At 69.1% G+C, this 57,333-nt stretch carries 52 protein-coding genes (2 of these 52 only partly in view); 34 read left to right on the forward strand and 18 right to left on the reverse strand.

Translation table 11 applies throughout. The features are described from left to right. On the reverse strand, positions 1-1,221 hold the 5' portion of the coding sequence (locus ABZ909_RS28750; RefSeq protein ID WP_357005417.1) for a PASTA domain-containing protein. 795 nt of this gene lie to the left of the window's left edge; 1,221 of the gene's 2,016 nt are visible here — the first part of the coding sequence; its start codon is at positions 1,219-1,221; its stop codon lies off the left edge, out of view. A gap of 108 nt (positions 1,222-1,329) precedes the next feature. Here ABZ909_RS28750 and ABZ909_RS28755 point away from each other — a divergent pair, with 108 nt between their 5' ends. After that, positions 1,330-1,698: an Rv2175c family DNA-binding protein gene (locus ABZ909_RS28755; protein ID WP_357005419.1), complete on the forward strand. Its 369-nt coding sequence runs from the start codon at positions 1,330-1,332 to the stop codon at positions 1,696-1,698. Between the two features lie 138 nt (positions 1,699-1,836). Here ABZ909_RS28755 and ABZ909_RS28760 read toward each other — a convergent pair whose 3' ends face one another. From ABZ909_RS28760 to ABZ909_RS28775, 4 genes are all read right to left on the reverse strand, one after another. After that, on the reverse strand, positions 1,837-2,814 hold the full coding sequence (locus tag ABZ909_RS28760) for a phytoene/squalene synthase family protein (protein WP_357005421.1): 978 nt from the start codon (positions 2,812-2,814) through the stop codon (positions 1,837-1,839). 11 nt (positions 2,815-2,825) lie between these two features. Continuing rightward, positions 2,826-4,481: an alpha-(1->6)-mannopyranosyltransferase A gene (locus tag ABZ909_RS28765; protein ID WP_357005424.1), complete on the reverse strand. Its 1,656-nt coding sequence runs from the start codon at positions 4,479-4,481 to the stop codon at positions 2,826-2,828. A 63-nt stretch (positions 4,482-4,544) separates the two neighbouring features. After that, positions 4,545-6,158 (reverse strand): phytoene desaturase family protein, encoded by a 1,614-nt coding sequence (gene crtI / locus ABZ909_RS28770; protein WP_357005427.1) that lies wholly within the window; start codon positions 6,156-6,158, stop codon positions 4,545-4,547. Positions 6,159-6,182: 24 nt separating this feature from the next. Continuing rightward, positions 6,183-7,229: a polyprenyl synthetase family protein gene (locus ABZ909_RS28775; RefSeq protein WP_357005430.1), complete on the reverse strand. Its 1,047-nt coding sequence runs from the start codon at positions 7,227-7,229 to the stop codon at positions 6,183-6,185. A gap of 238 nt (positions 7,230-7,467) precedes the next feature. On the opposite strand from ABZ909_RS28775, the gene ABZ909_RS28780 reads away from it, so the two are divergent. Further along, positions 7,468-8,466, forward strand: a complete 999-nt coding sequence (locus ABZ909_RS28780) for a methylenetetrahydrofolate reductase (RefSeq protein ID WP_357005433.1) — start codon at positions 7,468-7,470, stop codon at positions 8,464-8,466. 91 nt (positions 8,467-8,557) lie between these two features. Continuing rightward, the gene (locus tag ABZ909_RS28785) at positions 8,558-9,343 is read left to right on the forward strand and encodes a hypothetical protein (protein WP_357005436.1); all 786 of its coding nucleotides are present in this window, start codon (positions 8,558-8,560) and stop codon (positions 9,341-9,343) included. A 10-nt stretch (positions 9,344-9,353) separates the two neighbouring features. Here ABZ909_RS28785 and ABZ909_RS28790 read toward each other — a convergent pair whose 3' ends face one another. The 5 genes from ABZ909_RS28790 to ABZ909_RS28810 all read right to left on the reverse strand — a co-directional run bounded on the left by ABZ909_RS28790 (position 9,354) and on the right by ABZ909_RS28810 (position 14,459). Next, positions 9,354-10,520, reverse strand: coding sequence for a glycosyltransferase family 2 protein (locus tag ABZ909_RS28790; RefSeq protein ID WP_357005439.1), 1,167 nt, complete (start codon positions 10,518-10,520; stop codon positions 9,354-9,356). After that, entirely contained in the window at positions 10,517-11,200 is a 684-nt protein-coding gene (locus ABZ909_RS28795) for a DUF3153 domain-containing protein (RefSeq protein WP_357005558.1), read from the reverse strand. The genes ABZ909_RS28790 and ABZ909_RS28795 overlap by 4 nt, the downstream gene beginning before the upstream one ends. Positions 11,201-11,308: 108 nt before the next feature. Continuing rightward, a complete protein-coding gene (locus ABZ909_RS28800; protein WP_357005442.1) occupies positions 11,309-12,238 on the reverse strand; it encodes a carotenoid biosynthesis protein in 930 nt (309 codons plus the stop codon). Next, positions 12,235-13,851 carry an NAD(P)/FAD-dependent oxidoreductase gene (locus tag ABZ909_RS28805; RefSeq protein ID WP_357005445.1) on the reverse strand — a complete coding sequence of 539 codons (1,617 nt, stop codon included), beginning with the start codon at positions 13,849-13,851 and terminating at the stop codon, positions 12,235-12,237. Before ABZ909_RS28805 ends, ABZ909_RS28800 begins: the two co-directional genes overlap by 4 nt. Then, positions 13,848-14,459 carry an N-acetyltransferase gene (locus ABZ909_RS28810; protein WP_357005447.1) on the reverse strand — a complete coding sequence of 204 codons (612 nt, stop codon included), beginning with the start codon at positions 14,457-14,459 and terminating at the stop codon, positions 13,848-13,850. The genes ABZ909_RS28805 and ABZ909_RS28810 overlap by 4 nt, the downstream gene beginning before the upstream one ends. A gap of 210 nt (positions 14,460-14,669) precedes the next feature. Here ABZ909_RS28810 and ABZ909_RS28815 point away from each other — a divergent pair, with 210 nt between their 5' ends. From ABZ909_RS28815 to ileS, 21 genes are all read left to right on the forward strand, one after another. Then, a complete protein-coding gene (locus ABZ909_RS28815; RefSeq protein ID WP_357005450.1) occupies positions 14,670-15,110 on the forward strand; it encodes an SAV_6107 family HEPN domain-containing protein in 441 nt (146 codons plus the stop codon). Positions 15,111-15,235: 125 nt separating this feature from the next. Continuing rightward, positions 15,236-15,661 (forward strand): DUF3040 domain-containing protein, encoded by a 426-nt coding sequence (locus ABZ909_RS28820; protein WP_357005453.1) that lies wholly within the window; start codon positions 15,236-15,238, stop codon positions 15,659-15,661. 460 nt (positions 15,662-16,121) lie between these two features. Next, the gene (gene mraZ / locus ABZ909_RS28825; protein ID WP_357005456.1) at positions 16,122-16,553 is read left to right on the forward strand and encodes a division/cell wall cluster transcriptional repressor MraZ; all 432 of its coding nucleotides are present in this window, start codon (positions 16,122-16,124) and stop codon (positions 16,551-16,553) included. A 184-nt stretch (positions 16,554-16,737) separates the two neighbouring features. Beyond that, positions 16,738-17,712: a 16S rRNA (cytosine(1402)-N(4))-methyltransferase RsmH gene (rsmH, locus tag ABZ909_RS28830; protein ID WP_357005458.1), complete on the forward strand. Its 975-nt coding sequence runs from the start codon at positions 16,738-16,740 to the stop codon at positions 17,710-17,712. A 193-nt stretch (positions 17,713-17,905) separates the two neighbouring features. Then, positions 17,906-18,442, forward strand: a complete 537-nt coding sequence (locus ABZ909_RS28835) for a hypothetical protein (RefSeq protein ID WP_357005559.1) — start codon at positions 17,906-17,908, stop codon at positions 18,440-18,442. Between the two features lie 235 nt (positions 18,443-18,677). Further along, the gene (locus tag ABZ909_RS28840; RefSeq protein ID WP_357005562.1) at positions 18,678-20,435 is read left to right on the forward strand and encodes a penicillin-binding protein 2; all 1,758 of its coding nucleotides are present in this window, start codon (positions 18,678-18,680) and stop codon (positions 20,433-20,435) included. 235 nt (positions 20,436-20,670) lie between these two features. After that, positions 20,671-22,305, forward strand: coding sequence for a UDP-N-acetylmuramoyl-L-alanyl-D-glutamate--2,6-diaminopimelate ligase (locus ABZ909_RS28845; protein WP_357005566.1), 1,635 nt, complete (start codon positions 20,671-20,673; stop codon positions 22,303-22,305). Then, positions 22,302-23,786 carry a UDP-N-acetylmuramoyl-tripeptide--D-alanyl-D-alanine ligase gene (gene murF / locus ABZ909_RS28850; RefSeq protein WP_357005460.1) on the forward strand — a complete coding sequence of 495 codons (1,485 nt, stop codon included), beginning with the start codon at positions 22,302-22,304 and terminating at the stop codon, positions 23,784-23,786. Before ABZ909_RS28845 ends, murF begins: the two co-directional genes overlap by 4 nt. Further along, a complete protein-coding gene (gene mraY, locus ABZ909_RS28855) occupies positions 23,783-24,859 on the forward strand; it encodes a phospho-N-acetylmuramoyl-pentapeptide-transferase (protein WP_354843024.1) in 1,077 nt (358 codons plus the stop codon). Before murF ends, mraY begins: the two co-directional genes overlap by 4 nt. A gap of 49 nt (positions 24,860-24,908) precedes the next feature. Then, positions 24,909-26,351: a UDP-N-acetylmuramoyl-L-alanine--D-glutamate ligase gene (gene murD / locus ABZ909_RS28860; RefSeq protein WP_357005569.1), complete on the forward strand. Its 1,443-nt coding sequence runs from the start codon at positions 24,909-24,911 to the stop codon at positions 26,349-26,351. Continuing rightward, positions 26,348-27,847 (forward strand): putative lipid II flippase FtsW, encoded by a 1,500-nt coding sequence (ftsW, locus tag ABZ909_RS28865; protein ID WP_357005462.1) that lies wholly within the window; start codon positions 26,348-26,350, stop codon positions 27,845-27,847. The genes murD and ftsW overlap by 4 nt, the downstream gene beginning before the upstream one ends. Before the next feature lie 77 nt (positions 27,848-27,924). Next, on the forward strand, positions 27,925-29,370 hold the full coding sequence (murC, locus tag ABZ909_RS28870) for a UDP-N-acetylmuramate--L-alanine ligase (protein WP_357005571.1): 1,446 nt from the start codon (positions 27,925-27,927) through the stop codon (positions 29,368-29,370). Between the two features lie 6 nt (positions 29,371-29,376). Beyond that, positions 29,377-30,237, forward strand: coding sequence for an FtsQ-type POTRA domain-containing protein (locus tag ABZ909_RS28875; protein WP_357005464.1), 861 nt, complete (start codon positions 29,377-29,379; stop codon positions 30,235-30,237). A gap of 320 nt (positions 30,238-30,557) precedes the next feature. Further along, positions 30,558-31,811 carry a cell division protein FtsZ gene (gene ftsZ / locus ABZ909_RS28880; protein ID WP_357005467.1) on the forward strand — a complete coding sequence of 418 codons (1,254 nt, stop codon included), beginning with the start codon at positions 30,558-30,560 and terminating at the stop codon, positions 31,809-31,811. A gap of 138 nt (positions 31,812-31,949) precedes the next feature. Then, complete coding sequence (gene pgeF, locus ABZ909_RS28885; RefSeq protein WP_357005469.1) at positions 31,950-32,690, forward strand: peptidoglycan editing factor PgeF; 741 nt, start codon at positions 31,950-31,952, stop codon at positions 32,688-32,690. Next, positions 32,687-33,460 carry a YggS family pyridoxal phosphate-dependent enzyme gene (locus ABZ909_RS28890; RefSeq protein ID WP_357005472.1) on the forward strand — a complete coding sequence of 258 codons (774 nt, stop codon included), beginning with the start codon at positions 32,687-32,689 and terminating at the stop codon, positions 33,458-33,460. The genes pgeF and ABZ909_RS28890 overlap by 4 nt, the downstream gene beginning before the upstream one ends. Positions 33,461-33,564: 104 nt before the next feature. Further along, entirely contained in the window at positions 33,565-34,362 is a 798-nt protein-coding gene (gene sepF, locus ABZ909_RS28895; protein ID WP_357005475.1) for a cell division protein SepF, read from the forward strand. 357 nt (positions 34,363-34,719) lie between these two features. Beyond that, a complete protein-coding gene (locus ABZ909_RS28900; protein WP_357005478.1) occupies positions 34,720-35,022 on the forward strand; it encodes a YggT family protein in 303 nt (100 codons plus the stop codon). A gap of 72 nt (positions 35,023-35,094) precedes the next feature. Next, entirely contained in the window at positions 35,095-35,925 is an 831-nt protein-coding gene (locus ABZ909_RS28905; RefSeq protein WP_357005481.1) for a DivIVA domain-containing protein, read from the forward strand. A gap of 126 nt (positions 35,926-36,051) precedes the next feature. Next, complete coding sequence (locus ABZ909_RS28910) at positions 36,052-36,255, forward strand: hypothetical protein (protein ID WP_357005572.1); 204 nt, start codon at positions 36,052-36,054, stop codon at positions 36,253-36,255. A gap of 312 nt (positions 36,256-36,567) precedes the next feature. Next, positions 36,568-39,792 carry an isoleucine--tRNA ligase gene (ileS, locus tag ABZ909_RS28915; RefSeq protein WP_357005484.1) on the forward strand — a complete coding sequence of 1,075 codons (3,225 nt, stop codon included), beginning with the start codon at positions 36,568-36,570 and terminating at the stop codon, positions 39,790-39,792. Between the two features lie 53 nt (positions 39,793-39,845). Here the strand turns inward: ileS and ABZ909_RS28920 are convergent, their stop codons facing one another. Further along, on the reverse strand, positions 39,846-40,424 hold the full coding sequence (locus ABZ909_RS28920) for a TetR/AcrR family transcriptional regulator (RefSeq protein ID WP_357005487.1): 579 nt from the start codon (positions 40,422-40,424) through the stop codon (positions 39,846-39,848). Between the two features lie 130 nt (positions 40,425-40,554). Between ABZ909_RS28920 and ABZ909_RS28925 the strand changes: the two genes are divergently transcribed. After that, complete coding sequence (locus ABZ909_RS28925) at positions 40,555-40,833, forward strand: hypothetical protein (protein WP_357005489.1); 279 nt, start codon at positions 40,555-40,557, stop codon at positions 40,831-40,833. 253 nt (positions 40,834-41,086) lie between these two features. After that, positions 41,087-41,638, forward strand: a complete 552-nt coding sequence (locus ABZ909_RS28930; protein ID WP_357005492.1) for an NlpC/P60 family protein — start codon at positions 41,087-41,089, stop codon at positions 41,636-41,638. A gap of 6 nt (positions 41,639-41,644) precedes the next feature. Here the strand turns inward: ABZ909_RS28930 and ABZ909_RS28935 are convergent, their stop codons facing one another. Then, entirely contained in the window at positions 41,645-42,058 is a 414-nt protein-coding gene (locus tag ABZ909_RS28935; protein ID WP_354842991.1) for an organic hydroperoxide resistance protein, read from the reverse strand. 110 nt (positions 42,059-42,168) lie between these two features. Between ABZ909_RS28935 and ABZ909_RS28940 the strand changes: the two genes are divergently transcribed. Further along, positions 42,169-42,708 carry a TetR/AcrR family transcriptional regulator gene (locus ABZ909_RS28940; protein WP_357005495.1) on the forward strand — a complete coding sequence of 180 codons (540 nt, stop codon included), beginning with the start codon at positions 42,169-42,171 and terminating at the stop codon, positions 42,706-42,708. Between the two features lie 7 nt (positions 42,709-42,715). Here the strand turns inward: ABZ909_RS28940 and ABZ909_RS28945 are convergent, their stop codons facing one another. Further along, positions 42,716-43,780: a hypothetical protein gene (locus ABZ909_RS28945; RefSeq protein ID WP_357005498.1), complete on the reverse strand. Its 1,065-nt coding sequence runs from the start codon at positions 43,778-43,780 to the stop codon at positions 42,716-42,718. Positions 43,781-43,836: 56 nt separating this feature from the next. On the opposite strand from ABZ909_RS28945, the gene ABZ909_RS28950 reads away from it, so the two are divergent. Then, on the forward strand, positions 43,837-44,283 hold the full coding sequence (locus ABZ909_RS28950; RefSeq protein WP_357005501.1) for a MarR family transcriptional regulator: 447 nt from the start codon (positions 43,837-43,839) through the stop codon (positions 44,281-44,283). A 43-nt stretch (positions 44,284-44,326) separates the two neighbouring features. Here the strand turns inward: ABZ909_RS28950 and ABZ909_RS28955 are convergent, their stop codons facing one another. Next, positions 44,327-45,334 carry an alpha/beta hydrolase family protein gene (locus ABZ909_RS28955; RefSeq protein WP_357005504.1) on the reverse strand — a complete coding sequence of 336 codons (1,008 nt, stop codon included), beginning with the start codon at positions 45,332-45,334 and terminating at the stop codon, positions 44,327-44,329. A 223-nt stretch (positions 45,335-45,557) separates the two neighbouring features. Further along, entirely contained in the window at positions 45,558-46,436 is an 879-nt protein-coding gene (locus ABZ909_RS28960) for a UTP--glucose-1-phosphate uridylyltransferase (protein WP_357005507.1), read from the reverse strand. Between the two features lie 176 nt (positions 46,437-46,612). Between ABZ909_RS28960 and ABZ909_RS28965 the strand changes: the two genes are divergently transcribed. The 3 genes from ABZ909_RS28965 (at position 46,613) to ABZ909_RS28975 (ending at position 52,756) form a co-directional block, all read left to right on the forward strand. Beyond that, positions 46,613-47,992 carry a DNA polymerase IV gene (locus tag ABZ909_RS28965; protein WP_357005574.1) on the forward strand — a complete coding sequence of 460 codons (1,380 nt, stop codon included), beginning with the start codon at positions 46,613-46,615 and terminating at the stop codon, positions 47,990-47,992. A gap of 253 nt (positions 47,993-48,245) precedes the next feature. Next, entirely contained in the window at positions 48,246-48,746 is a 501-nt protein-coding gene (locus ABZ909_RS28970; protein WP_357005510.1) for a hypothetical protein, read from the forward strand. A 710-nt stretch (positions 48,747-49,456) separates the two neighbouring features. Next, positions 49,457-52,756, forward strand: a complete 3,300-nt coding sequence (locus ABZ909_RS28975; RefSeq protein ID WP_357005512.1) for an arabinosyltransferase domain-containing protein — start codon at positions 49,457-49,459, stop codon at positions 52,754-52,756. A 117-nt stretch (positions 52,757-52,873) separates the two neighbouring features. On the opposite strand, the gene ABZ909_RS28980 is transcribed toward ABZ909_RS28975, so the two are convergent. The 3 genes from ABZ909_RS28980 to ABZ909_RS28990 all read right to left on the reverse strand — a co-directional run bounded on the left by ABZ909_RS28980 (position 52,874) and on the right by ABZ909_RS28990 (position 55,165). Next, a complete protein-coding gene (locus ABZ909_RS28980; protein WP_357005514.1) occupies positions 52,874-53,335 on the reverse strand; it encodes a VOC family protein in 462 nt (153 codons plus the stop codon). Positions 53,336-53,456: 121 nt separating this feature from the next. Further along, the gene (locus ABZ909_RS28985; protein WP_357005517.1) at positions 53,457-54,170 is read right to left on the reverse strand and encodes a hypothetical protein; all 714 of its coding nucleotides are present in this window, start codon (positions 54,168-54,170) and stop codon (positions 53,457-53,459) included. Next, positions 54,158-55,165 (reverse strand): hypothetical protein, encoded by a 1,008-nt coding sequence (locus ABZ909_RS28990; RefSeq protein ID WP_357005519.1) that lies wholly within the window; start codon positions 55,163-55,165, stop codon positions 54,158-54,160. The genes ABZ909_RS28985 and ABZ909_RS28990 overlap by 13 nt, the downstream gene beginning before the upstream one ends. A gap of 149 nt (positions 55,166-55,314) precedes the next feature. Here ABZ909_RS28990 and lspA point away from each other — a divergent pair, with 149 nt between their 5' ends. The 3 genes in view from lspA to ABZ909_RS29005 are tightly spaced (at most 13 nt apart) and all read left to right on the forward strand, a layout consistent with a single transcriptional unit that may run on beyond the window. Further along, positions 55,315-55,887: a signal peptidase II gene (gene lspA, locus ABZ909_RS28995; RefSeq protein ID WP_357005522.1), complete on the forward strand. Its 573-nt coding sequence runs from the start codon at positions 55,315-55,317 to the stop codon at positions 55,885-55,887. Then, complete coding sequence (locus ABZ909_RS29000) at positions 55,884-56,810, forward strand: RluA family pseudouridine synthase (protein ID WP_357005524.1); 927 nt, start codon at positions 55,884-55,886, stop codon at positions 56,808-56,810. The genes lspA and ABZ909_RS29000 overlap by 4 nt, the downstream gene beginning before the upstream one ends. A 13-nt stretch (positions 56,811-56,823) precedes the next feature. Beyond that, positions 56,824-57,333: the 5' portion of a hypothetical protein gene (locus ABZ909_RS29005; RefSeq protein ID WP_357005527.1), read on the forward strand. The gene runs 153 nt beyond the window's last position; 510 of the gene's 663 nt are visible here — the first part of the coding sequence; its start codon is at positions 56,824-56,826; its stop codon lies beyond the right edge, outside the window.

Here is a 57,333-nt window from a genome sequence, read left to right on the forward strand (position 1 = left end):
GAGCCACCAGCCGCCGAGGCCCAGCAGCACCGCCAGCGCGACCACGACGCTCAACCAGACGACGACCTTGCGCCGCGACTTGTCGCGATCCTCGATCAGGTCCGAGCCGTAGCCGTGGTTGCCCGGCGATCCGGGCGGCGGCGCGTACTCGGGCTGCTGCCGTTGGTACTCCGGCGGGATTTCCCGCGCCGCGGTCATCACCCGGGTCTGCTGCGCCTGCGGTTGCATGTGCGCGGTCGGCGGGTCCGCGGGTAGCCGGGTGGTGAGATCGGCCGCGCCCGGAATGGGGCGAGACGGCGGCGAGACCGGTACACGCGGCGCGGGCGTGGGCCCGATCCGGTACTTGGCGCTGAGATGCTCGGCCGATTCGGTGGGCGCGGGCACCCGGTAGTCGGGCAGCTGCAGTTCGCGGGCGATGCGACGCAGGTCGTTCGCCATCTCGGTGGCGTCGGAGTAGCGGTGCATGGGTTCGCGCGCGGTGGCGTGCGCGACCAGCTCGTCGAATTCCGGTGGGACGCCGGTGATCAGGCGGCCCGGGCTGGGCACGTCCTTCTCGACCCGCTGCAGCGCGATGGACAGCGAGTTGTCACCGGTGAACGGTGTTCGGCCGGTGAGCATTTCGAAGATCAGGACGCCCGCGGAGTAGACGTCGCTGCGGGCGTCGGCGGTGCCGTTGGTGACCTGCTCGGGCGAGAGGTAGGCGGCCGTGCCGAGGATCACGCTGTCGGAGGTGATCTTGGCCTCGGCGACCGCGCGCACCAGTCCGAAGTCGGCGATCTTCACCTCGCCGGAGTCGGAGATGAGCACGTTCTCCGGCTTGATGTCGCGGTGCACCAGCCCGGCCGCGTGCGCCACGCCGATGGCGTAGAGCACGGGCTCGGCGACGGCGCGCACCGCGTGCGGGGGCATGGGCCCGCGCTCGCGCAGCAGTTCGCGCAGGGTGCCGCCTTCGACCAGTTCCATGATGAGGAACGGATGGTCGCCGTCCACACCCTGGTCGTAGACCGCGACCAGCGACGGGTGCTTGAGTTTGGCCACGGCCCGCGCCTCGAGCTCGAAGCGGGTGAGGAATTGCGGGTCGGCGGCGAACTTCGGGTCCATCACCTTGATGGCGACCGGTCGATCCAATCTGGTGTCCACGCCCCGGAACACCATGGACATGCCGCCACGCGCGATCGGCGCGTCGATGCGGTAGCGCCCTTCCAGCATCTGGCCGATCAAACTGCAACCCTTCCGATTTTCCCGAGCCCGCCCGGTGCGGCTCACCCGATGGTAGTCGTGTCGGGGTGTGATGCGACGGTCGCGACGCGAGAGACTACCGTGGTCGGCGTGAGTGCCTTTCCATGCAGCGAAGACGTCCTGCCGGATTCGGTGACCCTGATCCCGCTGCCCGACGTGGCCGACCAGTTGGGCATGGTGGTCACGCGGGTTCACCAGATGCTGCGCGACCACCAGATCCTCGCGGTCCGTCGCGACGGCGTGGCCGGCATCCCGAAGGAGTTCTTCGACTCCACGGGTGCCGTCGCGAAGCATCTGACCGGTCTGATCACGGTGATGCGTGACGGCAAGTACACCGACGAGGAAATCCTCGAGTGGATCTACACCGAGGACGACAGCCTCCCCGGTCGTCCCATCGACGCCATCCACGGCCCGCTGGCCCGTGAAGTGATCCGGCGCGCCGCAGCGGATCCCTTCTGACAGCAGGCCACCCCGTGCGCGGTGCTGGGGCACCGCGCACGGCCTGATGCCCGAGGCGCCAACTGATTTGGTGCCGTATGGGTAACTCGTCGGGGACGTCCAAGAGCCGACCCGGTGCACGACCGCCGGTCCGGTCGCTTATCGGAGGGGCTCCCCAAAGACCGGCAGAAGGCGCGGAGAGGCGGATAAGTGTTCCCGTGCCGCGACGCGTAAGCGGCGGTGCTGCGGAACCACTGCGCGGCGGGTGAAGACGGCGTAGTCGGTGCGTTCGATCTCGTCGAGGATGCTGCCGTAGAGCGTGGCCGCGGTGCGGATGGCCGGGCGCACGCGGGGGCTGAGCAGTTCGATGCCGGGGGTGGCGCGGCGGTAGACGCCGCGGTTGATGGCGATCAGGTGGGCGAGCGCGCGTCGCACCCGTGGGTCCGTGCGGCCGGATTTCCGGCAGTGGTACAGCAGTTCGGCGTCCACGCCGAAGGCCGCCAATTCGTCGGCGGGCAGATACACCCGCCCGCGATCGAGGTCCTCGCCGATATCGCGCAGGAAGTTGGTGAGCTGGAAGGCCTCTCCCAGCGCCGCCGCCGCGGGTTCGGCATCGGCCGCCGGGACGACCGTGCCGAGCACCGGCAGCAGTTGCAGTCCGATGGCGGCCGCCGAGCCGCGCATGTAGTCGCGCAGGTCGGCCATGGTGGGGTAGCGGTCGCGATACTGGGGCCCGCCGGGGATGTCCATGCGCATGGCGTCCAGGAACACCCAGAAGTGCTCGGCGGCAATCGAATACCGGCGGATGGTGTCGGATACCGCGAGCAGTGCCGGGTCCTCGGGGGCTTCGTCCGGGTCGATGGGCGCGTCCACCAGGCGGGCCCGCAGCTCATGTTCGATCCGATCCAGCCGCGCCGCGGATTCCGCTGCGCGACTGGGCGCGTCGCTCGCGTCGACGAGGTCGTCGACCATCCGGGCGAAGGCGTACAGCGCGTGCACGGCCGGTCTTCGCTCCGGTTCCAGCAGCCGGGTGGCCAGGAAGTAGGTGCGGCCGTGGGCGGCGGCGATCCGGCGGCAGTCGCGGTAGGCGCGGTCGAGTCGTTCCGACTGATCCGGCAGCACGGGCTGGTCGGGCACGGCGGGCTGGTTCACGCCGTGCTGGGCGCGGGCGCGGCGCCGAGCTGATCGGTCTGCGGGCGGGCGGCTCGTAGTTTCAGCGGATCCACCGTGCACAGCGACAGCGCCGCCACCACGGCCGCGAGGATGGCCAGCGTGCCGTGCACGGAATTGGTCACGGGCGAACCGTCCGGCTGGAACACCAGCATGAGCCAGGTGCACAACCCCACCAGCACCTGCAGTGTCCGGGTGGACAGCGCGAATCCGGCGGCCAGCGCCAGCGGCCACGAGTAGTACCAGGGCAGTGCCGCGGGCGAGAGGATCACGATGGCCACGAACGCGACGAGAATGCCGAGCACGGCCTCCCGCTCACTGTTCTTGAACCGCCACCAGGCCCACACCAGGCCGGCCACCATCACGACCGCGCACAGGGTGCGGGTCCACGGCAGTACCGACTCCAACGGCAGCGGGGTCACCCAGGTGACCACGTGCGCCATGATGGTCGGCAGCGACAGCCAGTTGATGATCTTCTTGGACCCGGACAGCGCGGTGAGCCAGCCGATCTGGTGGTCCCGCAGGCCGGTGGCCCAGGTGGCCAGCACGAACACGGCCGCGAAGATGGCCACGCCCAGCGCGGTGATCTTGGCGAAGGTCCGGATCGGATGCGGCAGATCGCCCTCGTCTTGCGCCGCGCGTCGCTCGCGTTCGTGAATCATCCAGATCCACACCAGGAACGGCAGCGCCACACCGGCGGTCGCCTTCACCGCCACCCCGATCGCGACCACCACGATGCCCGCCACATGATGATGCTCGAGCACCAGCGCGATGCCCGCGGCCATCAGGCCCACCATCAGCATCTCGTTGTGCACGCCGCCGATCAGGTGGATCAGCACCAGCGGGTTCAGCACCGCCAGCCACAGCGCGATGGTCGGCTTGCCGCCCAGGTGCTTGGTCAGATGCGGAATCGCCCACACCATCAGCACCAGGCCCGGCAGCATCACCAGCCGCAGCGCGATGGTGCCCGCCACCACATTGTCGCCGGTGATCGTGGTGATGGCCCGTCCGATCAGCAGGAAGACCGGACCGTACGGCGCGGTGGTGTTGAGCCAGACGGGGCTCACATTGTCCAGTACCGCAGCGGCATTCGCCTTCAACTCCGACGGACCGAACACGTACGGGTTGATGTGGTCGCGGAGCATCGCGCCCTGGGCCAGATACGAGTAGGCGTCGCGGCTGAACAGGGGGACCGAGAACAGCAGCGGGAAAATCCAGATGCCGACGATCCCGCGCAGCTCGTTGAGCGACACGGTGGCGCCCGGCTGCTTGCCGATCACGATGCGCCCCAGCCGGACCCACGCGGTGATCATGGCGATGACGCCGAGCCACACGAACACCGACGACAGCACCAGCCCGTGCCCGAAGCGCAGCCACGACAGGTGCATGACCTCCAGCAGCGGGTCGCTGCGCCGCACACTGCCCGCACCGAATCCGCCGAAGGTGATCAGCAGGGCGCCGAAGAATCCGAGTGTGGCCGCGTGTCCCTCGGGGCTGCGGGTGAAGTCGGACGCGTGGCGCAGCCAGCGCTGCGTGGCGGTGCCGTCGATGGCGGGGGCGCCCGGGGTGGCCGGCGCCAGGCGCGTGATGCTCGCGGCGTCCGGAGTGGCGGCGTCGATACGGGGGGTCGGCATAGGCGGTCGTTCCCCCCGGAAAGGTAGGCGGCGGCGGCCGCGTTGGTTCAGGACGCGGTCAGTCTAGTGTGTGGGCGCGGGGGCCACAGCCCCGGAGTCGGCGGATCCGATACCGGCATGTCGTGGATCACCCATCAGACGCGCCGCCGCCAGTTTCCCGGACAACAGCACGGTCGGCACGCCGACGCCGGGCACGGTGCCCGAGCCTGCGAGAACCACATTCGCGCGGCCCCGCACCAGGTTCCGGGTGCGGAAGGGTCCGGTCTGCCGGAACAGGTGCGCGGCCGAGAACGGGGTGCCCGCGATCATGCCCTTGTCCCGCCAGGTGCGCGGGGTGTCGAGGTGGTCTATCCGGAAGTATCGCGAAATGCCTTGATAGCCGCGCTCTTCCAGGGTGGCGAGCAGTTCGCGCAGATAGTGGGGGCCGAGCTGTTCCCAGGCCAGTGGCGCGGCCTCGAGATTCGGGCACGGGGCCAGCAGTGAGAGCGGCTCGTAGCGGACGGTGTCGCGCAGGTGCCCGTCCCGGTCGATGTGCTGTTCGGCACGCTCGATGTAGAGGGTCGGATCGGTGAGCGCGGGCCGGGTGAGCAGCAGCGAGGGATCGCTCATCAGCCGCCCGCGGCCGCGCCGGGCGGCGATCTCGTGGAAGGTCCGGTCCCACTCCCGGCCGAAGTCGATGGTGTGATGTGCCTGTACGGGCCAACTCTGGGCTACGGCGGCGGGAATCGTGCCGTGCGCCACCACCGCAGACGGCGAGGCCCGCAGCCCGATCCGGTGTCGCAGCCCGAAGCGCGGCAGCGATCCGAGGTCGGCGGTCACCACGACGGCGTCGCAGTCGAAGACGCGTCCGTCCGCGGTGCGCACGGCGGTGGCCCGCCGGCCCGTGTAGTCGATGCCGATCACCTCGGCGTTCAGTTCGAGGGTGCCGCCCGCGGCGGTGAACGCGCGGCCGAGCGCCTCGGCAATGGCCCGCATCCCGCCCTCGGGGTAGGTGACGCCCAGGCAGGTGTCCATGTAGGGGATCGCGCCGTACACCCCGAGTGCCCGGTTCGGCGCCATCCCCGCGAACAGGGCCTGGAAACTGAACAGCCGGGCCACCTCCGGGTCCCGCACGATCCGCCGGATCTTGGGCCCGAGCCGCCCGAACGCGCCGAGCCGCACCAGTTTCGCCAGTGCCACCCGCTTCTCCGGAATCCGCACCATGTCCAGCGGGGAATCGAAGTTGGTGTCCATGAACTGCCGGAACTCGGCCTCGTACACGTCTTTCAGCCAGCCGCGCAGCCGCCGGTAGCGGCGCGCCGTGCCCGGCCCGCGCACCTGCGCGACCTCGGCCGCCATCTGCTCCTCGTCGGCGTAGACGCCCATCTCGGAGCCGTCCGCGAACCGTGCCCGATACGCCGGGGCGAGGTCGAGGATCCGCAGGCCGACCGACTCGCGCGTGTGCCCGACCACCGCCAGCGTCTCGTCGATGAGCTCGGGCAGGGTGAGAATCGTTGCCCCGGAGTCGATCTCGTAGTCGGGTCCGCGATACGCGCCGACTCGCCCGCCCGGGCGATCATCGCGTTCCAGGATGGTCACCTGACGCCCTGCGGCCACCAGGTGCAGCGCGGCCGACAGCCCGGACAGTCCCGCACCGATCACCACGACCCGATCGGCCGGTCCCGCAACAGTTCTCATGCCCCGCACCTCGCGCCCGGCCGGTCAGTAGGCACGCGCGGTGGCGGCCAGGGCCATGGCGCGCAGCTGCTGTTTGGCGTCCGGGGTGGCGGTGCTGGCGTCCAGGGCGGTGAGCGCCTGGTCGGTGAGCGAGGCGATCCGCTTCTCGACGGCGTCGACCGCGCCGAGTTCGGTGAGGACCGTGCGCAATTCGGCGACCCGCTCGGGGGTGACATCGGTGCCCAGGCTGGAGCGGATGAGGTCCGCGGCGGCCGGGGCGGTGGCGTCGGCGCGCTGCAGGGCCTCGGCGATGAGGACGGTGCGCTTGCCCTCGCGCAGGTCGTCGCCGGAGGGTTTGCCGGTGACGGCCGGATCGCCGAAGACGCCGAGCAGGTCGTCGCGCAGCTGGAAGGCGATGCCGATATCGGTGCCGAATTCGCGGTAGGCGGCGACCAACTCGGCGGAGGCCCCGGCCAGCGCCGCGCCCATGTGCAGCGGGCGCTCGATGGTGTATGCCGCGGTCTTGTACCGGTTGATCCGCAGCGCCGCCTCGACGGTCTCGTCGCCGGCGGACTCGCCGTGGATGTCGAGCAGCTGCCCGCCCAGCACCTCAGTGCGCATGGCCGCCCACACCGGGGCGAAACGCGCGGCGGCGTCGGCGGGCAGGCCGGCGTCGCGGGTCATGTCGTCGGCCCAGGCCAGGGCCAGATCGCCGATGAGGATGGCGACGCTCACGCCGTAGTGGTCGCTGTCACCCGCCCAGTGCTGATCCCGGTGCCGCTGTTCGTAATCGACGTGCACGGTCGGGAAGCCGCGCCGGGTGCGGGAGGAGTCGATGATGTCGTCGTGGATGAGCGCGCACGCCTGCACCAGCTCCAGTGCGGAGCACGCGGTGAGTACGGCGTCGGCGTCCGGGTCGTCGGCGCTGCGGCCCGCGCCCAGCCAGCCGGTCCACGCGAAGGAGGGCCGGGTCCGCTTGCCGCCGCGAATGACGAAGTCCTCCAGGGCCGCCGCCGCGTCCACGAACACCGGGCCGAGCGGCGCGACGATCGGCTCCCGGGTGCGGAAGAAGGCGGTGAGACGGTCCTCCACGGCGGCGACGAGTGTTCCCGCGCCGACCGGGTGGCGGGTCGGGGTACCGGGTCCGGCGGACAGGGGAGCCTCCTTGGTGAGTGCCGCGGCGCGGCGCGTGCGCAGCCAGCGGGGTTGTGTCCGACTCTACCGACCACCGTGTCGCTGACGGGAATCGGTCGGGTCCGAATCGGTCTCACCTGCTGGGATAAGCGCAGGTCGGGGTCCGGCGCCCGGTCCGGGCCCGTAAAATGTCCGCGTGAGTTTCGACAACGTACGGGGATATTCGACCCCAGGCCGAGTTTCCCGCACGCCTCGGGTGTCCGGAACTCGCTCCATCGTTCAGCAGCTGGGCCCGCGCCCGGACGGGTCGATCCCGTTCTCGGTCGAGTTCAATCCGCCACGCGACGCCGCCGGTGAGGCGCGCCTGTGGCGGGCCGCGCGCGAGTTCGAGCGGCTGCACCCGGCCTTCGTGTCCATGACCTACGGCGCGGGCGGCTCCACCCGTGACCGCACCATCCGGGTCACCGGCCAGCTGGCGCGCGAGACCACGCTGCTCACGGTCGCGCACCTGACCGCGGTGGATCACTCGGTCGCCGAGCTGCGGTCGATCGTCGGCGCGTACGCCGACGCCGGCATCCGGAATCTGCTGGTGCTGCGCGGCGATCCGCCCGGCGACGTGCTGGGGGAGTGGGTCAAGCACCCCGAGGGCGTCGAGTACGCCGACGAACTCGTGCGTATCGTCCGCGACCTGGGCGACTTCCACGTGGGTGTGGCCTCGTTCCCGCAGGGCCACCCGCGCTCCACCGACCTCGACCAGGACACCCACTTCCTGGTGTCGAAACTGCGTGCGGGCGCGGAGTATTCGATCACCCAGATGTTCTTCGACGTGGAGCACTATCTGCGCCTGCGGGATCGGGCCATTGCCTGCGATCCGGTCGAGGGCGCCAAACCGATCATCCCCGAGCTCATGCCGGTCACCTCGCTGCGCACCGTGCAGCGCGCGGAGGAGCTGTCGGGCCGTCCGCTGCCGGCCACGGTGATGGAGCGGCTGCGGAAGGCCGCGGGCGACGGGCCGGAGGAGGATCGCGCCGCGGTCCGTGAGGTCGGCATCGAGATCGCCACGGAGATGGCCCAGCGCCTCATCGCCGAGGGTGCGCCCTGCCTGCATTTCATCACGCTGAATTTCGCCAAGACCACCAGCGAAGTGCTGGCGAACCTGGGCTACACCATGTCGGCGACCCCGGCGCACGCCTGATCCACCACCCGGCATGCCGGATCAAATCCCCGGTATGCGCTGGTCAGCGGAGTAGCGTCGCCCTCGACCCGCGACCTCGAGGGGAGCCACTATGTCCGTGTTCCATCACCTCGTTCGTGTCGCAGGCGCTGTCGGCGCCTGCGCCGCCCTGACGGCCGCCGGTCCGGCAATCCTGGCCGGCCCGGCCGCCGCAGCCCCCGCCGATTCGCCCGCCGCGGCCGTGACCCAGGAGGCGGCCGCCGCCCTGGCCGCCATCACCGCCGTGGGCGACATCGCCGGGTCCGATCCATCGACTCGATTCGATACCGCCGGCCCGTCCGACTGGCTCTCCGCCTACGATCACGCCGTCGACGGCTTGAAGGCCTTGGGCATCCAGCCCTTCCTCTACCCGACCGCCGCCCCCTTCTGCCTCGGCGGCACCACCCTCGGCATCGCCCCCGCCGTGGCGGGCGCCATCCCCGGCCCGTGGCCCAAGTACGGGGTTTCCATTCCCGGCCTGGATCTTTCGGCCGTCAAGGCGGGCCAGACCATGTTCGCCTTCGTCCCCTACGGCATCAGCCCCGACGGCGTCGACACCTCCGGCATGCAGGTGGCCTGGTTCAACATGTCCACCGGCCGTGGCGGCCTCGTCCCCATGGGCCCCCTGAATCAGGTCCTCGACGTCATGATCCCGTCCCAGGTCCCCGCCGAACTCCGCCCCACGGTCGAACAGGCCGTTCGCGACTACTTCACCGCCGCCCTCCCCGTCGGCGGCGTCCGCGCGGTCCCCGTCACCACCGGTTCCGGCGCCGTCCTCGCCGCCGTCTTCGGCACTGTCCGCAACGGCACCTCCACCTGCTTCTTCCTCCCCGCCATCGGCATGACGCCCGTCCCCTGACCGGGCACGGTCAGCGGGTGCCGAGTGGGCGGTCCTTCCATCGCAGCCCGCCCGCCCGGTACCCGCGGTGGGAGCGGGCCGACAGCGTCAGGTAGGCCGCGACCGACAGCGGATGTGCCAGCGCGGCAACGACATCCGCGCCGCCCGGGGTGCCGCCGCTCTCGGTCGAGCGGGCCAGCAGCCGGGCGGTGACCGCTGCGCCGTAACCCAGCAGTCCCATCCGGCGCAGTCGTCCGCGCCCGCATACCGCCGCCAGCGGCGGGGCCCAGAACGCCAGGGCCGCAACCGAACCGACCGCGAGGCTGCCGGCCGGGCCGCCGTAGGCGGACCACAGCCAGCGGGTGTATCCCTCGGTGAGCTCGGTCGTGTTGCGGTACATCCGGGTTTCGGCGAGGGGGCCGGCCGTGACCAGGGTGGTGTGGTGTCCGCCGCGGCGCAGACGGCGGGCGATGGCCAGGTCTTCGGTCACGCTGTCGGCCACGGCCGCGTGACCGCCGAGGGCGGCGTAGGCCGCGGCGTCGAAGACCAGGAACTGGCCGCAGGCTACGGCCATCGCGGGGCGCAGGGTCCGGTTGGCCAGGGTGATGGGCAAGGTCGAGGCCCAGGACCAGCACAGGAGTGGCTGGACCAGGCGCTCCACGGGCGATTCGGCGCGCTGCCGGGGCCACGGGCACACCAGGTCGGCCCGGGCCGAACGCAATTCGCGCACGGCTGCCGCCAGCGCGGCGGGCGCGAGCCGGATATCGGCGTCGAGGAAGATCAGCGTGCCGGTGGGGGGTCCGGGTGCGGGCGACTCGAGGGCGAGATCGGCCAGATGGGCGCAGGCGGCGGTCTTGCCGGTCCAGCCGGGGGCGGGGTCGATATCGTTGCGGGAGAGCAAGAATCGGTCGTCGTCGACGATGACGGTGCGGGCTGCGGCGGTGGTGCCGTCGGTGGAGCCGTCGTCGAGGATCAGCACCCGGAGCCGTGGAATGCCCTGCTGGGCGCGCAGATCGGCGATGAGGGCGGGAAGGCGGGCGGCCTCGTTGCGGGCGGGGACGCAGACGGTCACCGGTTCGGTGACGGGTGGGCCGGCGGGCCGGAGGCGGCGGGTGCCGAGGAGGTTCGCCAGGGCGGTTGCGGCGCCGAGGGCGGCGACGGCGCTACCGGCCGTCACCGCCCTGGCGGCGAGGGTCATCGAGTCTTGGTGCGATCGGGGCGCAGCCAGCGGGCCGCGCGGACGTAGGCCGGCGGATCGGGGTTGCGGGTCATGTAGGCGAGGACGGCGACCACGGCCGCGACCGCGAGGGTGATTCCCCCGACGATGCCCGCCCAGCCGGCGAAGGAGCGCGTATTCGGGTCCGCGTAGCCGACTTCCGCATGCAGGGTGCTGACATCCCCGGCGGGGAGCTTCCAGGACACCACGGAGTCGCCCGCGCGGGTGCCGTTGGTGGTGGCGACGCGGGCCGGGAAGGCCACGGTCAGCTGCACGTCGGAACCTTGGGGCGGCAGGCTCTTCAGGTCCACCCGGCCGGTCAGGGTGACCAGGTCGCCGGTGCGGCTGAAGACCAGGTTGAACATGCCGGAGGTCTGGTCGGACATGCTGCCCAGCTGCTGCACCTCACCGAAGGAGAGATCGTCGAAATACACCTGGCTGCCGACGTATCCGTCCTGCGTGTAGGAATCCACCCGCACCTTGCCCTGCAACCCGTCGGGCGCCTTGAGCTGCGGCCCCTTGTCCTTGTCGTTCTGGGGCACGGCCGCCGCGACGATGTGGCCCGACACCCGGTCATTGGAGGACACACCCATGGACACCTGCACCCGCAGGCATCCGGTCAGCATGACGCCGAGCCCCGCGAACAGGACCACGGCCAGCATCCGCACCCACCGGCGCGGTCGCCGCGCTCCCGACGCATTGGGATCCGACGGTGTCATGGATTCGGGCGTTTCCTCTGCTGTCGACATGTTCGGACTCGGCTGCACGGGTCACATCGTGCCATGCGCCCCGGGCCACAGGGTGATTCGACGGGCGCTCAGCGTCCGAACCAGCGGAATCCCCAGCAGACCGAGCCCGCAGAACCCGTAGCCGGCCGACACCGGCAGCCCCAGGAACACCGCGTGCGCCAGCGTCGAGCCCAGCCAGGTCCACATGAATACCGCCACCGGAACCATGCGCGCCGCGCCGATATCCGGAGCGGTCCGATCCCACCACTCCAGCAACCCCGCCATCACCGCCGCCACCGTGAACCAGCCGGCATAGTTGGTGACCGGAATCTGGCCCAGCCCCGGCAATCCAGCTACCGTCGAGCGCCACGTCCACTGCCCATCCGCGACCAGCTGCGGATCCAGGAACAGATCCCACCCGACGGCCCCGAGCGCCGTCAGCGAAATCCGCCCGGCCGCACCATGACCCAGCATCCCGGCCACCACCCATACGGGATACAGCCCACCGGTCCAGGCCAGCGGCACGATCAGCGGCACCCCGAGCAGCTCGGGACCCAGCCGACCGCTCGCATAGTCGTAGCTACCGAACGGGAACCCGGTCGCGATCCCCAGCACCTCCGCACCGAACCCGATCCCGGACACGATCGCCGGCAAACCAGCAGCCCACCGCACCCCGCGCGTCACCCCGGCATGCACCAGAGCCGTCGCCGCCGACAGCAATACGACCACCACGGTCACCCGATCCCGCCCTGCCCCGTGCGCCAGCGGATACGTGATCTGCACCAGGACCAGCACCACAGCCGGCGTCGCCGCGATCGCCGCGGCCCGGCTGGGGAATCCGGTCTCCGCTCGCCCCGCGCCGATCGGTGTCGGACGTCCGGGGCGCCGAGACGATGGCGCCTGCGCCGACCACGGCGATTTCGGCGCGGCCGCGGTGGGGTTGGTGCGCTCGGGTAGGTCCGGGGAGGTCATCGACGCAGCGAGAAGAGGCGGCGGGGTCGCAGGTCGTGTTCGACCAGGCGGGCCGCACTGCGTCCGCTCGCACCGGAGACGCCGCCGCCGGGATGCGTGGACGCGCCCGTGAGGTACAGCCCCGGCGCCCCCGGAACCCGCTGCCCCGAGAGTTCGGGCAGCGGCCGCCACATGAACATCTGGTCGATGGACATCTCGACGTGCATGACATTGCCGCCCAGCAGCCCCATCTCGCGTTCCAGGTCGGCGGGCGTCTGGACGAAGCGCTGCGTCACCGTCCCGGCGAATCCCGGTGCGTGCGCGTCGACTTCGGCGATGATGCGGTCGGCCTCGCGGTCGGCGTGCGCGGACCAGGCGGTGCCGTCGGCCAGGTCATAGGGATACCACTGCGACCACAGCGTGACCTGATGCTCACCCGCGGGCGCGATGCTCGGATCCAGGGCGCTGAAACTCATGGCCAGCACGACCGGTCGCGGCGGCAGATCCCCGGCCAGCGCGGCGCCGTGCGCGCGACGCAGCTCGCGGCGATCGGTGACGAGAAGCTGCAGGCCGTGAGCGGATTCGGCGGTCTCCGCGCCTGGATACCGGGGCAGATCGCTGAGCGCGGCCCGCACCACCATGCCGATGCCCGGTCCCACCCGAATGCGCCGCCGCCAGCCGGCGAGCACCCGGGCGTCGAATCCGCCCTGCTCCAACAGGTTCAGCGTGGTGAGGATGTGGGTGCCCGCGATCACGGTGTCCGCCTCCACGTTTCGCTCTTCCGTGGTGCGCACCTCCCAGCGGTCTCCGGCCCGGACGATCGCGGTGACCGCGTCCCCGGCGCTCACGATGCCGCCGTCCGATTCCAGCCGCGCCACCAGCGCCGTGGTGAGCGCCCCGCTGCCGCCGACCGCGCGGCCCGGCGGCAGCGTGTGCATGAGCGCCGCGAATCCCACCATGGGCGCGGACCCGGGTTCGGACATGGGCGGCCCGGACTGCGCGCCGAACCAGGCCAGCGCGGCCTTGAGCCGTTCACTGTCGAAGAGGCTGTCCAGCAGCGCGTCTCCGGTCTGCATCATCTCCCGCGACAGGGCCCCGGCACTGCTGCGGCCGGTCGCCCCGGCCGCCTCGCGAGGGTCCATGCCCCAGAACGCCTTCAGCAGGTTCCCGCCCGTCGGCGTCGCCGAGAACGCCCGCATCACCCGGGCGCTGCGCGGTCCCCACACGGTCACGAACCGCCGATACGCCTCGGCATCCCGTTCCCCGCACGCTGCCGTGATGGACGCGCAGGTCCGGTCCACATCGCGATGGAACACGATCGGCGGCAGCCCGCTCCCGGGGGGCGCGGGCGCGAAAGCCCATGGGTCGCAGTCGATGTACCGCAGCCCGAACCGGGCCAGCTCCAGCTCCTCGATGATCCCGGTGTGCCGGATCATGATGTGCGCCGACGAGCCCCGATCGACCAGGTGACCCGGGAACCGCTCCACCGTCGACACCGCCCCGCCCAGTACGGTGTCGCGCTCGAGCACCTCGACCCGATGCCCGGCCCGCGCCAGATAGCAGGCCGCGACCAGCGCATTGTGCCCGGAACCGACGATGACGACGCGGCGGGCGCCGAGGTCGCCGCGGCTCACAGGGGCAGCCGCCGGCCGAGCACCGCGAACCGCCTGGTGTCGCCGGAGAAGATGAAGTGCCGCACCACATCTCCGAACCCCTGCCGCCGATACAGCCGCCAGGCCCGGTTGGATTCCCTATCCACCTCCGGCGTGGACAGCAGCACGGTCGGCTCGGGCCGGTTCTGCAACAGCCGGGTGAGCAGGATCTCGCCGAGCCCGCGGCCCTGCGCCGCCGGGTGCACGTGCAGCTCGGTGAGTTCGAAGTAGTCCGAAAGCAGTTCCCGCGCGGCGTGTTCGGGCCATCCGGTGCGCCGCATGCCGCTGTACACCTGCTGATGCCACCACTGGTGCGCCGCACCGTGATACCCGTAGGCGATGGCCACGATGGGCGCGGTGCGCAGGTCGAGCCGTCCGTCGTCGTCGGGCAGCACCGCCGCCACCGCTTGCCAGCCGGGCCGGGTGGTGTGCTCGGTCCACATGGGCGCGCGCTGGTGTTCGGTGCCGCGCGGGTAATCCATCGCCGCCACATAGACCGAGAGGGCGTCGTGCAGCCGGTGCCGCAGGGTAGCGGCCGACAGGTCGACCACCACGGGCGCGGGCGTCGGTTTGGGGGTGACTGCGGTCATCGGCTGGACGCAACTCTCGTTGGCGCGGACGGATGTGGTCGACAGTAGCGCCACTGGGGAGCGTCAACTTGTCGGTGGGTCTCTCTATATTCAAACCCACGAGAAACCTTCGAATATCTGTTCGATCTTTCCAGCGGGCGAAATGCCTGATCGGGACCGGATGTCCTTCTGGGAAGCGAATGCAGGTGTGCGAGTGGGGAGGTACCCGAAATGAGCGGGAAAACTGAACGACCGGGCCATCCCGGCCGCGCCGGCGATCTACTGCGCAAAGCGGACGGTCTATTGCTGGAAGCCCAGGGGGAAACCGATCCGGCGGAACGCTTCCGCACGGCCTACCTCGCCGCCCTCCGCGGCGCGGGCGCCGTGCTGGCACTCACGGGAGCAGACCGCGCGCCCCGTGCGCGTTCTCGCAACGCCTGGGTCCTGATGCAGCGCGCGGCACCGGAATTCGTGATGTGGGCCGACTATTTCACCGGTCAGTCCGAGACCCGGGCTGCCCTGGAGGCCGGTTTGCCGCGGCCCATCGATGATCACCGCGCGGACGAGTTCGCTTCGCGGGTAAACGCATTCCTGCACGACGTGGCGGACCTGCTGGCCGCCGCGGCCCGGCTGCGGCCCAGTTCAGGGTGGGTAACCGGAATGCTGGCGTGAGTATCGGCGAGTAGGTGGTCGCGGTCTGATCGAACTCGTATTATTGGTGGCAGACAGCCGCCAAGGTCGGCTATCCGTCGTCTACCCGGAGACGACAGCCACCACCTAGTGCCGGGGGAGGTACCGTGCCACTCTCCGAGCACGAGCAGCGCATGCTCGAACAGATCGAGAGCGCGCTCTATGCTGAGGATCCGAAGTTCGCCTCGACTGTTCGGGGTGGACGGTTACGTTCTGCCACTGGTCGACGCAGACTTCAGGCGGCCGCCCTGTTCGTCCTCGGTCTGTTCCTATTGGTGGCCGGTATTGCCGCGCCGTTCAAGCCGGGCGGCTTCCCGATCATCAGTCTGGTCGGATTCATCATCATGTTCAGCGCGGGTGTGCTGTTGCTGATCGGTGGCCCTCGGATGGGCGCGCCGAGCAGTCGCGGCGCCGATGCGCATCCCAGCGCGGGCGGCGCTCCCGGCGCCGGCCACGGGAAGCCTCGCAAGCAGGGCGGGTTCTCCGCGCGGATGGAGGACCGGTTCCGCAAGAGGTTCGAACAGGACAGTTGACCGGGCTGCCGTGCCGCCGAGGGTTTTCGGCGTCGCACGGCAGCGGACCATGATCGACTAACTGAAGATTCAGCGACACGCCGTGACGCCACACCGATTTGGGGTGTGGCGTCACGGCGTTTCTCATTGGTGCCGATTCGGCGTGTCGGGAGCGGTCCAGGATTCCCCATACCTCCCCACAGGGGGTCCCCACCGCGCCCCACGAATGTCGGAAATGCACGCTATCTGCGGGTTTGCTAGCGGTTGTCGGACGCTCCCCGGCGCGCGTCGCGCGTGTCGGGGGAACTGCAGGAAATCTTCCCCACCTCGGTGATAGCTGGTGTGACCTGCGAAGTTCGCCAAGCGGGGACCGAGATCACCGACGCTTTCGATTGAAAGTGGGGGAAAGTGGGGTAATGTGGAGCCCGCACTACAGGAGGCCGAACAGTCGAGAGGGTGATCCGGCAGGAGGTGTCGAGGCTTGTTTCTCGGGACCTATACCCCTCGGTTGGACGACAAAGGGCGACTGACGTTGCCTGCGAAGTTCCGGGACGAGCTGGCGGGAGGGTTGATGGTCACGAAGGGACAGGACCACAGCCTTGCCGTGTATCCCAAGAACGAGTTCACCGCCCTGGCGCGGAGAGCCGCGGCGGCATCCCGGTCCAATCCGCAGGCCCGCGCATTCGTCCGGGCCTTGGCGGCTTCCAGTGATGAGCAGCGTCCGGATGCACAGGGCCGGATCATGCTGTCGGCCGAACATCGCCGCTACGCCAATCTGTCCAAGGATTGCGTGGTGATCGGTTCGGTCGACTTCCTCGAAATTTGGGACAAGACGGCGTGGGATTCCTACCTCGCCGAGCACGAGGAGGATTACTCGCAGGCCAGAGACGAGTCGCTGGGCGGGATCTTCTAGCCCGCAGCGAGGCGAGTGCCCTGCGGCCTCTGCCCGACACCGACCCTGACGTACTTCCCCAACGCCAGGTACGGTGCTTCGGTCAGAGACCACGGGGCATTCGCCCAATTCGAAGGTCCTTTTCGCTAGCGACCATATATGGCCGTGCGAATGAACGTGAGGCAGGAAATTCCGGGAGGTCGAGGTGCACCGAGGCAGTGATGGCCCCCGCCATGTTCCGGTTCTCCTCCATCGCGCCGACGAAATCCTCGGTCCCGCATTGCATTCCGAGGGCGCGGTCTACCTGGACTGCACGCTGGGGCTCGGCGGTCATGCCGAGTACTTCCTGCAGACGTATCCGAATATCCGCCTGGTCGGGCTGGATCGCGACACCGCGGCGCTGAAGCTGGCGGGCGAGCGACTAGCACCGTTCCGGGATCGGATCACCCTGGTGCACACCAGGTATGACGGCATCGCGCCCGCGCTCGAGCAGGCCGGGTTGCCCGACAAGGGCTCGGTCAGCGCGATTCTGATGGACCTGGGTGTGTCCTCCATGCAGCTGGACGAGGCCGATCGCGGGTTCGCCTACTCCATCGACGCGCCCCTGGACATGCGGATGGACTCCAGCACCGGCCCCACGGCCGCCGATGTGCTCAATACCTACAGCCATGGCGAGCTGGCCCGCGTGCTGAAGACCTACGGCGAGGAACGGTTCGCGGGCAAGATCGCCGCCGAGATCGTGCGGCGCCGCCAGCGCACCCCGTTCACCACCAGCGCGCAGCTCGTGGAGCTGCTCTACGACGCCATCCCGGCCGCGGCCCGGCGCACGGGCGGGCATCCGGCCAAGCGCACCTTCCAGGCATTGCGGGTGGAGGTCAACCGCGAGCTGGAGTCCCTGGAGGCCGCGCTGCCCGCCGCGCTGGACGCGCTGGCCCCGGGCGGCCGCATCGTGGTCATGAGTTACCAGTCCTTGGAGGACCGGGTGGTGAAGGCGGCGCTGGCCAAGCGGTCGGTATCGCGCACGCCCCTGGACCTGCCGGTCGAATTGCCCGGTATGGGACCGGAATTCAGGATTCTGACCCGCGGCGCGGAGAAGGCCACCGAGCAGGAGATCGAGGACAACCCGCGGGCCGCTCCGGTGCGCATGCGGGCGGCCGAACGGATCGTAGGGGAGGAGTAATCGTGAGGTTCCGGGGTAGAACGGCGCACCGGGCGGGCATCCGCGGGGTCGGAGCCGCGCTATGACGATCAGGACGCAGGCGACGGGCCGGGGGGCCCGCCGGGTGCAGGCCGCCGAACGGGTGAAATCGGGTGCGGCGCAACGGGCCTACGCGCGCCGGCGCAATCGGGAGGGCGGGACCGACCTGCCGGGTATGCGCCGGGGCCGGCGCAGCGATCCGATGCCACGCGGCCGTATGTCCTTCGTGGCCACCATCATCGCGCTGCTGGGCTGCGGCCTGGCGTTGACGCTGCTGCTCACCACCCGGGCCACCGAGGACAGCTATCAGCTCGGCGATCAGCGCCGCGCCAACCAGAAGCTGTCCGACGAGCGGGACGCGCTGCAACGTGAGGTGGCCTCGGCCGATTCGGCCCCCGAATTGGCCAAGCGCGCAGCCGAACTGGGCATGATCCCGGCCAAGGATCCGGCCCGGCTGGTGATCGGCCCGGACGGTCAGGTCACGGTGGTCGGCAATCCGCAGCCCGCTCAGGGAGCGCCCGCGCCGCCGCTCAACACGACGCCGTCGGCCGCCGCGCAGCCGCCGAAGCTGCAGCAGGCCCAGGGCGAGCGAGTGATCCCGGTGACCACGCCGCCCGCCCCGCCGACCACCACCGCCGCGAATCCCGTTCCGGCGGCGCCGGTCACGACTCCGCAGAACCCGCAGGTGCAGGCGAACGGAGCGCCCCGATGAGCCGCACCGCGGCGCCGGCGAACGGGGTTGGTCGATGAGCCCTACCCGCGCGGGGCGCGGGCGCGATTCCGGCCGGGGCCGGTCCGATTCCGGTCGAGGGCGGGTCGCCGCCGCCGGCCGGAGTCGGTCGGGTTCCGGCCGTGCCGGTTCGGGGCCGGGACGTCGGTCCAGGCCGCGGCCCGCTCCGGGACTGGACTCGAGCACGCGATTCCGGTTCGGGGTGGGCCGGTTGGTCATGCTGGTGGCGCTCGCGGTGGCGGCCATCCAATTGCTGTGGGTGCAGAGTATTTCCGCGCCGAAGCTGTCCGCGGAGGCGGCCAGCCAGCGCACCGTGAAGGTGGCCGATCCGGCCAACCGGGGGCCGATCACGGATCGGTACGGGAAGTCGCTGGCATTCACCATCGCGGCGAAGGAGCTCCACTTCCAGCCGGTGCGGGTGCGCAAGGATTTGGCGGACGCGCACGACAAGACGCCCAAGACCGCACCGGATCCGGATGATCGGCTGGCGGCCATCGCCAAATACATTCACGAGAAGCTGGGCAATGACGCGCCCGAGAAGGACATCCTGGCCAAGCTGAAGAGCGACGAGCCGTTCGTGTACCTCGCGCGGAACGTGGACCCCCGGGTCGCCTCGGACATCACTCTGCAGTTCCCCGAGGTCGGGATGGATCGGCAGGATATGCGCGAGTACCCCGGTGGGTCCCTGGCCGCCAATGTGATCGGCGCGACCGGCTGGGACGGGCACGGCCAGATCGGCCTGGAGTCCTCGATGGACGCGCTGCTGGCCGGCTCCGACGGCTCGGAGACCTACGACCGCGGCTCCGACGGCGCGGTGATCCCGGGTTCGTGGCGTGACCGCCAGCCCGCGGTGAACGGCTACGGCCTCGAGCTCACCCTGGATTCGGATCTGCAGTACTACGTGCAGCAGCAGGTGCAGCAGGCCAAGGACCTCTCGGGCGCGGGCGCGGCCTCGGCGGTGGTGCTGGACGTGCACACCGGCCAGGTGCTGGCCATGGCCAATGACAACACCTTCAATCCCGCCATGGGACCGCAGTATTGGTCCACCACCGATCTGGGCAATCCGTCGGTGCAGGAGGTGTACGAGCCGGGCTCGGTGAACAAGATCGTCACCGCGGCCGCGGCCATCGAGTACGGCCTCACCACTCCCGATGAGGTGCATCAGGTTCCGGGCAGCATCTTCATGGGCGGTGTCACCGTGCACGATGCCTGGGATCACGGCGTTACCCCCTACACGACCACCGGGATCTTCGGTAAGTCCTCGAACGTGGGCACCCTCATGCTGGCGCAGCGCGTCGGCGAGGACCGCTATTTCGACATGCTCAAGAAGTTCGGCCTGGGCCAGCGCACCGGCGTCGGCCTGCCGGGTGAGAGCGCAGGCGTGGTGCCCGCCCGGGACCAGTGGTCAGGCTCCACCTTCGCCAACCTGCCCATCGGCCAGGGTCTTTCGATGACGACCCTGCAGATGACCAGCATGTACCAGGCCATTGCCAATGGCGGCGTGCGGGTTCCGCCGCGCATCGTGAAGGCCAAGATCGCCCCGGACGGCACCCGCACCGAGGAGGAGCCGCCGGAGGGCGTCAAGGTGGTCACCCCGCAGACCGCGCAGACGCTGCGCCAGATGTTCCAGGCCATCGTGCAGAAGGATCCGCGTGGTATCCAGAGCGGCACCGGCAGCCCGGCCGCCATCGAGGGCTATCAGATCGCGGGCAAGACCGGCACGGCTCAGCAGATCGATCCGAAGTGCCGCTGCTATTCCAGCGACCGCTACTGGATCACCTTCGCGGGCATGGCCCCCGCCGACAATCCCCGCTATGTGATCGGCATGATGCTGGATGCGCCGGTGCGCAGCTCCGACGGCAGCGGCGGCGGCTCGGCCGCGCCCCTGTTCCACAGCATCGCCTCATGGCTGTTGCAGCGCGACCGCATCCCGCCGTCGCCGCCTGCCAAACAGCTGATTCTGCAGGCGAGTTAGAGCAGGGAGCGGATGGTTGTGACACCCACCGCCGCCGGTGTGTGCGCCGGCGGGTGACCGAACTCCGCCGTGCCGATCGCGCGGCGATCGAACACAGGTAACCTGACACGTCGATCCGGTCATCCGGACCGATTCATGCATATGACCGCCCCTGGAGAGGAGCTTCGTGCCCGCGCAGTCGGTTCCGCGCAGCGGAGATCGAGCAGAGCCGCCGAGCGGAGATCGGGCACCGCATGTGCTTCGGCCCGCCGCGCCGCCGACCACCGCCCTGCGCACGGTGGCGGAGCTGACGGGCGCGCGGCCCGCGGAATTCGCGGCAGCACTCGAGGACGTCCAGGTCACCGGCATCGAGCAGCGCTCGAACGCGGTGCTGCCGGGTGATCTGTTCGCCGGTCTGGCCGGAGCCCACGCGCACGGCGCACGCTTCGCCCACGACGCGGTCGAGCGCGGCGCGGTCGCGGTGTTCACCGATCCGGCGGGCGCGGAACTGATCGGCGAGATCGCCGTCCCGGTGCTCGTGCACGACGCGCCTCGCGCGGTGCTCGGCGAGTTGTCTTCGGCCCTTTACGGTGATCCGTCTCGCAAACTCCGCATTGTCGGTATCACCGGTACGTCCGGCAAGACGACCACGTCGTATCTGGTGGAGGCCGGGCTCGCCGCGGCCGGGCTGCGCACCGCCCTGATCGGCACCATCGAGACCCGCATCGGCGGCGTCCGGGTGCCCTCGGCGCTCACCACGCCCGAGGCTCCGCAGCTGCACGCCATGTTCGCGCTCATGGTCGAGCGGGGTGTGGACGCGGTGGTCATGGAGGTCTCCAGTCATGCCCTGGCGCTGGGCCGGGTGGACGGGGTGAGCTTCGCGGTCGGCGCGTTCACCAACCTGTCCCAGGACCACCTCGACTTCCATGCCGATTTCGAGGACTATTTCGCCGCCAAGCGCCGCCTGTTCATTCCGGACGGCCCGGCCTCGGCCGCCGCGGCGCGCCCGTCGGTGGCCGCGCGCGCGGCCGTGATCTGCGTTGACGACCAGTGGGGCCGACGCCTGGCGGACGACGTATCCGACTGTCTCGCAGCCGGATCCGGTGATACCACGGGCCGCCTGCGCACCGTGGCGACCCGGCCGGGCGTGCCCGCGGACTGGACCGCCGGCGCGGCCACCGCCGGGCCCGGCGGCACCCAGGAGTTCACCGCTTCGGGGCCGGGTGTCAATGTGGATGTGCGGCTGCGGCTTCCGGGCGCGTACAACATCGCCAATGGAATCCTGGCGGCCGCCGTGTGCGCGGCGGCCGGGGTCGAGGCGGAGACTGCCGCTGCGGCGTTCGGCACGGTCGATGTGCCGGGCCGCATGCAGCGGGTGGATAGGGGTCAGGAGTTTCTGGCCGTGGTCGATTACGCGCACAAGCCCGCCGCGATCGAATCGGTCGTGGCGACCCTGCGCACGTGGTTGGCCGACCGCCAGCGCCTCCCCGGGCTTGGGGAGGGCCGTCTGGCCGTAGTGGTGGGCGCGGGCGGTGATCGCGATGCCGGCAAGCGGCCCCTGATGGGTGCGGCGGCGGCGCGCGGCAGCGACCTGGCCATCATTACCGACGACAATCCGCGCGGCGAGGACCCGGCCGCCATCCGCGCCGCGGTGCTCGCCGGTGCCGAACAGGTACCGGTCGCGGAACGCGGTGAGGTCCGGGAGGTTGGGGACCGGGCGGCCGCGATCAAGACCGCCGTCGACTGGGCGCAGCCCGGCGACGTGGTGCTGGTCGCGGGCAAGGGACATGAGACAGGGCAGGAGATTTCAGGCGTGAAGCATCCGTTCGACGACCGCGAGGTACTCGCGGCCGCCCTGTCGGAAAAGACGAGGGACCTGACGCTTTCATGATCGAGATGACTTTGCGGGAGATCGCGGAGGTCGTCGGCGGCACGCTGCACGACGCCCCCGATCCCGAGGCGAAGGTCACCGGCTCGGCCGAATTCGATTCGCGCCGTATCGGTTCCGGTGACCTGTTCCTGGCGCTGCCCGGTGAGCGCGCCGACGGCCACGACTTCGCGGCGCAGGCCGTCGCGCAGGGCGCGGTCGCGGTGCTGGCCGCCCGGCCCGTCGGGGTGCCCGCCATCGTGGTGACGCCCCGACCCGGGAACACGCGGGCCATCGCGCTGGCCCACGACACCGACGGCTCCGGCGCGGCGGTGCTGTACGCGCTCGGCGCGCTGGCCCGCGCCAGCGTGGACCGCCTGGTCGAGACCGGGAACCTGACGGTGATCGGTGTGACCGGCTCCGCCGGCAAGACCTCCACCAAGGATCTGCTGGCGGCGGTGCTGGCGCCGCTGGGACCCGTTGTGGCCCCGCCCGGTTCGTTCAACAACGAGCTGGGCCACCCGTGGACTGCGCTGCGCGCCGGCGCCGGGACCCGCTTCCTGGTGCTCGAGCTGTCCGCCCGCGGACCCGGGCACATCAAGGCGCTCACCGAGATCGCCCCGCCGGGTGTGGGTGCCGTGCTCAATGTCGGCACCGCACACCTGGGCGAGTTCGGCAGCCGCGAGGTGATCGCGCAGACCAAGGGCGAGCTCGTCGAGGCCCTGCCGGCCTCCGGGCTGGCGGTGCTGAACGCCGACGACCACCTGGTCACGAAGATGGCCGATCGGACCGCCGCTCGCGTGGTGACCGTCGGCCAGGCCGCCAACGCCGATGTCCGCGCCTCCGACGTGGTTCTCGACGACCAGGCCCGCGCCCGATTCACCTTGCACGCCAACGGCGAGTCGATCGAGGTCCAGCTGGCCGTGCACGGTGAGCACCAGGTCGGCAATGCGCTGTCCGCGGCCGCCGTCGCCCTGGACCAGGGCGCGGACCTCGCGACCGTCGCGCGGGCGCTGTCCGGCGCGACCGCCGTCTCGGCGCACCGCATGGACGTGCGGACTCGCGCCGACGGCGTCACCGTCGTCAACGACTCCTACAACGCCAACCCGGATTCGGTGCGTGCCGCGCTCAAGGCGCTGGTCACCATGTCCAAGGCCGGGACCGAGCCGCGCCCCAGCTGGGCGATCCTCGGTGAAATGGCAGAACTGGGCGAGGAATCCGTCCTCGAGCACGACAAGATCGGCCGCCTGGTGGTGCGCCTGGATGTGGATCGCCTGGTTGTGGTCGGCCAGGGCCGCCCCGTGCGCGCCCTGTTCCAGGGCGCGGTGCAGGAGGGCTCCTGGGGTGAGGAGGCCATCCACGTGCCGGACATCGACGCGGCCATCGCCCTGCTCGACGAGGAATTGGAGCCGGGTGCGGTGGTGCTGGTGAAGGGTTCGAACTCCGCTGGCCTGTGGACGGTCGCCGACCATCTGATCGGTGCGGAGCAGGAGGCCGCGCGATGACCCAGATCCTCTTGTCGGCGGCCATCGCGCTGACCGTCTCCATCCTGCTGACCCCCGTGGTGATCCGTTACTTCGCCAAACAGGGCTTCGGACAGGAGATCCGGGTCGACGGCCCGGAGAGCCACAAGGCCAAGCGCGGCACCCCCACCATGGGCGGCGTCGCCATCATGATCGGCATGTGGGCCGGCTACCTCGGCTCGCACCTGATCTCCATGACCTACGGCGAACCGGGCCCCTCGGCCTCGGGCCTGCTGGTCATGGGCCTGGCCACCGCCCTGGGCTTCGTCGGCTTCACCGATGACCTGATCAAGCTGCGCAAGCAGCGCAACCTGGGCCTGACCGCGGCCGGCAAGTACATCGGCCAGCTCACCGCGGCCGTCGTCTTCGGCGTCCTGGCCCTGCAGTTCAAGAACATTCACGGTCTGACCCCCGGCGACAAGCGCCTGTCCTACACGCGCGACATCAATACGCTGTCGATGAGCGTGGTGGTCTTCCTGGCGTTCGTCTGCCTGCTGGTGGTGGCCTGGTCCAACGCGGTGAACCTGACCGACGGCCTGGACGGCCTGGCCGCTGGCTCGATGAGCCTGGTGCTGGGCGCGTACATGATCATCACGTTCTGGCAGTGGCGTAACTCCTGCTCCGCGCACGCGGTCGCGGGGTGCTACCAGGTTCGAGATCCGCTCGATCTGGCCCTGGTCTGCGCCGCGGGCGGCGCGGCCTGTATCGGCTTCCTATGGTGGAATGCCGCGCCCGCCAAGATCTTCATGGGCGACACCGGCTCGCTGATGCTGGGCGGTCTGCTCGCGGGCCTGTCCATCACCACCCGCACCGAGCTGCTCATGGTCGTCATCGGCGCGCTGTTCGTGGCCGAGGCCGCGTCGGTGGTGCTGCAGGTGGCGGTCTTCCGCGCCACGCGCAATCGCCTGTTCAAGATGGCACCGTTCCATCACCACTTCGAGCTGAGCGGGTGGGCCGAGACCTCGGTCATCATCCGGTTCTGGTTGCTGGCCGGTATGGCCTCGGCGATCGGACTGGGCCTGTTCTACAGCGAATACCTCTCTGCGGCAGGGTGAGTGAGCAATGTCCGAACATTCTCCGAGGGTCCTGCGATCGCCGGGGCCCATGCTCGAATTCCTACGTGGCCGTGATGTGCTGGTGGCCGGTTGGGGCGTCTCCGGACGCTCGCTGATCGAGCCGCTGCAGGACATCGGCGCGCGGCCGGTGGTCACCGACGGCGGCGAGAAGGCGCTCGCCGAGGCCGCCGAACTGGGCCTCGGCACCGCCACCAGTGCCGACCTGCTCAAACCCGATGCGCTGCAACGCTTCGCGCTGGTGATCACCAGCCCGGGCTGGCGGCCGGACTCTCCGGTGCTGGTCTCGGCCGTCACCGAGGGCATTCCGGTGTGGGGCGATGTCGAGTTCGCCTGGTGGGTCGATCAGGCCCGCATCTACGGCCCGGTCCGCAAGTGGCTGGTGGTGACCGGCACCAATGGCAAGACCACCACCACCCAGATGACGCACTCCATCCTGCGCGCCGCCGGGATTCCCTCGGTGGCCTGCGGCAATATCGGCCTGCCCATCCTGGACGCGCTGCGCCGCACCCCGGGCCCGCAGATCCTGGCGGTGGAACTGTCCTCCTTCCAGCTGCACTGGGCGCCGTCGGTGCGCCCGGAGGCCGGCGTGGTGCTGAACGTGGCCGAGGATCACCTGGATTGGCACGGTGGCCTGGACGCATACGCCGCCGCCAAGGCGCGCGCGCTGACCGGACGGGTCGGCGTGGTCGGCCTGGACGACGCCGTCGCCGCGGCGCTGGCGCGAAAGTCCAAGGCGCGCCGCACCGTCGGCTTCCGCATCGGCGTCCCCGCCGACGGCGAGCTGGGCGTGGTGGACGGCAAGCTGCTCGACCGCGCCTTCACCAAGGCCGCCATCCTGGCCGAGGTCGGTGACATCAGCCCGCAGGGCCCGGCCGGTGTGGCCGACGCCCTGGCCGCCGCCGCGCTGACCCGATCCATCGACGTGGCACCGCAGTTCGTGAAGGAGGGCCTGCAGGAGCACAAGGTCGGCCCGCACCGGGCGGCCTTCGTGCGGGAGCTGTCCGGCGTGGAATTCGTCGACGACTCCAAGGCCACCAACCCGCACGCCGCGCGCTCCTCGATCCTGGCGCACCCCAGCGTGGTCTGGGTGGCCGGCGGTCAGCTCAAGGGCGCTGGCGTCGAGGACCTCATCGAGGAATGCCGCGAACATCTCGTCGCGGCCGTGCTGTTCGGCCAGGACGCGGCGGCGATCGCGGCCGCGCTCGCGCGACACGCGCCCGATGTGCCGGTCGTGGAGCTGAATTCGGGGGACGATGCTCGGATGGGTGACCCCTTCACCGAGATCGAGCCCGAAGCGGTGATGGCGCGCGCGGTGCGCGTGGCGGCCGGCTTCGCCCATCGCGGCGATACCGTGCTGCTGGCCCCGGCCGCGGCGTCCCTGGACATGTTCGCCGACTACACGCACCGCGGCCGCAGCTTCGCCGCCGCCGTGCAGGCCCTGGACGAGAAGGACATCGGGAGAACCGAATGACGACGGCGACGCCGCGGCGGGCCGGGAACCAGACCCAGCGACCGAGAATCGGATGGTTCGGGGCCTGGCTGGCCCGCCCGCTGGCGTCGTTCCATCTCGTGGTGGCGATCGCGGTGCTGCTCACCGTGCTCGGCCTGGTCATGGTGCTCTCGGCCTCCAGCGTGGAGTCCTATGCCGACGGCGGTTCGGCCTACAAGCTGTTCATCCAGCAGGCGGTGCTGGCCGCCTTCGGCGCGGTGCTGTTCTATATCGCGTTGCGGATTCCGATGCGGGTGATGCGCCGGCTGTCGTTCCCGGTCTTCGCGCTGTCGGTAGTGCTGCTGGTGCTGGTGCTCATCCCCGGCATCGGCAGCGAGGTGCAGGGTTCGCGGCGGTGGTTCGACCTCGGCGTGGTGTCGGTGCAGCCCTCGGAGATCGTGAAAGTCACGCTGGTGGTGTGGGGTTCGCACCTGCTGGCCTCCCGGCAGACCGAAAAGGCTGGGTACAAGGACATTCTCATGCCGCTGGTGCCCGCGGGCCTGCTGGTGTGCTTCCTGGTCGTGCTGGAACCCAACCTGTCCACCACCATCGCGCTCGGCATCGTACTGACCTCGCTGCTGTGGTTCGGCGGGCTGCCGCTGCGCATGTTCGTGACCATCGCGGTCTCGGGCGGTGTGGCGGCGGCGATCCTCGCGCTCTCGGCCGGCTACCGGTCCGACCGCATGCGCGCCTTCTTCAGCCCGGGCGACGACCCGCAGGGCATCGGCTACCAGGCCAGGCAGGCCATGTACTCGCTGGCCGACGGTGGCATCTGGGGGCGCGGCCTGGGCCAGTCCCGGGCCAAGTGGAGCTATCTGCCCAACGCGCACAACGACTTCATCTTCGCCATCATCGGCGAGGAGCTCGGGTTCCTCGGATGTGCGCTGGTGCTGGGGCTTTTCGCACTGTTCGTCTACGCCGGGTTGCGGATCGCGACCCGCTCGGTGGATCCGTTCATCCGGCTGCTCACCGCCTCGGCCACCACCTGGATCACCTGTCAGGCCCTGATCAATGTCGGCTATGTCGTCGGTTTGCTGCCGGTGACCGGCCTGCAGCTGCCGCTGGTGTCGGCGGGGGGTTCCTCGCTGGCCATCACGCTGCTCATGTTCGGCATCATCGCCAATGCCGCCCGGCACGAGCCCGAGGCGGTGGCGGCCCTGCACGCGGGCCAGGACGGCCGCTTCAGCCGGCTGCTGCGCCTGCCGAAACCCGAGCTGTACTCGCCTGCGCGGGCGCAGGCCTCCCGGGCCCGCACCAAGGCGAAGGCGAAGGCGAAGGCCAAGGTGAAGTCCGCCCCGCAGCGGCGCGCGCTACCCTCGGGTCGGGGCCGGGGCGGCTCGGAGTCGTCGTCGCGGCGGTCGATAGATTCGGATTCGGCCCGGCGCACCAGCCGCTCCACGGAGTCGTGGCGCAGCACCCGGGCCTGGGAACCCAACTATCCGATGAAACACGCGAGGGAACGGGGTAATTCGAGGTGACAGTGGAGCGGCCGGACAGTGATGTGGGAACCGCCGAGGCTCACACCGACCTACCCGACCATCTGCAACGCGTGCACATGATCGGCATCGGTGGTGCCGGTATGTCCGGGATCGCCCGAATTCTCCTGTCGCGTGGCGGCATGGTCTCCGGCTCCGACGCCAAGGAGAGCCGCGGCGTGCTGGCCCTGCGGGCGCGCGGCGCCCAGGTGCGCATCGGCCACGACGCCGGCGCCCTGGACCTGCTGCCCGGTGGGCCCACCGCCGTGGTGACCACCTACGCTGCCATCCCCAAGACCAATCCCGAACTGGTGGAGGCGCATCGGCGCGGCGTGCCGGTGCTGCTGCGTCCGGCCGTGCTGGCCTCGCTCATGCAGGGCCACAAGACGCTGCTGGTGTCGGGCACGCACGGCAAGACCTCGACCACCTCCATGCTGGTGGTGGCCCTGCAGCACTGCGGATTCGACCCGTCCTTCGCAGTCGGCGGCGAACTCAACGAGGCCGGCACCAACGCCCACCACGGCACCGGCGGCATCTTCGTGGCCGAGGCCGACGAGAGCGACGGGTCGCTGCTGCAGTACGCGCCGGACGTCGCGGTGGTCACCAATATCGAGTCCGACCACCTGGACTACTTCGGTACGGACGAGGCCTATGTCCAGGTCTTCGACGATTTCGTGGACCGGCTCGAACCGGGCGGCCGCCTGGTGGTGTGCGTGGACGATCCGGGCTCGCTGGGCCTGGCGCAGCGGTCGGTGGCCCGGCTGGCCGAGGATCCGCGCGGCATCCAGGTGATCGGTTACGGCTCCGGCGATTTCGCCACGTCCGGTGTCCCGGTCGGCGCGCAGCTGCTGTCCTGGGAGCCGCGCGATGTCGGCGGCGTGGCCGTCTTCCAGCTCGCCGACGAGCATGCCCCGCGCACCCTTCGCCTGTCGGTGCCCGGCCGGCACATGGCGCTCAATGCGCTGGGCGCGCTGCTGGCCGCCCGCGCGACCGGCGCCGATCTGGGCGAGATCATCCAGGGCCTGGAGGGTTTCGGCGGGGTGCACCGGCGCTTCCAGCTCACCGGACGCGAGAACGGCGTGCGCGTCTTCGACGACTACGCCCACCACCCGACCGAGGTGCGCGCGGTGCTCTCCGCGGCCGCCGAACTGGTCGCGCAGGAGGCGCGCGACGGCGCGCGCTCGCGGCCGGGCCGGGTGATCGTGGTGTTCCAGCCCCACTTGTACAGCCGCACTGCCACTTTCGCGACCGAGTTCGGCGCGGCGCTGTCGCTGGCCGACGAGGTGGTGGTGCTCGATGTGTACGGCGCGCGTGAAGAACCGCTGCCGGGTGTGAACGGCGCGCTGGTGGCCAACGCGGTCACCAAACCTGTGCACTATCAGCCGGATATGTCCCGGGTCGGCAAGCAGGTGGGCGCGCTGGCGCGGCCCGGCGACGTGGTGATCACCATGGGCGCGGGCGATGTGACCATGCTGGGCAGCCAGATTCTGGACGGGCTGCGCGCACGACCCGCACACGGGCGGTGAGCCACCGTGAGCTCGGGTGGGGGAGCGGCGGATCGGCCGGATCCGGCCGCTGACGCTAGCTACGACGCGGACGATTACGACACCGAATCCGGTGCGGCAGCGGACAACAGCGCCGAATCCGCGGGCGAGAGCGCGGCGGCCCGGCGGGCCCGGTTGCGCCGTGGGCGGGTCCGCCGCGAATCGCGGATCGTGACGGCGTGGCAATCGCGCCGGGTGCGGTGGGGCGCCCTGGCCGGGGTCGTGGTGCTGATCGCGTTCGGACTGGTCGCCTGGTTCACGCCGTTGCTGTCGGTGCGCACGGTGCAGGTGGAAGGGCTGAGTGCCGTTCCGGAACAACAGGTTCAGGACGCGCTGCAGGTGCCGAACGGTCTGTCCATGATGCGGCTGGACACCAATGCGATGGCCGAACAGGTGTCGCAGCTGCCGAAGGTCCGTTCGGTCCGGGTGCAGCGGGTGTTCCCGTCCACGGTCCGGGTGACGGTGGTGGAGCGCACCCCCGTGCTGTACTTCGACAGTACCGACGGCGCCCATCTGCTCGATTGCGACAGCGTGGAATTCGCGATCGAGCCGCCGGGACCGGGGATACCCAAACTGGTGACCGATCATCCGGGCGGATCGGATCCGGTGACCGAGGCCGCGGTGGCCGTCATGGCCGCGATTCCGATTCCGCTGCGCGACGAGGTCGGCGTGGGAGCGGTTGTGGCCCGCTCGGTTTCGGATATTGCCCTGGAGTTGCGTGATGGCCGTACCGTGCTCTGGGGCGGAACCGGGGACTCCGCGCGCAAGGCCGCGGTGGTCGGACCCCTGCTTTCCCAGCCGGGCAAGGTATTCGATGTTTCGAGTCCGAATCTGGTCACGGTAAAGTGAGCGATACCCATTGGGCTGCCGAAATTTTCGGTGGTTTGCCGGAAGGGCACCGTCGGTTCCGATCCAGGGCCGGAGGGCAACCGTCCACGATACGATGCTCGGGTGGGTCGGACGAGTCGAATCACACAAGATTCTGATGCTCGGTTCGGCGCGCCTGCGCCCGTAACGCGGTGGCTGCGAATACCGTTCGGCACCAGTCGGATACTTGACATAACGCTGAACCTATGGTTGAGGGTTTATCGGACCGAGACCATAGTGCCGGTATTTTGCGAGTAGCCGAAGACGACAAGCTGTTTCAGATCGAAGGAAGGCGAGAGCCCATGACGCCCCCGCACAACTACCTTGCTGTGATCAAGGTCGTCGGTATCGGCGGCGGCGGCGTGAACGCCGTCAACCGGATGATCGAACAGGGACTCAAGGGAGTCGAGTTCATCGCCGTCAACACCGACGCGCAGGCGTTGTTGATGTCGGATGCGGATGTGAAGCTCGATGTCGGCCGGGAACTCACCCGCGGGCTGGGCGCCGGCGCCGATCCGGAGGTCGGCCGCAAGGCCGCCGAGGATCACAAGGACGAGATCGAGGAAGTCCTCAAGGGCGCCGACATGGTCTTCGTGACCGCCGGCGAGGGCGGCGGCACCGGTACCGGCGGCGCGCCCGTCGTGGCCTCCATCGCGCGCAAGCTCGGCGCGCTCACCATCGGTGTTGTGACGCGGCCGTTCTCGTTCGAGGGCAAGCGCCGCAGCAACCAGGCCGAGGCCGGTATCCAGGCGCTGCGCGAGTCCTGTGACACCCTCATCGTCATTCCGAACGACCGGCTGCTTCAGCTCGGCGACGCGGCCGTGAGCCTGATGGACGCCTTCCGCTCCGCGGACGAGGTGCTGCTCAACGGTGTTCAGGGCATCACCGATCTGATCACCACCCCGGGTCTGATCAATGTCGACTTCGCCGACGTCAAGTCGGTCATGTCCGGTGCGGGTTCGGCCCTCATGGGCATCGGCTCCGCCCGCGGCGAGGGCCGGTCGGTGAAGGCCGCTGAGGCAGCGATCAATTCGCCGCTGCTGGAGGCCTCCATGGACGGCGCGCACGGCGTGCTGCTTTCCATCGCGGGCGGCTCCGACCTCGGCCTGTTCGAGATCAACGAGGCCGCCTCGCTGGTGCAGGAGGCCGCGCACATCGAGGCCAACATCATCTTCGGTACGGTCATCGACGATTCCCTCGGCGATGAGGTCCGCGTCACCGTGATCGCCGCCGGCTTCGACGGCAGCGGTCCCTCCCGGCGCATCGAACCAGCGGTCAGCCGGTTCACCAATACCAGCGGCACCGCGAGCGCCAGCGCCGGAAGCGTCGGCCGCTCACACGAATACACCTCGGCCCGCACCCCCGAGCCCGCTCCCGCGCCGCGTCCCGAGCCCGCGCCGGCCCCGCAGCCGGTCGCCGAGCGTGGCCCGGCTCCGTCCTACAGCGCGCCCCGACCGGCCGTGGACCCGACGGTCGCGGGCAACAATCGCGGCCACATCCAGCCCCCGGACGCCGATGACGACGACGTCGACGTCCCCTCCTTCATGCGCCGCTGACGTTGCGCCCCTGACGGATTCACCCATCGCGCCCGCTTCGGCTTCCGGAGCGGGCGCGATGTCGTTCCGAGCGGTGATGCGGTTCCGGGGAGGTGGTGAGTTCGGGGTTGCCCGCCGGTGACTACTACCCTCGAAGGCATGACAAGAGCGGCACCGGTATTTCGGACCAGGCGGGTTGTGACGACGCGGGCGGGCGGGTTCTCGGCCGCGCCGTACGACTCGTTCAACCTGGGCGATCATGTGGGTGATGATCCGGAGGCGGTGCGGCGCAATCGGGTTCGGCTCGCGGAGAATATCGGGCTCGCGCCGGACCACCTGGTGTGGATGGAACAGATCCACGGGCGGAACGTGGAGATCGTGGACGGGCCGCGGACCGAGCCGGTGCCTGCCACCGATGCTCTGGTGACCACCCGGCGCGATCTCGCGCTGGTGGTGCTGACCGCCGACTGCGTGCCGATCCTGCTGTCCGACGACGAGGCCGGCGTCATCGCCGCCGTGCACGCGGGACGGATCGGCGCGCGGATCGGGATCGTGCCGCGGGTGCTGGAGGCCATGATGTCGGTTGGTGCGAAGCCCGAACGCATCGGCGCGTTCCTCGGACCGGCGGCCAGCGGTCGCCAGTACGAGGTGCCCGCCGCCATGCGCGCCGATGTCGAGGCGCATCTGCCGGGCAGCGCGACCACCACGGCCAAGGGCACGCCGGGCCTGGATCTGCGCGCGGGCATCCGCCGGCAGTTGGAGGCGGCCGGAGTGGGCGCGGTCGCGGTGGATCCGCGGTGCACCATCGAGGACCGGACGCTGTTCTCGCACCGCCGCGACTCGCCGACCGGCCGACTCGCCGGTGTGATTTGGATGTCATCCGAGGGAGTTTCAGAATGACCGAAAGCTTCACCGCCGCACAGGGATCCGATGCGGCACAGGTCACGTCCGACGGTGGTCGCGTCGGTGAGCTCGCCACCGCCCTGTCGGCACTCATCGAGCGAATCGACGCAGCGTGCGCTGCCGCGGGCCGGGCGCCGGGGTCGGTGCGCCTGCTACCGGTCACCAAGTTCTTCCCCGCCTCGGATATCGAGATCCTCTATGGATTGGGCCGCCGCGAGTTCGGCGAGTCACGTGAGCAGGAGGCGGCGGGAAAGGTGGCGCAGCTGCGACACCTGTCCCAGATACGCTGGGAGTTCATCGGACGGCTGCAGCGGAACAAGGTGAAATCCGTTGCACGCTGGGCCGATACCGTTTACTCGGTGGACAGCGAGCGGCTCGCGAGCGCCCTTGACGCCGGTGCGGAGGCCGCGCTGGACGACGGATCCCGCACGACCCCCTTGCGCGTGCTGCTCCAGGTGTCCCTGGACGCGGACCCGTCCCGCGGCGGCGCCCGCGACGCGGCCCTGCACGCGCTCGCCGATCAGGTCGCCGCCTCGCGATCCTTGCAGCTCGCGGGCCTGATGGCCATCCCGCCGCTGGACGTCGAACCGGATGCCGCCTTCGAGCAACTGGCCCGCATCCATGCCGCATTAACAACCGTCCACCCCGATGCGAAAGAACTATCGGCGGGCATGTCCGGCGACTTGGAGTCGGCCATCCGCCATGGATCCACCTGCGTGCGTGTCGGTACAGCCCTGATGGGCGCGCGACCGATAACCTCGGCGTAGCAAAGAAACCTCACCAGTCACATTTGAAACATATGCTTGGTGGCAGACGAGGACTGAGCAGGACAACACCCCAGGCCAACCGGGGCCGAAGGAAGGTCGACCAGATGAGCACGCTGCACAAGTTCAAGGCGTACTTCGGGATGGTTCCGCTCGAGGATTACGAAGACGATTACGTCGACGACCGCGGAGCCGCCCGGAGCGCCGATGAGCGTGGCCAGCGTCGTCCCCGGCCCTACGCCGAACGCGAGCGTGATTACGACCGATACGGCGAGGACCGCTACGACGACGAGCCCGCCTACGAGCCGTCCTACAAGGCGCCCTACAAGCCTGGGTACAGCGTGTCCCGCCGCGACGACTACGCCGACGACCTCCGCGACCGCGATCACCGCGACCGCTACGACGCCGACGACCGTTACGACGCGCCCCGTCGTCCCACCCGCATCGACACCGCCCCGTCCAGCCGCACCCGTTCCATGGGCGGCAGCGCGCCCGCGGTGCGTGGCAGCACCCGCGGCGCGCTCGCGATGGATACCGATGCGGAGCGGCGCATCGAGGAGCTGCGGGAGCAGGAGCGCCGGATCGAGGCGGCCCGCCGTCCCCAGATCTTCGAGGACGGAGGCACCTTGTCCAAGATCACCACGCTGCGCCCGCGCACCTACGCGGAGGCCGCCATCATCGGTGAGCGCTTCCGCGACGGCACCCCGGTGATCATGGATCTGGTCGAGATGAGCAACTCCGACGCCCGCCGCCTGGTGGACTTCGCTGCGGGTCTGGCTTTCGCGCTGCGTGGTTCGTTCGACAAGGTCGCCACGAAGGTGTTCCTGCTCTCACCGGCCGACGTGGATGTCTCCGCCGAGGAGCGCCGCCGGATCGCGGAAAACGGCTTCTACAACCAGAAGTGACCCCAACTCTCGGGGATTGTCAGGGTCGCGCCCTGAAACCCGTTCGGAGGCTGTGCCTCCCGGGCCCCGAGGGAAGGGCCGGCCGCCAGGGGTAGCGGTCGAGGCGCCGATCACCGGCGTGGAGCTCAAAAGTAAACCGCGGCAAGGAATTGCGTCGCGTCAACGGGGGTTGCGAAATAGTCGCGGGGGAATGGTGGGGAGTCTTGCGCCCGAGTTGTCGGGTATCCGAGTGCCACGATGTGTGGCGGTGCTGTCCGGGCGGGGTCCCGAAGCGGTCATACCGCATGAGTCGGGCTGTGACCGGGACGATCCGTGTTTCTATTTTGCCGATCATGGAATCTAGGGCACAGTGGTGCGGTGGCCCTGTTCCCGGTGTTGAACCTACTGCTGTTCCTCTTCTGGCTGCTACTGATCAGCCGAGTCATCATCGAGTTCATCCGCAGCTTCGCACGGGACTGGCGGCCGACGGGCTTCGTGGTGATCATCCTGGAGGTGATCTTCACGGTCACCGACCCTCCGGTGAAACTTCTGAGGCGTTTGATACCCCCAGTGAATCTTGGGGGAATTCGGCTCGATCTGTCCATTATGGTCCTGCTTTTCATCGTGTTCGTCTTGATGACGATCACGGGCCAGGCAGGGCAGTCGATAGCTCAGGTATGACAGAATGGGCCGAAAGAAAGCTTGCCCAGATCTACCGCTAGATCTCCATACGAAGCGTGAAGGGATCGTTCCATGCCGCTGACCCCCGCCGATGTTCATAACGTCGCGTTCAGCAAACCGCCGATCGGGAAGCGCGGCTACAACGAGGATGAAGTCGATGCCTTCCTCGACCTGGTCGAGCAGGAGCTCTCACGCCTCATCGAGGAGAACGCTGACCTTCGCCAGCGAGTTGCCGAGTTGGACGCGGAACTGGCTGACGCCAAGAAGAATCGGGGCCCCGCGGTCCAGCCCGTGAAGGCGCCCGTCGCGCCGGAGCCCATCAAGGCCGCTCCGCCGCCGCCCCCGGCCCCCATGCCGGCTCCGGTCCCGGTGGCCGCCGTCAAGCAGGACGCTCCCTCCGCGGACGCGAATCTGCAGGCCGCCAAGGTGCTTTCGCTGGCTCAGGAGATGGCCGACCGCCTCACCTCCGATGCCAAGACCGAGGCCGAGCAACTGCTGGCCAACGCCCGGGCCAACTCCGAGCGCCTGGTCAGCGACGCGCGTACGCGCTCCGAGGCGATGATCGCCGACGCCCGCCAGAAGGCCGAGGCCATGCTGTCGGACGCGCAGACCCGCTCGGATTCCCAGCTGCGCCAGGCGAAGGAGAAGGCCGACGCCCTGCAGGCCGACGCCGAGCGCAAGCACACCGAGATCATGGCCACCATCACCCAGCAGCGCAGCGTGCTGGAGAGCCGGATCGAGCAGCTCAAGACCTTCGAGCGCGAATACCGTGTGCGCCTGAAGTCCTACCTGGAATCGCAGCTGGAGGAGCTGGAGAACCGTGGTTCGGCGGTCCCGGTCGACGGCGGCGAGTTCGGCCAGGATGCGTCCGGCAACGGCGCACTTCTCAAGGGCAGCAAGTAAAGTCGTAGATACGGCCAGCGATGCCAGGTCGCGCGGGAGGAACTCCCGGGTGGCGCGGTATCGCCGCCAACCTTTCGAGTCCTCCGATAGCCACCGCTATCGAAGCCCAGCGAGGGGGTGGTGTACTTGCTCGTGGTGACGCTCGCGCTCGCAGCCGTGGGTTTCGGCCTGCTGGTGACCGCACTGACCACCGGTTCGGTGATCTGGGCATGGGGCTGCATCATCGTGTGCGTGATAGGCGCGGTGCTGCTGCTCGTCAGTGCGTTGTCGCTGCGGACCGATGACGAGGACACCTCGTCCCGGACGGGCGGAAGACATGCGAAGCACTAGCGGGGCGGGTCCGCGGAATATCCGCTGGACCCGCCCCGCTAGACTGTAGAGAGCTATACGGCGTTGATCCGGCCATCACCGGGGAGCTTTCGGAAGAACGGCGGGTGCCTGCGTTCAGCAGTGAACGACAGGGTCCGCTCACTAGAACCGAACGGGTGAGCCCGTCACAGCTCACAACGAGAGGCTCGGTCCTGCAAGGGTTTTCGTGATCCTGGGGTCGGGCAAGCGGGGTGGTACCGCGGTTACGGCGCACCGAGCGCCGGCATCGTCCCCGTGCCCACTGTGCTGGCACGAGGAGACTGAGAGGCCGCTATGGCGGACGCTGCTTTTGAAGACGACACAGCCACTTCCCGAAGCGGATATCCCCGCGTTGACCTGAGCCGGACCTCCGGTCAGGTGTCGTTCCCCCAGTTGGAGCAGCGGGTCCTGGACTACTGGGCCTCCGACGACACCTTCCGTGCCAGCATCGAGAACCGTTCCGATGCAGAGGAATTCGTCTTCTACGACGGCCCGCCCTTCGCCAATGGGTTGCCGCACTACGGTCATCTGCTGACCGGATACGTGAAGGATTTGATCCCGCGTTTCCAAACCATGCGCGGCAAGAAGGTGGAACGACGATTCGGTTGGGATACTCACGGCCTGCCCGCGGAAATCGAAGCGGAGAAGCAGCTCGGTATCACGGACAAATCACAGATCGATGCCATGGGTCTCGCGGAATTCAATGCCGCGTGCAAATCCTCGGTACTTCGCTACACGAACGAGTGGCGTAACTATGTGACACGCCAGGCCCGGTGGGTCGACTTCGACAACGACTACAAAACCCTCGACCTCGACTTCATGGAATCGGTCATGTGGGCGTTCAAGTCGCTGTACGACAAGGGCCTGATCTATCAGGGCTTCCGGGTGCTGCCCTACAGCTGGTACGAGCAGACCCCGCTGTCCAATCAGGAGGCGCGCCTCGACGACTCCTACCGGATGCGGCAGGATCCGGCGGTCACCGTCGACATGGTGCTGCGGGTCCCCGCCGAGCACCCGCTGCACGCCCTGGACGGCGCCAACGCCCTCGTCTGGACCACCACGCCGTGGACGCTGCCGTCCAACCTGGCGATCGCGGTACACCCCGACATCACCTACGCCCACGTCGAGGGCAAGGACGGCAAGCGGTATGTGCTTGCCGCCGAGCGGGTCTCGCACTACGCGCGCGAGCTGGGCGAGGAACCGACTGTGCTGTCCGAGTATTCGGGCGCGGCGCTGGAGGGCCTGCACTACCTGCCGCCCTTCGACTTCTTCCTCGGCCACCCGAACGCGCACCGGGTGCTCAACGCCGACTACGTGACCACCGACTCCGGTACCGGCGTGGTGCATCTGGCGCCCGCGTTCGGTGAGGAGGACATGGATGTGGCCTCCGCCAACGGAATCGAGGTCGTGCAGCCCCTCGACCCGGGCGGCAAGTTCACCTCCATGGTGCCGCCCTACGAGGGCCTCATGGTCTTCGACGCCAACCCGGTCATCATCAAGGACCTCAAGGCCGCCGGAAAGCTGTTGCGGCACGAGACCATCGAGCACTCCTACCCGCACAGCTGGCGCTCGGGCCAGCCGCTGATCTACATGGCGGTGCCGTCCTGGTTCGTGGCGGTCACCACCTTCCGCGACCGCATGGTGGAGCTCAACAAGCAGATCACCTGGGTTCCCGAGCACATCCGCGACGGCCAGTTCGGCAAGTGGCTGCAGAACGCGCACGACTGGAACATCAGCCGCAACCGCTACTGGGGTGCGCCCATCCCGGTGTGGATCTCGGACGATCCGGCCTACCCGCGCGTGGACGTGTACGGCTCGCTGGATCAGCTGGAGCAGGACTTCGGCGTGCGGCCGAGCGATCTGCACCGGCCCGGCATCGACGAGCTGGTGCGTCCCAATCCCGATGACCCGACCGGGAAGTCGATGATGCGGCGCACGCCCGAGGTGCTGGACTGCTGGTTCGAGTCCGGCTCCATGCCTTACGCGCAGGTGCACTACCCGTTCGAGAACAAGGAGTGGTTCGAGGGCGCCGCCACTGGGTCCATGGACGGCTCGGCCGTCGCTGGGTCCATGGACGGCTCGGCCGTCGCTGCCGCGCACAGCCCCGGCGACTTCATCGTCGAGTACAACGGCCAGACCCGCGGCTGGTTCTACAACCTGCACATCCTCTCGACTGCGCTGTTCGATCGCCCGGCCTTCAAATCGGTGGTGGCGCACGGCATCGTGCTGGGTGACGACGGCCTCAAGATGTCCAAGTCCAAGGGCAACTACCCGGACGTCAACGAGGTCTTCGACCGTGACGGCTCCGACGCCATGCGCTGGTTCCTCATGGCGTCGCCGGTGCTGCGCGGCGGCAACCTCATCGTCACCGAACGCGGCATCCGCGAGGGCGTCAGCCAGGCGCTGCGCCCGCTCTGGAACGCATGGACCTTCCTGCAGCTCTACGCCTCCAAGCCGGGTACCTGGCGCACGGACTCGCCGAACGTGCTGGACCGCTACATCCTGGCCAAGCTGGCGCAGACTCGCGACGTCATGACCAACGCCCTCGAGATCTACGACATCGCGACGGCCTGCGACGAGCTGCGCACCTTCGCCGACGCGCTCACCAATTGGTATGTGCGCCGGTCGCGTTCGCGCTTCTGGGAAGAGGACCGCGACGCCATCGACACCCTGCACACGGTGCTCGAGGTGACCACCCGGCTGGCGGCTCCGCTGCTGCCGCTGCTGACCGAGGTGATCTGGCGCGGCCTCACCGGCGAGCGCTCGGTGCACCTGGCCGACTGGCCGAGCGACACCGACCTGCCGCACGATGCCGAACTAGTGTCGGCCATGGACGAGGTCCGCACGGTCTGCTCCACCGTGCTGAGCCTGCGCAAGGCCCAGAACCTGCGCGTGCGCCTGCCGCTCTCGGAGGTCACCGTGGCCGCCGCCGACGCGGAACGCCTGCGGCCCTTCGTGGATTTGATCGCCGACGAGGTGAACGTCAAGAAGGTCGACCTCACCACCGATGTGGCCGCGCACGGCCGCTTCGAGCTCGTGGTGAACGCCCGCGCCGCGGGACCGCGCCTGGGCAAGGAGGTCCAGACGGTCATCAAGGCGGTCAAGGCGGGGGAGTGGAGCGAGGCCGCCGACGGCACCGTCTCCGCCGCCGGCATCGCCCTGCTGCCGGAGGAGTACACCCAGCGCCTGGTCGCCGCCGAACCCGAATCCACCGCCGCTCTGCCCGGCAATATCGGTCTGGTGGTGCTGAATTCGGTGGTCACCGAGGAGCTGGAGGCCGAGGGCTGGGCCCGCGACCTCATCCGCGACCTGCAGGAGACCCGTAAGTCCCTGGGCCTGGACGTCTCCGACCGCATCACGGTCGTGCTCGACGTCCCGGCCGAGCGCCTGGGCTGGGCGGAGACCCACCGCGACCTGATCGCGGGTGAAATCCTTGCCACCACACTGTCTCTCGGTGAGGTGGGTGCGGATGCCCCCGAGGTCGTCGGCGGTGTGAAGGTCTCGATCGTCAAGGCGTAGCCGAAGAGGCAAGGGGCGGAACCGAACCGGTTCCGCCCCTTGCCCCTGTCACGTCAGGATCGGGGACGCAGTCCGTCGAGGATCGGGTTCACCAGTTCCGGGGCGTCGAGGACGTCGCCGACGCCGAGCAGGAACCGCAAGTAGACCGGGCCGTAGAGCATATTGGTCATGGTGAGCACTGACAGATCGTCACGGATCTGCCCAGCGCGGATGGCGGATTCGAGCCGGAGCGCACCCTTCTGGACTCGGGGTTCGACGAAGGTCTCGCGGACCATCTGCATGAGCTTCGGGTCGTTCTGGGCCTCGGCGATGACGCCGCGGTAGACGCAGCCGACATCGCCGGCCAGCATTCGGGCGAGGCCGCCGATCTGCGCCCTCAGATCGGCGGCGATGTCACCGGTGTCGGGAAAGTCGGTGGCCGAACCGATCTGGTCATTGATGGCCTCGAGGGCGATCGCGCCCTTGGAGGGCCACCAGCGGTAGATGGTCTGCTTGCCGACGCCGGCTTTGGCGGCAATGGCCTCGATGGTGAGTTTGCCGTAGCCATTCCGCACGGCGAGTTCGAAGGTCGCGTCGAGGATCGCCTGGTGGGACTTGGCGCTGCGCAGTTCGGGATTGGGCGGCTGGGGCATGGGTCCATCGTACCGCCGAACGAGACGGAACGTCTCGTCTTGACAGGTGCCGTGGCGGGGGCTAACTTCTTCATGAGACGAGACGTACCGTCTCGCCGACAATCGGGAATACGGTCGCTAGGAGCGCGCAATGACCACTCTCACCACTACCTCCGCCACTGTCGCTGCCGCGAATGCCGCGGCGCCCGTTGCGGTTCCGTCGGTACATCGGCGCGCGCTCATCACCTGGATGGCCGTGTACCCGACCATCACCATCGCTCTGGCCCTGCTCGGCCCCGAGATGGCGAGCCTGCCGGTGTTCGTGCGGACCCTCGTCCTGACCGCGATCGTGGTGCCCACTTCGGCCTACGTCCTGATCCCGATGCTCATGAAGGCCAACCACCACCTGACCCTGTGGCTGCACCGCTGATCGCCGGCGAACGCTGCATCACTGGCCAGAGGCAAACTCAGAGCGCCTTCCCGGGATTCGAGGGACAGGCGCTCTCGGTTTTTCCGGCTCCAATCGCTTGTGCAGGTGTTTTCCGAGGTTTATGACGAGGGCTCGCGACACGCCGACTCGGTTCTCTTGTGACGCATGTGGCTTGTGCGCTAGAACGGCTATCAATTAGCTAATTGTCTTGCTCGAGATGTTGCCGCGGTATCGCCGATGGAGGGGCACGCACATGACTCGCAGACAGGTTCACCGTTTCGCATCTTTCGTCACGACGATCTCGGCCCTGGTGCTCACCGCCGCGCTCTGGGCGGGCCTGGCGCACGCGGACACCGGCTCTGCGTCGTCGGGGTCGGGATCCGGGTCCGCGTCCGGCAGCGCCAGCGGGTTGTTCTCGGGCAGTGCGAGCGGTTCCGCGCAGCTGCCGGTGGCCAGTCCGCGGGCCATGGCCGCGCTCACGCTGGCGACCACCCAGACCGGCAAGCCCTATCGCTGGGGCGGCACCGGCCCGAACGACTGGGACTGCTCGGGCCTGGTGCAGTGGGCCTTTCGCAGCGTCGGCATCGATATGCCGCGCACCACCTGGCAGCAGGCCGCCGCCGGACTCGAGGTGCCCGCCGGCGCCATGCAGGTCGGTGACGTCGTCGTCCTCAACAACGACGCCTCCCACGTAGGCATCTACGCGGGAGGCGGCAAGGTGCTGAACGCGTACGACTGGGGTGTGCCCGTCGGCCTGACTCCGCTGAGCCAGTTCGACATCTACACCATTCGCCGCTTCTACTGAATCGCCTTACTCGACAACCAGTTCCACGGGGATGTTGCCGCGGGTGGCCTTGGAGTAGGGGCAGACCTGGTGGGCGGCCTCGACCAGTTCGCGGCCCTTGTCGTTCTGCAGCTCCTCCGGCAGCTCGACGCGCAGCACGACGGAGATGCCGAAACCGGTCTCCTCGTCCTTGTTCAGGCTGACGTCGGCGGTCACCGAGGTGTCGCCCAGCTCGATGCCCTGGTTGCGGGCGACCACCTGCAGCGCGCCGGCGAAGCAGGCCGAGTAGCCCACCGCGAACAGCTGCTCCGGGTTGGTGCCGTCACCGCTGCCGCCGGCCTCCTTGGGCTGGGCCAGCTTCAGGTCGAGGTAACCGTCGGAGCTGACCGAGCGGCCCTCGCGGCCGACGGAGGTAGCGGACGAGGTGAAGAGCTTAGCCATTTCGAATCTCCCTAGACAGACTTGTCTGTTCAGACGCGACTCAGGGTAGACAGATCTGTCTGCTATCGTCAATGCCGAAGCCCGATGAGGGGAAGGAGTGCAGGTCAGCCATGAGCGAAGCCCGTGATCGCCTGCTGGACACCGCGACCCGGTTGTTCTATGCCGAGGGCATCCACACCGTCGGCATCGACCGCATCATCGCCGAGGCGGGAATCGCGAAGGCTACCTTCTACCGGCACTTCAAGACCAAGGAAGAGCTGGTCGTCGCCTACCTGGTGCGCGAATACGCCCGCCAGCGCGAGGTATTGGAGGCCATCCCCGGCACCGGCACCGTCTCCATCGTCGGCATCTTCGAGCGGCTGGGCGAGCTCAGCTGCGGACCGGGCTTCCGGGGCTGCCCGTTTCTCAATGCGGCCGTGGAGTTCCCGAATCCGGAGCACGCCGTGCGCAAGGTCGTCGACGACTATCGCGGCTGGTTCCGGGATCTGATGGCCGACCGGCTGCGCGCCGCGGGGCACACCGACATCGACGATGCGGCCCGGGCGCTGCTGCTGACCCGCGACGGCGTGGCCGTCAGCGGGGGTGTGGGAGACAACGAGACGGTCCGGGTGGGCATCCGGACCGCCTTGTCGCAGTTGGGTATTCGGTAGACCGGCCTCAGACGCCGACCGCCTCCTCCATCTCCTCCCGGGCCGCCATCGCGGACTCGGCGGACGGGGCATTCTCGACGGGCTCGGCGGCGTGGCGTGGTGCCGATTGTGCTGCGGCCTGCCGCTTTTCGGCCAGGCCCGCTACGGTCATGAGCAGCACGCCCGCCGCGAACCAGAGCGCCAGGCTCGACATCCGGCCGCCGAGTCCGGCGCTGTCGAAGTAGAGCAGGCTGCGTGCGCCCTCGACGAAGCCCGCGCCGTTCCAGAAGTGGTGCAGGGTGCCGAAGAAGTCGTTCTGCAGCCACGGGCTGTAGACGCCGCCGGAGCTGGTGAAGTTCAGCATGACGAACAGCACCATCAACGCCAGCGTGGTCCAGCGCTCGAGGAAGGTGTGCAGGCCGATGCCGATGGTCAGGATGCCCGCGGAGTACAGCCACGACATGCCCCAGATCGCGCCCAGGTCGTGGTCGACCACGTGGAAGACCGGGCCCGCGAGGGCCAGGCCGATCAGGCTCACCAGCAGCGAGGTGACCAGGCCGATCGCGCCGCGCAGCCACATGGGCAGCCCCGCGCCCGCCGCGCCGATGGCGGCGACGCTGCCGTAGGAGCCGATGCTCAGCGCGACCAGCAGGAAGAAGATGCCCTGTGCGGTGGGGTCGCCGGAGCTGGGGGTGGTGACGTCGGTGACGGTCAGTGGTGCGTTCTGCAGCCCGGCGACCTGGCCGAAGACGGCCTCGGCGGCCATGGCGGTGGTGTCGGATCCGGCCTTGGCGACCAGCAGTTCGGGCTGCCGGGCGTCGGGGACGTACGCGCCGGCCAGGTCGCGGTGGCGCAGCTGGCTCACCGCGTCGTCGCGGGTGGGCACGGTGATCACGTCGAGGGCATGGCCGCCCTTGTCCTTCAGGGTCTGCGCGAGCACCTTGACCTGCGGGCTGTCGCCGACGATGGCCACCGCGAGGTGGTTGGGCTCGGGCTGGTGGAACGCGCCCAGGTACGCCAGCCCCATGCCGAGGCACATGAGCAGCGGGGTGAGCAGGTGCACGGCGACATGCCGGATCCGATGTGAGGCCATGGGTTCTTCTCCAATAGTTGGTAAATACAACCAAGCTTGGGTTGTAGTCTACAACTATGAAGAGTGCTGACGCATTCCCCGGCCGATCCGATGCGATCGAGGTCATACAGCGTGAGCTCACCGCCTTCGCCCGGCGCGCCCGCGGGCGCGCGGCCGAACTGCATCCGGAGCTGTCGCTGGTGGCGTCCAGCATTCTCGACCTGGTGATCGAACGGAACGGGTGCCTGGCCGCGGATCTGGCCGGGCACTTCCACCTCGACAAGTCCACGGTCAGCCGCCAGGTGGCCGCACTGGAACGCGACGGCTACCTGGCCCGCGAGGTCGACCCGGCCAACCGCCGCAACCTGGTGCTGCACGCCACCGCCGAGGGCAAACGGGTGGCCCGCGCCGCCGCACGCAGCCGCAGCGCCGCGTTCACCGAACGGTTCGCCGACTGGGACGACGCGGATGTCGAGCGGCTCGCGTCCTATCTCGTGCGCTACAACGCCGCCGACCTGGGCTAGCGGCTTCGTCGGAAAGGCACCGAGGGCCGGAACCGGCCGCGGCTCAATCCGTTTCGGGCAGCTCCAGGCCCTTGGCCAGCACCGGCCACGAGGCGCGCAGCGCGTCCTGCCAGTAGCCCCACGAGTGCGTGCCCGGCTTGGCGATGTCGAAGGTCGCGGGAATGTCCAACTGGTGCAGGCGGGTCTTGAGATTGCGGGCGCACCAGTCGCTGGCCGCCTCCAGAATGCCGCCGACCAGGATCTGTTGCGGCAGACCGCCGTCCGCCGGACCGAGGCTCCGCACATCGGCCACATTGTCGTGGCGGCCGGGCAGGCCGGAACCGTTGGAGACATAGATCCCCAGGCCGCGCAGCGCCTCGGCGTGCACATAGGGGTCGTTTTCGGCCCACTCCGGATCGTCCATGGGCCCGTACATGTTCACCGGATTGCCGCCGCCGATGGAGACCACCAGGTCGGTGAACTTCTGGCCGACCGGATCACTGATCTGGGCGCACCCGCTGTAGGCGGCGACGGCCCGGTACAGGCCAGGCGCGGCGATCGGAAGCTGCAGCACCGACGTGCCCGACATGGACATGCCCGCGATGGCGTGAATCCCATTGGTGGCCAGGGCCGCGTCGACCAGCGGGGGTAGCTCCTCGGTGAGGAAGGTCTTCCACATGGGCTGGCCCAGCCGGGGATCGGGGCTGCGCCAGTCGGTGTAGTAGGTGAATGCGCCGCCGATCGGCATCACCACGTTCACGTTCTTGTCCATGAAGAACTGGGTGGAATCGGTATTGCGCTTCCAGGTCGCCGTGTCCTGGCCGCCGCCCGCGCCATTGAGCAGATACAGCACCGGGCGCGGCTCGGAGGTGTCGGCGGGACGTTGTACCTCCACCGTGATATCGGAGTTCATGGCCGCCGAGTGCACATGCAGCGTCAGGTTCCGGGAGTCGTGCACCTCGAAGGCGGTGATGGCGGAGCCGTCATCGGATACCGCGGTACCCGCGAGGCTCGCCGTGCTGGTTATCGGGTCGGGTGGCGCGCCGAAGGCCGGACCAGCGGGTACGACCATGGTGAACGTAGTGACAAGAGAACAACTTGCCGCCGCGAGCAGTGCCGCCCGGGTGCCCAATCCGCCTAGCAAAACCGACCTTCGATCCAGAGGGGTATCCCGACCCACCGGCATGATCGCCGAAACCTGCCCCCATGTTTCGGGTTTCGACAAATTTGGTCTGGCGTGGTTGGGTGCACGGCACCTGTGCGCCGAACCTGGCGGCCTGTGGTGCGGCGGCGGCCTACTCGGCGACGAGCTGGCGCAACAGCGGACCGTACTCCGGATGTGCCAGCGCCGAGGCGAATTGCGCGGTCAGATAGTCGGCCGGGTTGCCGGTGTCGTACCAGCGCCCGCGAATCACCTGGCCGTACACCGGATTCTCCGCGGCGAAGACATTGATGGCATCGGTCAGGTACACCTCGCCGGTGCGGTGGGTGTACCAGTGGTCGACCTGCTTGCGCAGTTCGGCGATGATGCCCGGGGTGACCACGTAGCCGCCGATGGCGGCGAAGGAGGACGGGGCGTCGTCCGGCTTGGGCTTCTCCTTCAGGCCGCTGATCCGCATCAGACCCTCTCCGGCCGTCTCCTCGACCACCGGGACGCCGTAGCGCTGCGACTCGGACGGATCCATCGGCATGAGCGCCAGCACCGGCGCGTTGGTCTTCTCGTAAGCATCGATGAGCTGTTGGGCGCGCGGCACCTCGGCGACGAAGACGTCATCGGGCCACAGCACCAGCATGGGCTCGTTGCCCAGGTGACGGGCCGCGTTCAGTACCGGGGTGCCGTTGCCGTAGGGGCCGTGCTGGTCCAGGTAGGTGATGTGGCCTTGCCGGCTCAGCTCACCGACCTCCTCGACCGCGTCGGCGAAGGCGGTCTTGCCATCGGCGCGCAGCTGGGCGACCAGGGCGGGGTTGGGGCGGAAGTGGTCCTGGATCAACGATTTTCCGGCGCTGACCACGATGGTGATGTCGGTGATGCCGGAGGCCACGAGCTCGCGGACAGTGTGTTCGATGACGGGCTTGTCGCCCACCGCGAGCATTTCCTTCGGGATCGCCTTGGTCAGCGGCAGCAGGCGCGAGCCGATACCCGCTGCGGGAATCACGGCCTTGCGAATCGTCATGGACGAATCATCACACATCCGGCAGGTCGTGCCTGTCGGTAGTCGCTTGTAGATTTCCCGGTGTGAATACGTCTGCCGACCCCGCGAACCGGGACATCGTGCCTGGTGGAGTCGGTTGTGCAGGGCCGGAGGGCAGGCGCGGCGGGCCGGCTTGGGCGGGGGCGGACACACAGCAAATCGACAGCGGATCCCGAGGTACGGGACAGCGGCGGTGGGTGCTGCATATAGATATGGACGCGTTCTTCGCCTCGGTCGAGCAACTGACCCGTCCGACCCTGCGCGGGCGGCCGGTGCTGGTGGGTGGCATGGGCGGGCGCGGCGTGGTGGCGGGGGCCAGCTACGAGGCGCGGGTGTTCGGGGCGCGCTCGGCCATGCCCATGCATCAGGCGCGGCGGCTGGTCGGCGGGTCGGCGGTGGTGATCCCGCCGCGCGGGGCGGTGTACGGCGAACTCAGCGGGCAGGTCTTCGACACCTTGCGGACCCGGATCCCGGTGCTGGAGACGCTGTCGTTCGACGAGGCGTTCGGGGAACCGGCGGAACTGGCCGGAGCCACTCCGGCGCGGGTGCTCGAATTCTGTGAGGAGCTGCGGGCGGCGGTGCGGGAGCGCACCGGGCTGGTGGCCTCGGTCGGGGCGGGCAGCGGCAAGCAGCTCGCCAAGATCGCCTCTGGGCTGGCCAAACCCGATGGGGTGCGGGTGATTCCGGCGGCCGAGCAGGACGGGTTCCTGTCGGCGCTGCCGGTGCGCAAACTGTGGGGGATCGGGCCGGTGGCCGAAAGCCGGCTGCGCTCACTGGGAATCGAGACCGTGGGGGCGCTGGCGGCGCTGCCGGAATCGGAGGTGTCCTCGATTCTCGGGGGCAGCATCGGGGCGGCGCTGCACCGGCTGGCCCGCGGCATCGACGACCGCCCGGTGGCCGAGCGCGCGGAGGCCAAGCAGATCAGCGCGGAAACCACCTATGAGACCGACATTCTCACCCTCGCCCAGCTGCGTCCGGCCATCGACGCCATGGCCGCCTCCGCCCATCGGCGGCTCACCACCGACGGCCGCGCGGCCCGCACCGTAGTGCTCAAGCTCAAGAAGACCGATATGAGCATCGTGACCCGCTCCTCCACGCTGCCTTACGCCACCGAGGATCTCGCCACCCTCACCGCCGCGGCTCAGCGGTCCGCCCTGGACCCGGCCGAGATCGGGCCGATTCGCCTGGTGGGAGTGGGTTTCGCCGGACTCTCGGAGATTCGTCAGGAATCACTGTTCCCCGAGTTGGATCAGACGGTCGACCCCGATGGCGCGGTCTCCGAGGAACCCACCTTCGCGGTGCCCGACGGCCCGGATCCGGTGGTGCCGCCCGCGACCCGCTCCTTCGCCATCGGAACCTGGTATCCGGGACTCGATGTCGAACACCCCGAATTCGGGCACGGCTGGGTGCAGGGCGCAGGCCACGGGGTCGTGACCGTCAGGTTCGAAACCCGTTCCACGGGACCGGGTCCCGCCCGCACGTTCTCCGCCGAAGACCCCGCCCTCACCCGCGCCGACCCACTGGGCAGCCTGCGTTGAGCCGGTTCCGGCGCCTGCCGGGGATCCGGGAGCTGGGCCCCGTCTTCCTTACCTTTCGGGGTATCGGGGTTTGTCCCGCTATTAAGCCCGAATGCGTGAATTATGAGGATTCAGCCTGAAAATGCCGCGCCATCCGTCGCGGACGCGGCTTCTGAGACGCCGCGTTGGTAGTGTCGCGTGTCGTGCAGCGCCGCCGGTCGGGTGTAGCTGGCACGTTGTCGAACGGACCTACTCGAACGCAAAGGACGAGCAGTTGAAGCTTCAGAAGACTGGACGCATCGCCGTCGCCGCACTGGCTGTCGTGACCGTACTCGGGCTGTCGGCGTGTGGGAGCGGTGACAAGAAGGAGAGCAAGCCCGCCAAGGTCACCACCTCCAAGACCACCGCGGCTCAGACGAGCTACCCGCCGGCCCCGACCGCGGCGGACCTGAACACCGCACTGCAGAAGGCGCTGGACCCGAGCATCCCCGACTCGGAGAAGCTCGACATGCTGCAGGGCGTCACGGCCGACCCGAGCCTGCCCAACCGGCTGGCGGAGGCCTACAAGCAGAACAACGCCACCATCACCGTCACCAACGTGACCGACCTCGGCAACGGCACCATCACCGCCGACGCCCAGATCGCGATCAACGGCGGCGCGCCGCAGCAGGCCGTCGTGCCCTTCGTGGCCGAGGACGGCAAGTGGAAGGTCCAGAAGGAATGGATCTGCAACGCACTCTCTCTGGCCAACCAGACCTCCCCGGCCTGCAGCTAGTCCCGTCTGACCGGTCCGGCATCGAACGGCGGATGCCGGACCGGGTTTCGCCTGTGCCACACGGAGTTTCGTCAAGAAGACTGCGAAACCTGTCAGGGCGGGGTTAATTCGGGGTCGCTGGCCTGTTGCGCGCCCGTACCCGTTGCCATCGTTGATCTTCCGTCCATCGGCGAAAGGGCAACAGTGGCAGCGAAAGTCGGCGTTACCCCCGGTCGATTGCGCAGTGCCGCAGGGCAGATGCACGACCTCGAGAACCGTGTCAGAGGCATCCTCGACACCCTGGAACACGCGCTGGCCGCCAGAGGCGCAATCTCTGTGACGGAATCCGCGATATGGGGACGACAGTGGGTTCGTACGCCGACGGGCAGAACGAGGCGGCGGACCACCTCGAGCAGATGGATCATGCCAGTGCTCGCCACTACCGGTAGACCGGCCGCCGTTGTCCATCGGGATTCCGGGCGAACTGCAGTGGCTGGGCTGGGTCGCGGGTTCGGCCTGGCCGCAGGGTCAACTGGGTAGGCGGCCGTGCTGGGCCTGACGTGGGGGCGGTAGCGCGGTCTCGATCGGGCCTGGGGATGTGAGGTGTCGCACAGTGAATGGCGCGGGAGCATGGATATTTGACCGGGTGGGGTGGTGTCCCGGGGGTTTGCGGGGTCGATCGTGGAGAGGGGGGAGCGGGGGGAGATGACTTCCGCTTAGGATCGGCGGTCGTGACCGACGTGTTGGAGAAGGCGGGGCAGGATGCCGCCGGGAGTGCTGGTGCTGAACCCGAGAGAAGGATTCGAGGGGGCTGGGCGCGGCCGACCGCTCTGATCGCCGGTGTGATCGCGGTGCTGGCGGCGGTGGCGGTGCCCTTGCTGCCGGTCCGGGTGGACCACACGACATTGACTTGGCCGCAGGGGAATTCGGCGCAGAGCATCGAGGCTCCGCTGGTGACCTACGCGCCGTTGAACTTCGACGCCACCATTCCCTGTTCGGCTGTGACGCAGCTGGGTTCGAAGGGCGGCACGCTCGCCGCCACCGCGCCCAATGGTGCGCCGGATCTCGAGAAGTACGGCTTCGTGGCCCGGGTCACGGCGGCATCCACCACCGATGGTGTGACCACGCCAGGCAAGCTGGAAGCGGTCCTGCATCACAAGACGCTGGTGAGCGTGCCCGTCGATGAGCTCGGCGCGGGTTGCGCGCTCACCGTGCACTCGGATTTCACCTCCTCCACCGCGACCCTGAGCGGATCAACGGTCGCCCCGGTCACCCTGAACGGTGACTACCGGCCGCAGCTGGTCGGCATCTTCAGCGACCTGACCGTCTCCGACGGCGCCAAGGTCACCGCGCAGGTGGACAGCCGCTTCACCTCGACGCCGAGCACGATCAAGCGGATCGCCATCTGGACCGCCATCCTCGGCACCCTCGTCGCCCTGTTCGCGCTGTTCCGCCTGGACCGCCTCGACGGCCGTCGCGCGCGCCGCTTCCTGCCGCAGCACTGGTGGAGCTTCAAGCCCGTCGACGCCGTGGTGCTGGGCACGCTGATCCTCTGGCATTTCATCGGTGCGACCACCTCCGACGACGGCTACCAGTACGGCATGGGCCGGGCCTCGCTCCACGCCGGGTACATGGCCAACTACTTCGGCTACTTCGGTGTCCCCGAAACCCCGGTCGGCACTCCGTATTACGACCTCATCGGCCATATGGCGCAGGTCAGCCCGGCCAGCGTGTGGATGCGCATGCCCGCCCTGCTGGCCGGCATCGTGATCTGGCTGGTGCTCAGCCGCGAGGTGATTCCCCGCCTGGGCGCGCGGATCCGCCGCGATCGCGTCGCCGTGTGGACCGGCGGCCTGGGTTTCCTGGCCGTCTGGCTGCCGTACAACAACGGTCTGCGCCCGGAACCGCTGGTGGCGCTGGGTGTCCTACTCACCTGGGTCTCGGTGGAGCGTGCCATCGCGACGGGCCGGCTGCTGCCCTACGGCGTGGCCATCATGATCGGCGCGTTCACCTGCACCGTCGGTCCGTCCGGCATCATCTGTTTCGCGCCACTGCTGGCCGGTATCCGGCCGGCCTGGCGGATCCTCAACCGGCGCGCGACCGTCCTGGGCAAGCCGACCGCCCCCGGCGCGAACGCCTTCACCATCCTGAGGGCCCGTTTCGGCGCCTACCTGACCCTCGCCGCTCCGCTGGCGGCTGCCGGTGCGGTGGTGCTGGCGATCATGTTCTGCGATCAGCCGCTGTCGTCGATGTTCGAGATGAGCCGGGTGCACACCGCGGTCGGCCCGGATGTGCACTGGGATGGCGAATACATTCGCTACCAGTACCTTTTCATGCCCACCATCGATGGTTCGCTGGCGCGGCGCTTCGGCATGTTCGCATTCTGGATCGGCCTGCTGGTGTGCGCGTTCGTGTTGCTGCGCAAGGGCGGCCGGATTCCGTTCACCGCGCCGGGCCCGGTGCGCCGGGTGCTCGGCACCGGTGTGGGCGTCATCGCGCTGATGATGTTCACCCCCACCAAGTGGACCCACCACAACGGCATCTACGCCGGATTGGCCGGAGTCATCGCGGTTTTGACCGCGGTGGCGGTCGGCCCGCGGGTGATGCGCTCCCCGCGTAACCGCGCGCTGTTCGCGGCGGTGATCGCGTTCGCGCTCGCGGTCGCGTTCTCCAGCATCAACGGCTGGTGGTACGTCTCGAATTGGAATGTGCCCTGGCGCGACAAGTCGGTGGTGCTGGCCGGGATCGAGGTCGACAAGATCTTCCTGGCGCTCACGGTGGCGCTGCTCGCCCTGGCCGGCTGGTTCCATGTGCGCGCGCCGGAACAGCCCGGCCCGCACCGGATCTCGAAGCTGGGCTGGCGCTTCATCGCGATTCCGCCGCTGACCGTGGCGGCCGCGTTCATGGTGCTGTTCGAGGTGGGCTCGCTGGCCAAGGGCGCGGTCGCGCAGTACCCGGCGTACTCGCTGGCGCGCTCGAATGTGGATGCGGTGCTGGGCAAGCCGTGCGGCATGGCCCGCGACGTGCTGGTCGAGACGGATCCGAACCAGGGCATGCTGAAGCCGCTCAACGGCGATGTGCTCGGCACCTTCACCGCGGACGCGGTCGGCTTCTCGCCCAAGGGGGTGTCCACCGACCTGCGCCCCGACGACGATGTCGACACCGGCGGTAGCGTCGCCAGCGCGGTCAGCAACCGCAGCAACGGCACGGTCGACGGAACAACTACCGCGCCACTGCCTTTCGGCCTGAATGCGAACACCCCGGTGTTGGGCAGCTTCGGCAGCACCGATGCGGTCTCGACCCTGACGACGGGGTGGTACGCGCTGCCCGGTCAGCAGGACCGGTCCGGCATCATCGCCGTCACCGCGGCCGGACGCATCCGTTCGGCCGACAAGGACGGGGTCGCGACCCCCGGCCAGCAGGTCGAGATCGAGTACGGGGTGCCGGGCGCCGACGGTGTGGTCGAACCCCAGGGCCGGATCACGCCCATCGACATCGGCCCCGCGCCGACCTGGCGCAATCTGCGGGTGCCGCTGAGCGATATTCCGGCGCAGGCCACCGCGATTCGCGTGATCGCCGAGGACCGTGACAGCGATCCCAAGCAGTGGGTGGCGCTCACCCCGCCGCGTATCCCGCAGACGGTGACGCTGGAGGACTACGTCGGCCGGGACAAGCCGGTGCTGCTGGATTGGGAAGTGGGGCTTCAGTTCCCGTGCCAACGGCCGTTCGATCACCTCGACGGTATCGCCGAGGTGCCCGACTACCGCATCATGCCCGACCGCGGTGGCGCGGCCATGACCACGCTGTGGCAGAGCCATGACGGCGGCGGCGCCCTGGGCTGGAGTGCGATGCTGTTGCGCCCGGTCACCCTGGCGACCTACCTCGACCACGACCCGCGCATGGATTGGGGTGAGCTGCAGCGGCTCGAACGGATCGACGGTTCCGCACAGACCGCCAAGCCCGTGGTGACCACCGACCCGCACAACGGTCTCTGGAATCCCGGCCCGATCAACGTGACCGGTTGGCAGTAGTCATCGCGACCGGGCGGCCGTAGCCGCCCGGCCCGCGACCGCGATCCGCACCCGTTTCCTCGTCGAAACGGGTGCGGAGGCGTTTTCAGACCGTGCTACCGGACCGTATGCCGGGCCTCAGCCCTGCATGTCGGCCATCCGCTTGGCCATCTCCTCTGGCTCGACATCCTCGACGTGCAGGGCGAGGGTCCAGCGGTGGCCCCACGGATCCTCGATGCCCGAGGTGCGGTCACCGTAGAACTGGTCGGCGGGCGGCTGTAGCTCCCGGGCCCCGCCCGACAGGGCGGCGGCGTGGGCGGCGTCGACATCGTCGACGTAGACGTACAGATTGACCGGGGTGCCGCCGACCGCCTTGGGATCCAGGAACCCCATGGCCGGCGCCGGGTCGCTGAGCATGATCACCGAAGAGCCGAACTGCATTTCGCAGTGTGCGACGGTGCCGTCGGGCCCGGGCATGCGGAAGCGCTCGTCGGCGCCGAAAACACGTTTGTAGAAGTCGATCGCCTGCGCTGCGCCATTGCAGGCGAGCGAGGGGCAGACGGTCGGGTAGCCGTCGGGAATGGGTTTGACATCGGACATCGAAAACCTCCGTTCGAGGTTGTTGCCGGACGCGTCGAGCTTATGCCCGAGGGCCGACAAGAATTACTCGAATTTCCGAATGATCACCCGAATTGCCGCATATGCGGGAAAAGTTCCGTGACTACGGACCCGCAGCCCCCTGCAGCTTGCGCACCTGCGCTGCGGTCATGGCACTGAGCTGCTGTGGATCGGGTTCCTTCGCGTCCGAGTAGGCGATCTGCACCACCGTCGAACCGACCAGCGTAATGCTCACATCGGTGTACAGCGTGAGACCGTCGCTGGTGGTGCGCACTTGGAATGCGGTCGAGCCGTCCCCGGCCTGCGGCTGATTCAAACCGCCCAGCCGGAATTCCACTTTCGTATTGTCGGCATCCTTACCGGAATACCTGGTACAGCCGGGCAGAATGGACTGGACGGTGGAAAAAGCCTGCGCCGCTCCGCCATTCGCATACGACGCGGCATCGATATCCACACTGGCGAAATTCGGCCCGCCGAACTGGGCCGCGGTCTGCGCCGCCGACCCCGGAGCCTGAACGGCCATGGCCGCCAGCACATTCGCGCACGGTGCCGGATCGGTCTTGGCGCCCGCCCCACCGGAACTCCCGGGTGGCGGGTCGTCGAGCGCGGTGAACCCCGCGGGCATCACCGACACGTCCAGCAGCTCCGAGCGCAGCGTGAACTGGTCGAGAACCGGTGCGCCCCCGGGTGTTCCGGACGGCTGCACGGCCGGCCCCAGGCTCGGCAGCGCGGGCGCGGAATCCTTGTGGCTGCCGCAGGCGGTGGCGGCCAGCGCCAGGACCCCCGCGAGCAGTGCCAGCCGCGTCAGGCGCCCCACTGCACCTCCGTGCGCAGGGTCTGCCGCAGCGTCACCGAGCTGCGCGGGTCGCGATAGGTCTGGTTGCCGCCCACCTCGACCGAACCGGAAACCGGTAGCGGCAGACCGAGATCCACCGCGATCGTGCCGGTGCCGTGCATGAGGTAGTCGACGATCTCCAGCTGGCCCGCCTCGTTGGGCAGATGCCACACAGTGGATTTCGGCGTCTGCACCACATTCAGTTCGATGGTGAGCTGGTTGCCCTCCCGCGAGGTGAGGGTGCAGGTGGTCACCTGCTCCAGCGGCACGCTGCCGGAAACCTGTTGCCGCACCGTCCACACCGCGCCCACGCCGACGGAGTCGGGCGGGAACGCGATGGACTGGTATACGGCCTGATAGAACGCCTGCTCCAGCGCGGCCCGCGCGGAGTCGGAGGTGGCGGGCTTGGGCGCCAGCTTGAGTGCGGTGATCGCCCCCAGGTCGCTGACGTCGAAGCCGACGCGGGAACCGTCCGCGGGCAGCAGGGCCTTGGCGAGGGTCGGGTCGGGGGAGGTGACATTGCCCACGGTCAGTTCCACCCCGTCGGTGCCGGACTGCGCGGTGAGCGGAATGGTCATCGCGGGCGGGGAGATGTCGCGCAGCGCCTGCTGATTGATCTGCTGCTCGATGTGATGTTCGGTACTGAGCGTGACCTGCTGAGTGGTGCCCGCCTCGAGGGTGCGGCGCAGCGGCGAGCGGGGCTCGGCGCCCGGGTCGACGACGGTGGTGGTCACGGCCTCGATGGGCATGGTGACCTCTTTGTTGATGCCCACCGGTTCCGTGCCGTCGGCCTCGGCCGTGGTCTCCGTGCGATCGCTGCAGCCGACGCCGAAAGCGGTCAGGGTCACCGCGAGAACCAGGAGCAGGACCCCCGAGCGCGTGGTTCGCGTCCCCGCGCCTCGCCGCGGCGGGCGCGGGGTGCCGGAACAGGGTGCGGTGGCTTTCGCCGAGCTGGGGGAGGAAGACAACACCGTCACGTCGAACAGGTTACGACGCGTTCCTGAAAAACAGCTGGGATCGTGTGGGGCCGTGGTTTCGGGGTGTTCAGAGGCGCCCGACATGAATAAGGAATGATGTCAGGGTGAGTACCGATCGGCCGCGCGAATCCGGCGCAGAGGAACCAGACATGTCGCCCGGGGGGATCAGCCCCGCGGCCGATGCCGGGACTTCCCCTGCGCAGCCGTTGCGTCTGCCGGTGCTCCTGCTCATCGCGGTCGTGCTGCTGGGTCTGGATCTGCTGACCAAGACCATCGTGGTCGCGACCATGACTCCCGGTAAGCCGATCTATCTCATCGGCGACAGCGTGCGCCTGACCCTGGTCCGCAACCCGGGTGCCGCGTTCTCCATGGCCACCGGCATGACCTGGCTGCTGACCCTGGTCGCGGCCGCCGTGGTGATCGGTGTCATCCGCATCGGCCGGACCCTGCGCTCGCTGCCGTGGGCCATCGGCCTGGGCATGGTGCTGGGCGGGGCGCTCGGCAATCTCATCGACCGTCTGTTCCGCGCGCCCGGCCCGCTGCAGGGTCATGTGGTGGATTTCATGGCGGTCGGCTGGTGGCCGGTGTTCAATGTGGCCGACTCCTCGATCGTGTGCGGGGCCATTCTGCTGGTGGCGCTCACCGTGTTCGGGTTCGAACCCGACGGCACCCGCATGCATCGGCAGCAGGGGGCGTCGAGCGCGGAGGGGAAGGCAGCATGAGGGAGACCCGCAGCATGCCGGTGCCCGACGGGCTGGATGGCATGAGAGTCGATGCCGGGCTGTCGCGCCTGCTCGGGCTGTCGCGCACCGCGGTCGCCTCGATGGCCGAGGACGGCGGGGTCCAGCTGGACGGCGTCGCGGCCGGGAAGTCGGACCGGCTGACCGCCGGGGCCTGGCTGGAGGTCGAATTCCCGGAGCCCAAGCGGGAACTTACGGTGGAGGCGACCCCGGTGGAGGGGATGAAGATCCTCTACGCCGATGACGACATCGTGGCCGTCGACAAACCCGTTGGGGTGGCGGCGCATACGGGCGTGGGCTGGACCGGCCCCACCGTGGTGGGCGGCCTGGCCGCCATGGGCTACCGCATCTCGACCTCGGGAGCCCATGAGCGGCAGGGCATTGTGCACCGGCTGGATGTCGGCACCTCGGGTGTGATGGTGGTCGCGCAGTCCGAGTACGCCTACACCCAGCTCAAGCGGGCGTTCAAGTACCGGACCGTGGAGAAGCGGTATCACGCGCTGGTGCAGGGCCATCCGGACCCGAGCAGCGGCACCATCGACGCGCCCATCGGACGCGCGCGCGGCAACGACTGGAAGTTCGCGGTCACCGCGGACGGCCGCCCGTCGGTCACGCACTACGACACCGTCGAGGCCTTCCAGTCGGCGAGCCTGCTCGACATCCACCTGGAAACCGGTCGCACCCACCAGATTCGCGTGCACTTCTCGGCCGTGCGCCACCCCTGCTGCGGCGACCTCACCTACGGGGCGGACCCACGTCTGGCCGAGCGGCTGGGGCTGGAACGGCAGTGGCTGCACGCCCGCCAGCTGGGCTTCAATCATCCCGCCGACGGCCGCTGGATCGAGATCACCAGCGAGTATCCCGCCGATCTGGAACACGCCCTCGACGTCCTGCGCGCGCACTGATCCGGGGTCTCGAGTGGATGCGCTGACGCCGCGCCGTGCCGGGATCGCTGCGGCCGCAGTGCTTTTCGCGATCCTCATCGTGGTGCTGGGGTGGGCGATCCCACCCCGGTCGGCGATCATCTCCACCGACCGGCTGGGGCCGGAGAGCGGTGAGCCGGTGGCGCACTACCTGGAGCGGGCTCAGAAGTCGTTGCAGGGCACCGACTCCGACGGGCACTGGGCATTGCTGTCGTTCGCCGAGGGTGTCACCGCCGACCGCATCCCGGAATTCAGTGGCGGCCTGCGGATCTCGGAGATCGACTATCACGTGGCCGTCGATCGGGTGGCGACGCCGATCATTTCCATCGGTCTCCCCGCGGGCGATGGCGTCGCCGTCGCGTCGGTGAGATCCGCTGCCGCCCAGATGGAGTCGACGCCCACCTACGACGACCGCTCCACCCGGGTGAAGAACCTCGTGGCGAGTCGCCTGCGTGCCGACTGCCCGTGCGTCGTCGCCATCGTTCTGCACGGCACGCCGGCGCAG

It is taken from the genome of Nocardia sp. NPDC046763 (genome assembly GCF_040645495.1).
In the GTDB taxonomy this organism is placed as follows: Bacteria; Actinomycetota; Actinomycetes; order Mycobacteriales; family Mycobacteriaceae; genus Nocardia.

Bases quoted from the DNA above. Each gene is read 5' to 3' on its own strand.
- ABZ909_RS28765 (WP_357005424.1), bottom strand. From the start codon at position 4,481: ATGCCGACCCCCCGTATCGACGCCGCCACTCCGGACGCCGCGAGCATC.
- crtI (WP_357005427.1), bottom strand. From the start codon at position 6,158: ATGAGAACTGTTGCGGGACCGGCCGATCGGGTCGTGGTGATCGGTGCG.
- ABZ909_RS28785 (WP_357005436.1), top strand. From the start codon at position 8,558: ATGTCCGTGTTCCATCACCTCGTTCGTGTCGCAGGCGCTGTCGGCGCC.
- ABZ909_RS28790 (WP_357005439.1), bottom strand. From the start codon at position 10,520: ATGACCCTCGCCGCCAGGGCGGTGACGGCCGGTAGCGCCGTCGCCGCC.
- ABZ909_RS28795 (WP_357005558.1), bottom strand. From the start codon at position 11,200: ATGCTGGCCGTGGTCCTGTTCGCGGGGCTCGGCGTCATGCTGACCGGA.
- ABZ909_RS28800 (WP_357005442.1), bottom strand. From the start codon at position 12,238: ATGACCTCCCCGGACCTACCCGAGCGCACCAACCCCACCGCGGCCGCG.
- ABZ909_RS28810 (WP_357005447.1), bottom strand. From the start codon at position 14,459: ATGACCGCAGTCACCCCCAAACCGACGCCCGCGCCCGTGGTGGTCGAC.
- ABZ909_RS28815 (WP_357005450.1), top strand. From the start codon at position 14,670: ATGAGCGGGAAAACTGAACGACCGGGCCATCCCGGCCGCGCCGGCGAT.
- ABZ909_RS28835 (WP_357005559.1), top strand. From the start codon at position 17,906: ATGCGCCGGGGCCGGCGCAGCGATCCGATGCCACGCGGCCGTATGTCC.
- ABZ909_RS28840 (WP_357005562.1), top strand. From the start codon at position 18,678: ATGCTGGTGGCGCTCGCGGTGGCGGCCATCCAATTGCTGTGGGTGCAG.
- murF (WP_357005460.1), top strand. From the start codon at position 22,302: ATGATCGAGATGACTTTGCGGGAGATCGCGGAGGTCGTCGGCGGCACG.
- mraY (WP_354843024.1), top strand. From the start codon at position 23,783: ATGACCCAGATCCTCTTGTCGGCGGCCATCGCGCTGACCGTCTCCATC.
- murD (WP_357005569.1), top strand. From the start codon at position 24,909: ATGCTCGAATTCCTACGTGGCCGTGATGTGCTGGTGGCCGGTTGGGGC.
- ftsW (WP_357005462.1), top strand. From the start codon at position 26,348: ATGACGACGGCGACGCCGCGGCGGGCCGGGAACCAGACCCAGCGACCG.
- murC (WP_357005571.1), top strand. From the start codon at position 27,925: ATGATCGGCATCGGTGGTGCCGGTATGTCCGGGATCGCCCGAATTCTC.
- ftsZ (WP_357005467.1), top strand. From the start codon at position 30,558: ATGACGCCCCCGCACAACTACCTTGCTGTGATCAAGGTCGTCGGTATC.
- pgeF (WP_357005469.1), top strand. From the start codon at position 31,950: ATGACAAGAGCGGCACCGGTATTTCGGACCAGGCGGGTTGTGACGACG.
- ABZ909_RS28890 (WP_357005472.1), top strand. From the start codon at position 32,687: ATGACCGAAAGCTTCACCGCCGCACAGGGATCCGATGCGGCACAGGTC.
- sepF (WP_357005475.1), top strand. From the start codon at position 33,565: ATGAGCACGCTGCACAAGTTCAAGGCGTACTTCGGGATGGTTCCGCTC.
- ABZ909_RS28905 (WP_357005481.1), top strand. From the start codon at position 35,095: ATGCCGCTGACCCCCGCCGATGTTCATAACGTCGCGTTCAGCAAACCG.
- ileS (WP_357005484.1), top strand. From the start codon at position 36,568: ATGGCGGACGCTGCTTTTGAAGACGACACAGCCACTTCCCGAAGCGGA.
- ABZ909_RS28920 (WP_357005487.1), bottom strand. From the start codon at position 40,424: ATGCCCCAGCCGCCCAATCCCGAACTGCGCAGCGCCAAGTCCCACCAG.
- ABZ909_RS28925 (WP_357005489.1), top strand. From the start codon at position 40,555: ATGACCACTCTCACCACTACCTCCGCCACTGTCGCTGCCGCGAATGCC.
- ABZ909_RS28930 (WP_357005492.1), top strand. From the start codon at position 41,087: ATGACTCGCAGACAGGTTCACCGTTTCGCATCTTTCGTCACGACGATC.
- ABZ909_RS28935 (WP_354842991.1), bottom strand. From the start codon at position 42,058: ATGGCTAAGCTCTTCACCTCGTCCGCTACCTCCGTCGGCCGCGAGGGC.
- ABZ909_RS28940 (WP_357005495.1), top strand. From the start codon at position 42,169: ATGAGCGAAGCCCGTGATCGCCTGCTGGACACCGCGACCCGGTTGTTC.
- ABZ909_RS28945 (WP_357005498.1), bottom strand. From the start codon at position 43,780: ATGGCCTCACATCGGATCCGGCATGTCGCCGTGCACCTGCTCACCCCG.
- ABZ909_RS28950 (WP_357005501.1), top strand. From the start codon at position 43,837: ATGAAGAGTGCTGACGCATTCCCCGGCCGATCCGATGCGATCGAGGTC.
- ABZ909_RS28955 (WP_357005504.1), bottom strand. From the start codon at position 45,334: ATGGTCGTACCCGCTGGTCCGGCCTTCGGCGCGCCACCCGACCCGATA.
- ABZ909_RS28960 (WP_357005507.1), bottom strand. From the start codon at position 46,436: ATGACGATTCGCAAGGCCGTGATTCCCGCAGCGGGTATCGGCTCGCGC.
- ABZ909_RS28980 (WP_357005514.1), bottom strand. From the start codon at position 53,335: ATGTCCGATGTCAAACCCATTCCCGACGGCTACCCGACCGTCTGCCCC.
- lspA (WP_357005522.1), top strand. From the start codon at position 55,315: ATGTCGCCCGGGGGGATCAGCCCCGCGGCCGATGCCGGGACTTCCCCT.
- ABZ909_RS29000 (WP_357005524.1), top strand. From the start codon at position 55,884: ATGAGGGAGACCCGCAGCATGCCGGTGCCCGACGGGCTGGATGGCATG.